The organism is Pseudomonas sp. B5(2017) (genome assembly GCF_002112825.1).
GTDB classification, from domain to species: Bacteria; Pseudomonadota; Gammaproteobacteria; order Pseudomonadales; family Pseudomonadaceae; genus Aquipseudomonas; species Aquipseudomonas putida_Z.
In genome coordinates this window covers 400022-456436 of sequence record NZ_NEIR01000002.1, presented here as the reverse complement: position 1 = coordinate 456436, position 56415 = coordinate 400022, and the positions used below count along the sequence as shown (strand labels likewise).

Genomic DNA, 56415 nt, shown 5'->3' with positions numbered 1-56415 from the left:
CAGCTGCGATGATCAACCACAGGATCAGATTCTTTGCCATGTCGTTCAATTCGCTACCCTCTGAGGTCGGCGCACGACGCAGCCGTTCCTCGCATGATATTCATCGCCCTAACTTACTACATTACCTACGCAGCCGCAGGCACCGTCTGTAACCCTTTGTGAAAGCTAGACTACACGAAGTTCGGACGATCCTGACGCAGCGGCCGATTGGAAATAACTATCGGCCACCACGCTTAACGCCTTTCATGCCCCTTTGAAACCCCTGCCCAGCAGGTACTGCTCGCGGGAACGGTCACGCGACGACGACGGCTTGCGCATCTGTACCTTGTCGAACTTGCTGCGCACGTCTTTGAGGTACACGTCAAAACCTTCGCCCTGGAAAATCTTGATCAGGAAATCGCCGCCGGGCTTCAGCACGCGGGTTGCCAGATCGAGGGCCAGCTCGCAGAGGAACATGGCACGCGGCATGTCCACCGCAGGCGTACCACTCATATTGGGGGCCATGTCGGAAATCACAAGGTCCACGTGCGAATCGCCGACGGCCTCGAGAATGCGCTGCAGCACTTCATCGTGGGTGAAATCGCCCTGGATGAAGGTCACATCAGGGATCGAGTCCATCTCCAGGATGTCGGACGCGATCAGGCGGCCCTGGCCACCAATCAGACGACTGGTCACCTGCGACCAGCCACCAGGAGCCGCGCCGAGGTCGATCACGCTCATGCCTGGGCGGATCAGCCGGTCCTTTTCCTGGATCTCCAGCAATTTGTAGCTCGCACGCGAGCGGTAGCCATCCTTTTGTGCCTGTTTCACAAAAGGATCGTTGAAATGCTCTCGCAGCCAGTTTGCGCTGCTTTTGGAACGTTGTACCACGGGGCACCTCGATGATATGCGTCGTGATTGACTGGGCGGAGCCGGTGGCCCTCGGGTAAAATGCCGGTCAATTTTACAGAATCAGACGGAAAGGGTCAGATTATGCCGCTCAATAACGAGCAGAAGAAGCAATACAAGTCCATTGGTCATGACCTGAAGCCGGTCCTGATCGTTGCTGGCAACGGTTTGAATGAAGGCGTCATCGCCGAACTGGAGCGCGCCCTGGTCGACCATGAGCTGATCAAGGTCGAAATTCGCTCGGAAGACCGCGAAGAGCGGGCCGAGACCATTGCCGAACTGTGCAAGGCCGGCCGTGCCGAGCTGGTGCAGACCATTGGCAAGAAAGCCCTGATCTACCGCAAGAACCCACAGCCGAACAAGCAGCTGTCCAACATCCACCGTTACAAGTAACGGCTGGACGCCCGGATCGGCGGGCTACCTGTAGGAGCGGCCTTGTGTCGCGATGGGCTGCGAAGCAGCCCCCTGCAGTATCTGCGGCAAAGCTGATATCCGGGGGCTGCTTCGCAGCCCATCGCGACACAAGGCCGCTCCTACAAGGACCGCGACAACCCAGGCTAGCGGCGCACCTTGACCGGAACCGGCTGGGCCACCAGCACGATGCCGGAAAAGCCCAGCACCAGGAAACAGAGCAGCTGCCAGCGCTCGCCAACGGAAATACCGTAGCGCAAGGTGTAATACCCCACGCAGGCACCGAAGCCGAGCAACAGCATCTGGCCACGGAACTGCTGCCACCAGGCCGACAGGCCGTCCACCCTTGCCAGCACCGCCAGCTGGGTCAACAAGCCAAGCAGCGCCACACCGATCAACCAGCGGTCGATCTGCCCGGCGATATCCTGCACCAGCAGCGGCGCCAGGCCACTGACCTTGAGCGCGGGCACCAGCCCCACGTGAAACACCCACAAGCCACCAACCCAGAAAACCTGGGCCAGCTGCCAGAGGATCCCCTCGAGGGATGGCGCCCGCAGGCGCCGGTCAGATGTGCTTGACTTCGACAATCTCGTACTCGACCGTCCCGCTAGGCGTCTTGACGACGACAGTATCACCTTCTTCCTTGCCGATGATGGCACGGGCAATCGGCGCACCGCTCGAGAGTTTGCCCTGCTTCACGTCAGCTTCATCCTCGCCGACGATCTGGTAGGTCACCTCTTCATCGGTTTCGGTGTTGGCCAGTACCACGGTAGTACCGAAAATCACCTTGCCGGTGTGGGGGATGGTGGTCACATCGATCACGACCGAGTTCTGCAGACGGCCTTCGATATCGCGGATACGCGCCTCGACCATGCCCTGCTCTTCACGGGCAGCATGGTATTCGGCGTTTTCCTTGAGGTCGCCCAGTTCGCGCGCTTCGCCGATGGCCTGGCTCAGGCGCGGGCGCTCGGTCTTGCTCAGGAACAGGTGCTCCTCTTCCAGGGCGCGAGCGCCCTGGACGGTCATCGGGTACTTGGTAATGCTCATGCTTTCAGTCCTGCATGCAGATCCTGCAGGCGACGAACGGTCTTTTCCGGACCGAATTTCAGCGCCTCGCAGATGGCTTCACCGGCCGCAATGGTAGTGGTGCAGTAAATCTTGTGCTGCAGCGCATTGCGACGAATCGAGTAGGAATCGGCGATCGACTGGCGGCCTTCGGTGGTGTTGATGATCAGCGACACTTCGTCGTTCTTGATCATGTCGACCACGTGCGGACGACCTTCGGTCACCTTGTTCACACGGCGCACTTTCAGGCCAGCCGCTTCGATAACCTTGGCAGTGCCGGCAGTTGCAACCACTTCGAAGCCCAGGGCGATCAGGTCGCGGGCAACGCCAGCCACTTGCGGCTTGTCGTCGTCACGCACGCTGATGAAGGCGGTACCGCCAGTCGGCAGCACTTCGCTGGCCCCCATCTGGGCCTTGGCGAAGGCTTCACCGAAGCTGTCACCGACACCCATGACTTCACCGGTCGATTTCATCTCAGGGCCGAGGATCGGGTCAACCCCCGGGAACTTGGCGAACGGGAAGACGGCTTCCTTGACGCTGTAGAAGTTCGGGATGATTTCCTGGGTGAAGCCCAGCTCTTTGAGGGTTTTGCCGGCCATGACGCGGGCTGCGATCATCGCCAGGGAGGTGCCGATGCACTTGGAGACGAACGGCACGGTACGCGAAGCACGCGGGTTGACTTCGATCACGTAGATCTTGTCGCCCTGCAGGGCCAGCTGCACGTTCATCAGGCCGACCACGCCCAGCTCCAGGGCCATTTTCTTGACCTGTACGCGGACTTCGTCCTGCACTTCCTTGCTCAGCGAGTAAGGTGGCAGCGAGCACGCCGAGTCACCGGAGTGAACGCCGGCCTGCTCGATGTGCTGCATGATCGCGCCGATCACCACGTCGGTGCCGTCGCACACCGCATCCACATCCATCTCGATGGCGCAGTTGAGGAAGTGGTCGAGCAGTACCGGGCTGTCGTTGGACACCTGTACGGCTTCACGCAGGTAGCGCTTGAGCTCGTCCAGTTCGTAGACGATTTCCATGGCACGGCCGCCCAGCACGTAGGACGGGCGCACTACCAGCGGGTAGCCGATGCCGCCAGCGGCGCTGATGGCTTCTTCTTCGCTGCGCACGGTGGCGTTTGGCGGCTGCAGCAGGTTCAGGCGCTGAACCATCTGCTGGAAGCGCTCGCGGTCTTCGGCGCGGTCGATGGCATCCGGGCTGGTACCGATGATCGGTACGCCGGCTTCTTCCAGGGCGCGGGCCAGTTTCAGCGGGGTCTGGCCGCCGTAGTGGACGATCACACCTTTCGGCTTCTCGACGCGGCACACTTCCAGCACGTCTTCCAGGGTCAGCGGCTCGAAGTACAGACGGTCGGAGGTGTCGTAGTCGGTGGAGACGGTTTCCGGGTTGCAGTTGACCATGATGGTCTCGTAACCGTCTTCACGCAGCGCCAGTGCGGCGTGTACGCAGCAGTAGTCGAACTCGATACCCTGGCCGATACGGTTAGGGCCGCCACCCAGGATCATGATCTTGTCGCGGGTCGACGGGTTGGCCTCGCACTCTTCCTCGTAGGTGGAGTACAGGTAGGCGGTGTCGGTGGCGAACTCGGCAGCGCAGGTGTCGACGCGCTTGTACACCGGGAACACTTCCAGCTTGTGGCGGTGACGGCGCAGGTTCTTGTCGGTGATACCCAGCAGCTTGGCCAGGCGCTGGTCGGAGAAGCCCTTGCGCTTGAGGCGCAGCATGTAGTCCTTGTCGATCGACGACAGGGCCAGGGTCTTGACCTTCTCTTCTTCCTTGATCAGGTCTTCCATCTGCACCAGGAACCACATATCGATGCCGGTCAGGTCGAAGATCTGCTCGCAGGTCATGCCGGCACGCATGGCGTCGGCCACGTACCAGATACGCTCGGCGCCCGGTACGGTCAGCTCGCGCTTGAGGATGCTGCTGGCTTCAGGGTTGGCCAGGTCGACTTTCGGGTCGAGGCCGCAGGCGCCGACTTCCAGGCCGCGCAGGGCTTTCTGCAGGGACTCCTGGAAGGTACGGCCGATGGCCATGACTTCACCCACGGACTTCATCTGGGTGGTCAGGCGGGCGTCGGCTTTCGGGAATTTCTCGAAGGCGAAACGCGGCAGCTTGGTGACGACATAGTCGATCGACGGTTCGAAGGACGCCGGGGTGCGGCCGCCGGTGATGTCGTTCTGCAGTTCGTCGAGGGTGTAGCCAACAGCCAGCTTGGCAGCGATCTTGGCGATCGGGAAGCCGGTGGCCTTGGAGGCCAGCGCCGAGGAACGCGAAACGCGCGGGTTCATCTCGATCACGACCATGCGGCCAGTGTTCGGGCAGATACCGAACTGCACGTTGGAACCGCCGGTTTCCACACCGATTTCACGCAGCACCGCCAGCGAGGCGTTGCGCATGATCTGGTATTCCTTGTCGGTCAGGGTCTGTGCCGGGGCAACGGTGATCGAGTCACCGGTGTGCACGCCCATCGGGTCGAAGTTCTCGATCGAGCAGACGATGATGCAGTTGTCCTTCTTGTCGCGGACCACCTCCATCTCGTATTCCTTCCAACCGATCAGCGATTCGTCGATCAGCAGTTCCTTGGTCGGCGACAGGTCCAGGCCACGGGCGCAGATTTCTTCGAATTCTTCACGGTTGTAGGCGATACCACCACCGGTGCCGCCCATGGTGAACGACGGACGGATGATGCACGGGAAGCCCAGGCGCTCGAGGACGGCGTTGGCTTCTTCCATGCTGTGGGCGATACCGGAGCGCGGGCACTCCAGGCCGATGTCCTTCATCGCCTTGTCGAAGCGCGAGCGGTCTTCGGCCTTGTCGATGGTGTCGGCGTTGGCACCGATCATTTCCACGCCGAACTTTTCCAGAACGCCGTGGCGCTCCAGGTCCAGGGCGCAGTTCAGTGCAGTCTGGCCACCCATGGTCGGCAGCAGTGCGTCCGGGCGCTCTTTCTCGATGATCTTGGCCACCGACTGCCACTTGATCGGCTCGATGTAGGTGGCGTCGGCCATGGCCGGGTCGGTCATGATGGTGGCCGGGTTGGAGTTCACCAGGATGACGCGGAAACCTTCCTCGCGCAGGGCCTTACAAGCCTGGGCGCCGGAGTAGTCGAATTCGCAGGCCTGGCCGATCACGATCGGGCCAGCGCCGAGAATCAGGATGCTTTTGATGTCTGTACGTTTTGGCATGGTTGTCACTCAAATCCGGGGTCAGTCGGCAAGCCGCTTTGAACAATCTGGGTCAGGCGCTTCCGGGCGCGGCGCAAGCCGGCCCGGGGCCTTGAAGCAGGATGCTCAGCGGCGCTTGGCCATGGCATCGATGAAACGATCGAACAGTGGCGCGACGTCGGTCGGGCCTGGGCTCGCTTCAGGGTGGCCCTGGAAGCTGAACGCGCTCTTGTCGGTACGCTCGATACCCTGCAGGGTGCCGTCGAACAGCGACTTGTGGATGGCGCGGACGTTGCCCGGCAGGGTGGCCTCGTCAACGGCAAAGCCGTGGTTCTGGCTGGTGATCATGACCACACCGGTGTCCAGGTCCTGGACCGGGTGGTTGGCACCGTGGTGGCCGTGGCCCATTTTCACGGTCTTGGCGCCAGAAGCCAGGGCCAGCAGCTGGTGGCCCAGGCAGATGCCGAATACCGGAATCTCGGTCTCGAGGATGTCCTTGATCGCCTGGATGGCGTAGTCGCACGGCTCGGGGTCGCCAGGGCCGTTGGACAGGAACACGCCGTCCGGGTTGAGTGCCAGCACTTCGCTGGCCGGGGTCTGGGCCGGCACCACGGTCACGCGGCAGCCACGGGCAACCAGCATGCGCAGGATGTTCAACTTGACGCCGTAGTCGAAGGCGACCACGTGGTATGGCAGGTCAGCGGCTTCGATGGTCGGGTGGCTGTCGGTCTTCAGTTCCCACACGCTGGAGCGCCACTCGTAGCGTTCCTTGGTGGAAACGACCTTGGCCAGGTCCATGCCCTTCAGGCCCGGGAAGGCGCGGGCAGCGGCGATGGCGGCTTCTTCGCTGATGTTGTCACCGGCGAGGATGCAACCGTTCTGAGCGCCCTTTTCACGCAGGATTCGGGTCAGGCGACGGGTGTCGATGCCGGCGATGGCGACGACGTTGTTGGCCTTGAGGTACTCAGGCAGCGACTGGGTGTTACGCCAGTTGCTGGCCAGCAGCGGCAGGTCACGAATGACCAGGCCAGCGGACCAGACGCGGTTCGACTCGGCGTCTTCCGGGGTAGTACCGGTGTTGCCGATGTGCGGGTAGGTCAGGGTAACGATTTGCTGCGCGTAGGAAGGGTCTGTAAGGATTTCCTGGTAGCCGGTCATAGCGGTGTTGAATACCACCTCACCAACGGTCTGACCGTCGGCACCGATAGCTTCACCGCGGAAAATACTGCCGTCGGCAAGGGCGAGTATGGCTGGCTTTGTCAAGAAGACCTCCCGTAAATCAAGCATGAAAGGGCGATCGCAGGTTGCAAAAAAGCGGAGTGACGTATGGACACGTCACCCCGCTTTCATGTGCTGAATTCAATTCGCTGCGCGCTTTTAGTGGACACACTAAAGCTGTAGCTTACAGAAAAGTGCCTTTTCGGTCTACCGCGGATGTGTCTCTAAAACACATCAATGCGACAGGCTGACATCGGCGCCGGCTTCTTCGCGGGCAAACCCGCTCCCACAGGTACAGCGTTGCCCTCAGGCATGGCGCTATCCCTGTGGGAGCGGGCAAGCCCGCGAAGAAGCCAACCCCACTCCAACTGCTTAACGCAGCTCGAGCACATCCTGCATGTCATACAGGCCAGGCACACGCCCGTCCAGCCACAGCGCCGCACGCACGGCGCCCTTGGCGAAGGTCATGCGGCTGGAAGCCTTGTGGGTAATCTCGACGCGCTCGCCTTCAGCGGCGAACAGCACGGTATGGTCACCCACCACATCACCGGCACGCACGGTGGCGAAGCCGATGGTCTTACGCTCACGTGCACCGGTCTGCCCTTCACGGCCATACACGGCCACTTCCTGCAGGTTGCGACCCAGCGCCTGGGCAACCACTTCACCCATGCGCAGCGCGGTGCCCGACGGCGCATCGACCTTGTGCCGGTGGTGCGCTTCGAGGATTTCGATATCCACATCGTCACCCAGCACGCGCGCCGCGGTATCCAGCAGCTTCAGGCACAGGTTGACGCCGACACTGAAGTTGGCGGCGAAGACGATAGGGATTTCCTTGCCGGCTTCGGCCAGCTGCTGCTTCTCTTCAGGAGTGAAGCCAGTGGTGCCGATGACCATGGCCTTGCCCGCCTTGCGGCAGAACGCCAGGTTCTTCAGGGTTACCGAAGGGTGGGTGAAGTCGATCAGCACGTCGAACTCATCGACCACCTTGCTCAGGTCGTCGGAAATCGGCACACCAATACGGCCCAGGGCCGCCAGCTCACCAGCATCAGCCCCCACCAGCGAGCTGTCCGGACGGTCGATCGCCGCCGTCAGGCCCGCCTGGGGAGCCTGCTGCTGCACGGCTTCGACGAGGGTCTTGCCCATCCGCCCTGCCGCGCCCATCACTGCAATACGTCGCATAGCCATTTCCTTGTCAGAGATCGCCGAAGAAGCGCTTCACGCCATCGAACCAGCCACTGGCCTTGGGCGAGTGGGAGCTATCGCCTTCCAGCGAATCACGCAGCTCTTCGAGCAACTCGCGCTGGCGGCGGCTGAGGTTGACCGGGGTTTCCACCGCCACGCGGCACAGCAGGTCACCCGCACCACCACCGCGCACCGGGGCAACACCCTTGCCGCGCAGGCGGAACTGCTTGCCGGTCTGGGTACCTTCCGGAATCTTCAGCTTCACCCGACCATCGAGGGTTGGCACTTCCAGCTCGCCACCCAGGGCGGCATCGGTGTAGCTGATCGGCACTTCGCAGTACAGGTGCTTGCCATCACGCTGGAAGATCTCGTGCTCACGCACGTTGATCACCACATACAGGTCGCCAGTCGGGCCTCCATGGGTACCGGCCTCGCCCTCGCCCGACAGGCGGATGCGGTCGCCGGTATCGACACCTGCCGGCACCTTGACCGACAGCGTCTTGTATTCCTCGACACGGCCTTCGCCGTGGCACGAGGTGCAGGGGTCGGTAATGATCTTGCCCTGGCCATGACAGCGCGGGCAGGTCTGCTGTACCGAGAAGAAGCCCTGCTGCATGCGCACCTGGCCGATACCGCCACAAGTCGGGCAGGTGGACGGGGTCGAGCCCTTCTTGGCACCGGAGCCGTCGCAAGGCTGGCAGTTGACCAGGGTGGGCACGCGGATGCTGACCGTGGTGCCACGTACCGCTTCTTCCAGGTTCAGTTCCAGGGTGTAGCGCAGGTCGCTGCCGCGCTGGGCGCCGCCACGCGAGCCACCGCGGCCGCCACCGAAGAAGTCGCTGAACACATCGCCGAAGATGTCGGAGAAGTTGGCACCGCCGAAACCGGCGCCACCGCCACCCATGCTCGGGTCTACACCCGCATGGCCGTATTGGTCGAAGGCCGCACGCTTGCTGGCGTCAGACAGCACTTCGTAGGCCTCGTTGGCCTCCTTGAACTTGTCTTCCGACTCTTTGTCGCCGGGGTTTCGGTCCGGGTGGTACTTCATCGCCAGGCGGCGGTAAGCCTTCTTGAGGTCAGCTTCGCTGGCGCCGCGCTCGACACCCAGTACCTCATAATAATCACGCTTGGACATAGGTCATTTGCACCTTGTTGGGCGTCTGGCATCTGCGCCGCGCCATCAGCACCTGCCTTTTGCCCACCAGGGCCACTGACAGATGCTGTAAAAATTCTCGAATTCCAGATACGCCAACGCGGGAGCAAGCCCCCGCGCGGCGACACCCTACCAGCTCACCGCCAAACGGCGGTGAACCGGCCGACAACATGCAGGGATTACTGCTTGTTGTTGTCTTTCACTTCTTCGAACTCAGCGTCAACCACGTCATCGTGCTTGGCTTCCGGCTCGGCCTGCTGTGCGCCGCCCTGTGGCTGTTCGGCCGACTGCTCGGCGTACATCTTCTGGGCAACCGGTGCCGATACCTTGGACAGCTCTTCGACCTTGGCGTCGATGGCTGCCTTGTCGTCGCCTTTGACAGCGGCTTCCAGGGCAACAACGGCAGCCTCGATGGCGGTTTTCTCTTCAGCGGTAACCTTGTCACCAGCGTCAGCGACCATCTTGCGGGTCGAGTGAACCAGCGCATCACCCTGGTTACGGGCAGCGGCCAACTCTTCGAACTTGCGGTCTTCCTCGGCGTTGGCCTCAGCGTCACGCACCATGCGCTCGATCTCTTCGTCCGACAGGCCGGAGTTGGCCTTGATCACGATCGACTGCGACTTGCCGGTGGCCTTGTCCTTGGCGCTGACGTGCAGGATGCCGTTGGCGTCGATGTCGAAGGTTACTTCGATCTGCGGCACGCCACGCGGAGCCGGCGGAATGTCAGCCAGGTCGAACTTGCCCAGCGACTTGTTCTGTGCAGCCTGCTTGCGCTCACCCTGCAGCACGTGAATGGTCACGGCACCCTGGTTGTCGTCGGCAGTCGAGAACACCTGCGACTTCTTGGTCGGGATGGTGGTGTTCTTCTCGATCAGCGAAGTCATCACGCCACCCATGGTTTCGATACCCAGGGTCAGCGGGCTGACGTCCAGCAGCAGTACGTCTTTCACGTCACCGGCCAGCACGGCGCCCTGGATGGCAGCACCCATGGCCACGGCTTCGTCCGGGTTGACGTCCTTGCGCGCTTCCTTGCCGAAGAAGTCGGCAACGGCTTTCTGCACCAGCGGCATGCGGGTCTGACCGCCGACCAGGATCACGTCGTCGATCTTGCTGGCATCGATGCCAGCGTCTTTCAGAGCGATGCGGCAAGGCTCGATGGTACGGGCAACCAGGTCTTCGACCAGAGATTCCAGCTTGGCGCGGGAAATCTTCACGTTCAGGTGCTTCGGACCGGTAGCGTCTGCAGTGATGTACGGCAGGTTCACGTCGGTCGACTGAGCGGAGGACAGTTCGATCTTGGCCTTTTCAGCGGCTTCTTTCAGACGCTGCAGCGCGAGCGGATCGTTCTTCAGGTCCATGCCGGACTCTTTCTTGAACTCGTCGACGAGGTAGTCGATCAGGCGCATGTCGAAGTCTTCGCCACCCAGGAAGGTGTCGCCGTTGGTAGCCAGTACTTCGAACTGGTGCTCACCATCGACTTCGGCGATTTCGATGACCGAAACGTCGAAGGTACCGCCACCCAGGTCATAAACGATGACGGTGTGGTCGCCCTTGGCCTTGTCCATGCCGTAAGCCAGCGCAGCGGCAGTCGGCTCGTTGATGATGCGTTTTACGTCCAGGCCAGCGATGCGACCGGCATCCTTGGTGGCCTGACGCTGGCTGTCGTTGAAGTAGGCCGGAACGGTGATGACCGCTTCGGTAACTGGCTCGCCAAGGTAGTCTTCGGCGGTTTTCTTCATTTTCTTCAGGACTTCGGCGCTGATCTGCGGCGGAGCCATGTCCTTGCCGCTGGCTTGTACCCAGGCGTCGCCGTTGCTGGCCTTGACGATCTTGTAAGGCACCAGCTTGATGTCTTTCTGCACCACGTCTTCTTCGAAGCGACGGCCAATCAGGCGCTTCACTGCGAACAGAGTGTTGTGCGGATTGGTGACCGCCTGACGCTTGGCCGACTGACCAACCAGGATTTCGCCATCATTGGCGTAGGCCACGATCGAAGGGGTGGTACGCGCACCTTCGGCGTTTTCGATGACCTTGACGTTACCGTTTTCCAGAACAGAGACGCACGAGTTGGTGGTCCCCAGGTCGATACCGATGATTTTACCCATGTTAACTCTCCCGAAACTTGAATTTGGTAGCAGCGACTACTTTGGCCAACTGCAGTAATACTTGAAGGCTTGACACCTAGATGGGGATGCCCGGAAGGATTTCAAGCCTTTTCATCAATCGAGGGCTGCGCCGCGCTCGGCGCCTTGCTGACCACCACCATGGCAGGGCGCAGCAGGCGGCCGTTGAGCAGATAGCCCTTCTGGAAGACGTTCAGCACGCTGTTCGGCTCGACTTCGGCGTTTTCCTGCATGGCCATGGCCTGATGATGCTCTGGATTGAACGGCTGGCCGTGCGGATCGACTGCTTCGAGGTTGTAACGCTTGAGGGTGTCCTGGAACATCTTCAGGGTCAGCTCGACGCCTTCGCGGATCTGCTTGACGTGCTCATCGTCGGCACTGGAGTGCGCCAGGGCCAGCTCCAGGCTGTCGATCACAGGCAGCAGGTCGCCCGAGAACTTCTCGAGGGCAAACTTGTGCGCTTTCTCGACGTCCTGTTCGGCACGACGGCGAGCGTTCTGCACGTCGGCAACGGCGCGCAGCGCCTGGTCCTTGGCGGCGGCCAGCTGCTCCTCGAGTTCCAGGACGCGGGCGTCTGCAGCATTACCTGCACCGGTCTCTTCGACGTTAAGGTCTTTCTCGTTCAGCTGTTCGTCAGCCATGGGGTCTCTCCTGCGCAATTTTGTGGACTGCGAGCCAGGCTCGCCTTGGATGTCGGCTATATGGGGCCGGAAAAACCAGCTTCAAGGGGCAAGGTGGTTTTCCCGGCTGCAACAGAATCTGCCAAGGGGCATTGGCAGGCCTGAAAAAAGTACTGTATAAATAACCAGACCTGACTTTCGGGAGCCGCCCCATGCTGGTGCACCTGTCCATTCACAACTACGCCATCGTCGAGCACCTCGACCTCGAAATCGCCCGCGGCATGTCCGTCATTACCGGCGAGACCGGTGCCGGCAAATCGATCATGCTCGACGCCCTCGGCCTGGCACTGGGCGACCGGGCCGACAGCGGCGTGGTGCGCCCCGGCACGGACAAGGCAGACATCCTCGCCACCTTCGATCTGGTGGACATCCCCGAGGCGCATGCCTGGCTGGCCGAGCGCGACCTGGACAACGACGGCCTGTGCATCCTGCGCCGGGTGATCACCGCCGAAGGCCGCAGCCGCGGCTACATCAATGGCACGCCCTGCCCGCTCGGCGACCTCAAGGCGCTGGGCGAGTTGCTGATCGATATCCACAGCCAGCACGAGCACCAGTCACTGCTCAAGACCGACACCCACCGCCGCCTGCTCGACGAGTACGCCGGCGCCGTCGACCTGGCCCGCCAGGTACAGCTGGCGGCCAAGCGCTGGAACCAGACCCGCCTGGAACTGGAGCGCCTGTCCAACTCCGGCGACGAGCAGCGCGCCCGCCATCAGCTGCTGAGCTATCAGCTGGAGGAACTGGACAACCTCGGCCTGGGCGAACACGAGCTGGAGCAGTTGGAGCAGGAACACAAGAACCTGACCAGCGCCGAAGCCCTGTTCGGCATCTGCCGCCAGGTCATCGACCAGTGCAGCGAGAGCGATTCGGGCAATGTGCTCAGCGCCCTCACCTCCAGCCTCAACCGCCTGGGTGCCGCCACCAACTCGCCAAAGGCACTGGGCGAAGCAGCCAACCTGATCGCCAGTGCGCAGATCCAGGTCGAAGAGGCCGTGGGCGAGCTCAACCGTTTTCTCGACAACTTCGACGCCGACCCCATGCGCCTGCAGGCACTGGAAGAACGCCTCGACACTATCTATACGCTGGCGCGCAAACACCGTGTGCACCCCACCGAACTACCCCACCTGCAACAGCAACTGATGGAAGAGCTGGAGGGCCTGAACGCCAGTGACGAGTCGATCGAGCGGTTGGGTGAAGAGCTGGCCGCCTTCGCCCAGCACTATAAAGAGAAGGCTCGCGAGCTCAGCGCACTACGCCAACAAGCTGCCCAGCAGTTGGCAGTGGCCGTCGAGCAGGAGATCCAACGCCTGGGCATGCCCGGCGGGCGCTTCTGCATCGCACTTACCCCCAATGAGGGAGCAGACCTTTCACCTCATGGTCTGGAGCAGATTGAGCTACTGGTCAGCGCCAACCCCGGCCAACCACTCAAGGGCCTGGCCAAGGTGGCTTCAGGTGGCGAACTGTCCCGCATCAGCCTGGCGATTCAGGTAATTACCGCGCAGACCTCACGCATTCCAACCCTGGTGTTCGACGAAGTCGACGTCGGTATCGGCGGGCCTACTGCCGAAATCGTCGGCCAACTGCTGCGCCGCCTGGGCGAACGCGGCCAGGTGCTGACCGTTACCCACCTGCCGCAGGTGGCGGCACAAGGGCATCACCACCTGTTCGTGCACAAGGTACGCAACAGCGACACCACCCACACCGCCGTGGCCAACCTGGGCAAACGTGAGCGGGTCGAGGAAGTGGCGCGGATGCTGGGCGGCATAGACCTGACCAAGGAATCCCTGGCGCATGCGCGCAAGATGGTGGTAAGCGGCAAGGCCTGACACTTCCTGTAGGAGCGGCCTTGTGTCGCGAAAGGGCCGCAAAGCGGCCCCGGCAATCTATGCTGCGAAGCTGAAAACCTGGGGCCGCTGCGCAGCCCTTTCGCGACACAAGGCCGCTCCTACAAGGCCCATCACCGCGCTCAAGATCCCCGAAAGCACAAAGGCGACCCGAAGGTCGCCTTTGCCATTCATAACGATAAAAAATCGTTACTTCTTTTTACGCACATACAGGACCAGATTGTGGTCCACCAGCTCGTAGCCATGCTCGGCCACGATTTCGCGCTGGCGTTTCTCGATCTCGGCATCCATGAACTCGATGACTTCACTGGTCTCCACGTTGACCATATGGTCGTGGTGACCGCCATCGGCCAGTTCGAACACCGCATGACCGCCGTCGAAGTTGTGGCGAACCACCAGACCCGCCGCTTCGAACTGGGTCAGTACGCGGTAGACGGTGGCCAGGCCCACGTCCTCGCCAGCCTCCATCAGCGCCTTGTAGACATCCTCGGCGCTCATGTGACGCTGCTCGGTGGAGTCGAGCATCTGAAGGATCTTGACTCGAGGCAGGGTCACCTTGAGACCGGCTTTGCGCAATTCGCTATTTTCAACCATGGTCAGCTTTCTCGCCGATGCTGCTTCGCAGCTTCTCTTAATACGGGTATGATCGGGGTTTACGTTGTCCAGCCAAGATAGTGGAAGTCGCCCACCGATGCAAAACACCAAGCTCTTGCTAACCAGCCTCACCCTAGTGGGACTGCTCGCACTCGCCGGTTGCTCGTTTCCCGGGGTTTACAAAATCGACATCCAGCAGGGCAATGTCGTTACGCAAGACATGATAGACCAATTGCGCCCCGGAATGACCCGCCGGCAAGTAAGGTTTATCATGGGTAACCCGCTGATCCAGGACACCTTCAACACCAACCGTTGGGATTACCTGTACAGCCTGCAGCCAGGCGGCGGCAAACGCCAGCAAGAACGCATGAGCGTATTCTTCAACGAAAGCGACCAGTTGGTCAGCCTTTCCGGCGACTTCATGCCAGGCGTCAGCCGCGACCAGGAAATCCTCGGTGGCAGCAGCGACACCACGGTCAGCCCGGCCAACCAGCCAGAGCAACCAACCGTGCAGCCTGAAGAGAAACCGGCCAAGCCAGGCTCGGTGGAAGAATCCATCCAGCGCGAGATCGACACCATCGAGACCACCCCGGTCCCGACTCCGGCTCCGTTGGAGACCTCGCCTCAATAAGCGGCGAGCAGATACAAAAAAGCCCGGACCTGGTCCGGGCTTTTTGTTGCCACCTTTTCAGTCAGGCATTCAGCTGCTTGGCACGCTGGCAGAACGCATCCACCAGCGTATTGGCCGCCTGGTTGAACAGCGGGCCCAGGGTCGCGCGCACCAGCGGGCCGGCATAATCGAACGACAGGTCCAGGCTGATCTTGCAGGCCTTGTCACCCAACGGCTTGAACACCCACAGGCCATGCAACTGGGTGAACGGCCCCTCTTCCAGGTTCATCTCGATGGACTGCCCCGGCACCAGTACGTTGCGCGTGACGAAGTGCTGGCTCATGCCGCCCTTGGCAACATCGAGCTTGGCGCGCATGTGCGTGTCGCTGGCTTCGATCACCGTCGAGGCCGAGCACCAAGGCAGGAACTGCGGATAGCTGGCCACATCGTTGACCAGATCGTAAAGCGCCTGGGCGGGGTATGGCAGCAGGGCGGAGCGTTGAATATGGGTAGTCATCCAGGCATCACTTCCAAGGCTGGGTGGCGGCGCTTCGCAGCGTGCCGAAAACAGGTTCTGTCGCAAAGACAGGGGCTGTATTGTCCGGTATTCATTGCAGTGGCTCAAGCACACCGAAATCCCATAGCCGACGACGCGGCGACTGCCTATAATGCCGCCCCTATGGCTAAACAAAAGAAACATCCGACCGGGACCATCGCGCAGAACAAGAAGGCGCGACACGATTACTTCATCGAACACAAGTTCGAGGCCGGGCTGGTCCTGTCCGGCTGGGAAGTAAAAAGCCTGCGAGCCGGCAAGGCGCACCTGACTGACAGCTACGTGCTGCTGAAAGACGGTGAGGCCTGGCTGTTCGGCAGCCACATCACCCCGCTGACCACGGCCAGCACCCACGTCATCGCCGACCCCATCCGCACTCGCAAGCTGCTGCTGAACAAGCGCGAGCTCGAGCGCCTGGAAGCGGCCGTGGCGCAAAAGGGCTACACCTGCGTGGCCCTGGCGCTGTACTGGAGCAAGCACCTGATCAAGTGCGAAATCGCACTGGGCAAGGGCAAGAAGGAATTCGACAAGCGCGACACCATGCGCGAGCGCGATTCCAACCGCGAGCTGCAGCGGGCTGTGCGGAACAAGGGCAAGGAAGAGTAATACCTCTTCTTCAGCCTGCTCCGGCCTCTTCGCGGGTAAACCTGCTCCCACAGGATTAACACTGAGTTCAGATTCGGTGCAGTCTCTGTGGGAGCGGGTTTACCCGCGAAGAGGCCAGCACTACCACTACAAATCTCAACGCCCGCTACGCCGCTCCGCCCGCGCCACTCGCTGCGCTTCTTCGTGCGCCTCTTCCAGCACCTCCTGCACATACAGAATGTGCCGGCTGGACACTTCCCGCGCATCCTCCGCCCTGCCCTCCACTATCGCCAGGTACAGCTCCCGGTGCTGGCTGATCAGCATGTCCCGGGTCTCGGTCCGTTGCTGGTACATGCCGCCGATGTTGGTCACCACGTTGCGCTTGAGCAGGTCGAACAAGCCGCGAATGGTGTGCAGCAGCACGGCATTATGGCTAGCCTCGGCAATCGCCAGGTGGAAGCGCGCATCGGCCGCGCCTTCCTCCGCCCGCGTCACTTCGTCGGCCCTGGCATAGCAGTCCTGCAGCGCATCGAACGCCGCCTTCAGCCGCGCCCGGTCCGGCTGGGTCGCGCGCTGGGCCGCGTAGTAGGCGCAGGAAGCCTCCAGGGTATGGCGGAATTCGAGCAGGTCACGCTGCGCCTCGGCACTGTGCTCGAGCAGCTGCAGCAACGGGTCGCTGAAAGTGGACCCCAGGGACTCGGCGACAAAATTGCCCCCACCCTGGCGGCTGACCAGCAGCCCCTTGGCCACCAGCTTCTGGATCGCCTCACGCAGTGACGGGCGGGACACGCCGAACTGCTCGGCAAGGACGCGCTCGGCCGGCAGCCGCTGCCCCGAGGTCAGCGTGCCTTCCAGAATCATCCCTTCCAACCGATCGACAATGTCGTCGGACAGGCGCCGCTGGCGGACCTGATCAAAAACCATCACATGCTCTCCACAAACCCCCGGCAGATTTCAGGGGGCGCCTATTCTCGCCGATCCAGATCGCGCAAACACCCACCAGGCGACGATTTTCCCTGCCCACCAGGCGCCCGCTCATCGGCACGCGACCAAAGTTTTGCACGGGACAAATTGACACACCCACGAAGACGCTTTTAACCTAGCGACCAGCCATTGTAAATTGGTCTTACCAATTATCCAATGCCAGTGCCTGACCAACAACAATTAGGGGCCACCCCATATGCAAACCTGGCAACAAATCTATAGTCCGCTTGGTAGTCTTGGCCTGTCCGCACTGGCGGCGGTCATTCCCATCGTCTTCTTCTTCCTCGCCCTCGCCGTATTCCGCCTCAAAGGCCACGTGGCCGGCAGCATCACCCTCGCATTGTCGATCCTGGTGGCGATCTTCGCCTTCCAGATGCCTGTCGACATGGCATTCGCCGCTGCGGGTTATGGCTTCCTCTACGGCCTCTGGCCGATTGCCTGGATCATCGTTGCCGCGGTGTTCCTGTACAAACTCACGGTCAAGAGCGGCCAGTTCGAAGTGATCCGCAGCTCGGTGCTGTCGATTACCGACGACCAGCGCCTGCAAGTGCTGCTGATCGGCTTCTGCTTCGGTGCCTTCCTGGAAGGTGCGGCAGGCTTTGGCGCACCGGTGGCAATCACTGCCGCGCTGCTGGTGGGCCTGGGCTTCAACCCGCTGTACGCCGCCGGCCTGTGCCTGATCGCCAACACCGCGCCAGTGGCCTTCGGCGCCCTGGGCATCCCGATCATCGTGGCCGGCCAGGTCACCGGCATCGACGCCTTCCACATCGGCGCCATGACCGGTCGCCAGCTGCCGCTGCTGTCGCTGTTCGTGCCGTTCTGGCTGGTATTCATGATGGACGGTCTGCGTGGCGTGAAGGAAACCTGGCCTGCCGCCCTGGTCGCCGGCCTGAGCTTCGCCGTCACCCAGTACTTCACCTCGAACTTCATCGGCCCGGAGCTGCCGGACATCACCTCGGCCCTGGCCAGCCTGATCGCCCTGACCCTGTTCCTGAAAGTCTGGCAGCCCAAGCGTTCGTTCGCCGAAGCCAAAGGCAGCGTCGGCGCCGCCGTGGTTCAGCCAAGCGGCAGCCAGCCAAGCCCCTACAGCTTTGGCGAGATCTTCAAAGCCTGGTCGCCGTTCCTGATCCTCACCGTGCTGGTCACCATCTGGACCCTGAAACCGTTCAAGGCGGCCTTCGCCCCGGGCGGCGCGATGTACAACTTCGTGTTCAACTTCGCCATCCCGCACCTCGACCAACTGGTGATCAAGACCGCACCGATCGTCGCCGCGCCAACCGCCATGCCAGCGGTGTTCAAGCTCGACCCGATCTCTGCCACCGGCACCGCGATCTTCCTCTCGGCGCTGATCTCCATGGCCGTGCTGAAGATCAACTTCAAAACTGGTCTGACCACTTTCAAGGAAACCTTCTGGGAGCTGCGCTGGCCAATCCTGTCGATCGGCATGGTGCTGGCCTTCGCCTTCGTCACCAACTACTCGGGCATGTCCTCGACCATGGCCCTGGTGCTGGCCGGTACCGGTGCCGCGTTCCCGTTCTTCTCGCCGTTCCTTGGCTGGCTGGGTGTGTTCCTGACCGGTTCCGACACCTCGTCCAACGCCCTGTTCAGCTCGCTGCAGGCCACCACTGCGCACCAGATCGGGGTCAACGACACTCTGCTGGTAGCGGCCAACACCAGCGGCGGCGTGACCGGCAAGATGATCTCGCCGCAGTCGATCGCCGTGGCCTGCGCCGCCACCGGCCTGGTTGGCAAGGAGTCCGACCTGTTCCGCTTCACCGTCAAGCACAGCCTGTTCTTCGCCACCATCGTCGGCCTGATCACCCTGATCCAGGCCTACTGGCTGACCGGCATGCTGGTTCATCACTAAAGTGAAAGGGGCCGGGCGCCATCGCGCGCCCGGCAATCCCCACACGCAACGCTGCGAGAATCCATGATCATTTCCGCCTCTACCGACTATCGCGCCGCGGCCCAACGCAAGCTGCCTCCCTTCCTGTTCCACTATGCCGACGGCGGCGCCTACGCCGAGCACACCCTGCGCCACAACGTCTCGGACCTGGCCAGCATTGCCCTGCGCCAACGCGTGCTGAAGAACATGTCCGAGCTCAGCCTTCAGACCAGACTGTTCGACGAAACCCTGAGCATGCCGGTGGCCCTGGCCCCGGTCGGCCTCACCGGCATGTACGCCCGCCGTGGCGAAGTTCAGGCGGCGCGCGCAGCGGCTGCCCACGGTATTCCGTTCACCATGTCCACGGTATCGGTGTGCCCGATCGAAGAAGTGGCCCCGGCCATCGACCGGCCGATGTGGTTCCAGCTGTACGTGCTCAAGGACCGCGGCTTCATGCGCAACGCCCTGGAGCGGGCCAAGGCCGCCGGGGTAAAGACCCTGGTGTTCACCGTCGACATGCCGACACCCGGCGCCCGTTACCGCGACGCCCACTCTGGCATGAGCGGCAAGAACGGTCCGCTGCGCCGTGTGCTGCAGGCCATGACCCACCCCGAGTGGGCATGGGATGTCGGCGTGATGGGACGCCCGCACGACCTGGGCAACATTTCCACCTACCGTGGCAACCCCACCGGCCTTGCCGACTACATCGGCTGGCTGGCCAACAACTTCGACCCTTCGATTTCCTGGAAAGACCTGGAGTGGATCCGCGAGTTCTGGGACGGCCCGATGATCATCAAGGGCATCCTCGATGCCGATGACGCCCGCGATGCGGTCAGGTTCGGTGCCGACGGCATCGTCGTGTCCAACCACGGCGGCCGCCAGCTCGACGGCGTGCTGTCCAGCGCCCGTGCCCTGCCGGCAATTGCCGATGCGGTCAAAGGTGACCTGAAGATCCTCGCCGACTCCGGCATCCGCAGCGGCCTCGACGTGGTGCGCATGATCGCCCTGGGCGCCGATACCGTACTGATCGGCCGCGCCTTCCTCTACGCCCTTGCCGTGCACGGCCAGGCCGGGGTGAAGAACCTGCTGGAACTGTTCGAGAAGGAAATGCGCGTAGCGATGGTGCTGACCGGCGCCAAGTCGATCAGCGAAATCACCCGCGACTCGCTGGTACGCGAACTGGGCGCTTGAACGCCCGCAAGAACGACCGCCTGATTGACCCGGGGCATGTGGCGCACAGACGCCACGGCCCCGCGAGGAGACTGCATGAGCCTGCCCGCCGCGTTCCTGCGTGATGCCGAGCGCCTGATCCCCGCCGAACGCCGCTTCGACGACCCCACCTCCACACTGGCCTTCGGCACCGACGCCAGCTTCTACCGGCTGATCCCCAAGCTGGTGGTGCGCGTCGAGTCCGAAGACGAAGTGGTCGGCCTGATCAAACTGGCCCAGCGCGAGCGGGTGCCGGTCACCTTCCGCGCCGCCGGCACCAGCCTGTCCGGCCAGGCCATCAGCGACTCGGTGCTGATCGTGCTGGGCGATAACTGGAACGGCCGCGAAATCCGCGGCCAAGGCGAGCAGATCCGCTTGCAGCCCGGCGTCATCGGCGCCCAGGCCAATGCCTGGCTGGCCCCCTTCGGGCGCAAGATCGGCCCCGACCCGGCCTCGATCAACGCCTGCAAGATCGGCGGCATCGTTGCCAACAACGCCAGCGGCATGTGCTGCGGCACCGCGCAGAACACCTACCACACCCTGGCCGGCCTGCGCCTGGTGCTGGCCGACGGCACGCGCCTGGACAGCGAAGACCCGGCCAGCGTCGCCGCGTTCGAGGCCAGCCACGCCGACCTGCTGGAAGCACTGGCCCGCCTGGGCCGCGAGACCCGCGCCAACACTGCACTCGCCGAGCGCATCCGGCACAAATACCGGCTGAAGAACACCACCGGCCTGTCGCTGAACGCACTGGTGGACTACGACCAACCGCTGGATATCCTGCAGCACCTGCTGGTCGGTTCCGAAGGCACCTTGGGCTTCATCAGTGCCGTCACCTATGACACCGTGCCCGACCACCCGCACAAGGCCAGCGCCCTGCTGGTGTTCCCCAGCGTGGAAAGCTGCTGCCGCGCGGTAACCGTACTCAAGCGCCAGCCGGTCTCGGCCGTGGAGCTGCTCGACCGCCGCAGCCTGCGCTCGGTGCAGAACATGCCCGGCATGCCGCTGTGGGTAAAAGGCCTGTCGGACAATGCCTGCGCCCTGCTGATCGAGTCCCGCGCCGCCAGCCAGAGCCTACTGCATGAACAGCTGCAACAGGTGATGGCCTCGATCGCCGACTTCCCGCTGGAACAGCAGGTGGACTTCAGCGAAGACCCGGCCGTGTACAACCAGCTGTGGAAAATCCGCAAGGACACCTTCCCCGCCGTCGGCGCCGTGCGCCAGACCGGCACCACTGTCATCATCGAAGACGTCACCTTCCCCATCGAGCAACTGGCCGAAGGCGTCAACCGCCTGATCCAGCTGTTCGACAAGCACCGCTACGACGAAGCGATCATTTTCGGCCATGCCCTGGAAGGCAACCTGCACTTCGTCTTCACCCAGGGCTTCAACAGTGCCGAGGAAGTCGCCCGCTACCAGGCCTTCATGGACGATGTGGCGCGACTGGTGGCGGTGGAGTTCGGCGGCTCGCTCAAGGCCGAGCACGGCACCGGGCGCAACATGGCACCGTTCGTGGAGCTGGAATGGGGCCATGACGCCTACCAACTGATGTGGAAGCTGAAGCGCCTGCTCGACCCCAACGGCATTCTCAACCCCGATGTGGTGCTGAGCGAAGATCCGGACATTCACCTGAAGAACCTCAAGCCGCTGCCCGCTGCCGACGAGATCGTCGACAAGTGCATCGAGTGCGGCTTCTGCGAACCGGTGTGCCCGTCCAAAGGCCTGACCCTCAGCCCGCGCCAGCGCATCGTCATGTGGCGTGACATCCAGGCAAAACAGCGCGCCGGCATCGACACCCGCGAACTGCGCCAGACCTACCAGTACCAGGGCATCGACACCTGTGCCGCCACCGGCCTGTGCGCCCAGCGCTGCCCGGTCGGCATCAACACCGGCGAACTGGTGAAGAAACTGCGCAGCCAGGCCGCCGAGCACGAAAAAACCGCCGACTGGCTGGCCGAACACTTCCACACTGCCCTGGGCGGCGCGCGCCTGACCCTGACCGCCGCCAACACCGCACGCAAGCTGCTCGGCGCCCCACGCCTGGGCCGCCTGAGCGCCTCGCTGAACAAAGCCAGCAAGGGCCGCCTGCCACAGTGGACCCCGGCGATGCCACAACCCCTGCGCCCACTGGACATCGGCCCGGCCAGCAACGATGCCCGCCCTCGCGTGGTGTACCTGGCCGCCTGCGTCTCGCGGGTGATGGGCCCGGCCTATGCCGACCGCGAGCAGAGTTCGCTGCTGGACAAGACCCGCGCCCTGCTGGAAAAGGCCGGTTACCAGGTGGTGTTCCCCGACAACGCCGACAGCCTGTGCTGCGGCCAGCCGTTCGCCTCCAAGGGCTACCCCGAACAGGCCGAACACAAACGCCAGGAACTGATTGCCGCCCTGCTGCACGCAAGCCGCGGCGGCCTCGACCCGATCTACTGCGACACCAGTCCCTGCACCCTGCGCCTGGTGCAAGACCTGAGCGACACCCGGCTGGACCTGTACGACCCGGTGCGCTTCATCCGCACCCACCTGCTCGAGCGCCTGGAGTTCACCCCCCAGGACGAACCAGTGGCCGTGCATGTGACCTGCAGCACTCAACACCTGGGCGAAAGCCAGGCGCTGATCGATCTGGCACGGCGTTGCAGCAAACAGGTGGTGATCCCGGAGGGCATACACTGCTGCGGCTTTGCCGGTGACAAAGGCTTCACCACCCCCGAGCTCAACGCCCACTCGCTGCGCAGCCTGAAGGATGCGGTGCAGTATTGCAGCGAAGGCATTTCCACCAGCCGCACCTGCGAGATCGGCCTGTCCAGCCATAGCGGCATCGACTACCACGGGCTGGTCTACCTGGTGGACCGCGTCACCCGGCCGCGTAGCATCTGACCGTTTAACGCAAAACCTGATAGCTGCCGCAATCCCTGTGGGAGCGGGCAAGCCCGCGAACACCGGCGCAGCCGGTGCCATACACCGCGCAGCCTGCGTCGCGGGCACGCCCGCTCCCACAAGTACTGCACCGGCTTTGGGCCCACGCTGTACCTGTGGGAGCGGCTTCAGCCGCGAACACCGGCAAAGCCGGTGCCATCCCGATTGAACCCCCGCCAATCCCCCGCAGTCCACCCTTACAGGCCCACCTTCCAGAGGCCCAGAAGGAGACTCCCATGAAAGGTACCGCGCTTTCGGCCCTGTTCGCGGCCGCCACCCTGCTGGCTTCGCCGGTGTTCGCCGCCGAAGACCTGTGCACCGCCAACCTGCAAAAGATCGACGACAGCATGGCCACCGCCGGCGCCACCTCCGAAGGCCTGGACAAGGCCATCACCGAGCACGTCGACAAAGCCAAGGCTGCCCAAGCCTCGGGCGACACCAAGGAATGCATCGCCATTACCAGCAAAGTCCTGGAGCGCCTGGAAAAAACCGAGAAAGGCAGCGGCACCAGCGGCGGTAGCGGCGCGTGAGCCCGAAAGCGGGCGACCGGACCGGCTGTCGACGTCGCCCGCGCAATGGCGTATACTCCGCCTCACGTACCGTAAGGTGCGTTAGCCAAGAGCTAGTGTGGGGCCGATCAGGATTCGACGCCGGTAGCGAAACTCTAGGTGCATGCCGAGTTGGTAACAGAACTCGTAAATCCACTGTTGCAACTTTCTATAGTTGCCAATGACGAAAACTACGAGGGCTACGCTCTCGCTGCGTAAGCAGCTGAGCCCGCTCTCCTGGTAGCTTCGGCTCCAGCAATCATCAGGGGATGCCTGTAAACCCGAAATGATTGTCATACAGAACAGGATCGTCGTGTAGCACGTTGGGGGCAAAGCGACTAAAACTTACCCAACTCGTCCAAAGCACCCTGCCCGTCGGGCGGCTGCGGATTAACTCAGTAGACACGGCTAAGCATGTAGTACCGACAGCGGAGTACTGGCGGACGGGGGTTCAAATCCCCCCGGCTCCACCAAATTCCAAGGAAGAAGACGCCCTCGGGCGTCTTTTTTTGTGCTTGGATTTTGGGCTGAGCGAGCCCGTAAAATCAGATTTAACCCCTTTCGCGTAGGACGTTTCCCAAAGATACTCCCAGCGCCTGTTTTCCATTGCGGTCGTTTTTTCAGAGTTTTAGTCTCGTCGGGTCGTTGTACATCAACGACCAGCTTTGACAGGCTGATGACGACCAAGCACACGGTTTTGCCTATGGCGGCTGTGTGTGGGGCACCTCGTGTGCGCCGGTTTGGTCTTCACCGGTCTGTCAACCCATACACGGCTGCCACCACTTGTTTGACAGCAAGCGCTGGTCGCTCCACTGAGGACCAAAATATGCTGAAGATTGTCCCCGACCCACCCCACCATCTCCATTCCCTGGAAGACACCATCATGCTGGCCTCGGACTACGCGCTCTGTGCAGAAGCCGTAGCGCAGCAGGCAATGCTGATGCAGCCGCGATCGCCAGCGTCATTGTTGATCATGGCGTCGATGCACGAACTTGAAGCCCTACGCAAATTACTCGAATCCGCACTGGCGCAAATACACAAGCCAGCGGCCTCGCAACCACTGCACTGATTCACTTCATGCCAAGTGCTGTACCTGTGGGAGCGGGTTCATCGAGGCGTCGAACCGCCGCAAAGAATCCAACGCGGTGCATGGCACCGGCTGCGCCGGTGTTCGCGGGTAAACCCGCTCCCACAGGGCCCCTGCCATGAGAACCGGGCTTGCCGGAGACAGGGCCAGCACAAGCACCTGCAACACGAGGGAGATAGATCAATGGCCAACGAAGACACCCAATGCACAGTCGGTAAAACCATCTTCTACCAAGGTGAAAACCAGACCCATCCACTGTTCCGCATCGAACCCGGCATACCCTGCCAGAACGCCCGTGAACAAGCCTCGGAACTGATGGGCTACGCGCGGGACCTGACCATCGACGGCCTGATGGAAGACAAACCGAAGCTGATCTGGGCCGCGCACTACCTCTGCGCCCTGGGCAAAGCACTGCTGGATGATGCCGAACTCGGCATGATGCGCTGAACACCACACTGCCCTTCCCCGTGCTCGGCCAGCCTCAAAAACGGACTTCGCCCAACAGATACGGGGGTCAAAGGACGAATGGTCGAAATGTGTCAGGCACGGGGAATTGCAGGGAGTTTTTTGCCACTACAGGCGTTTCAGCCAAGCGCGTTCGTCGTGGTGAAATGAACTTCACTTTCTCGGCGTGTCAGATTAGGTCCTTGTCAAGCGAACTTCAGTAGAGGTACAGCCTTATGAGCATGGCCACAATTGTAAGTGCCGTGATTTCCAGTCTCGCACCAAGTGTCTTTGACCATAACAGCCTGCAAGAACCCGGCGCGCATGTCTCTGCCGTCGAATATCACTATGGGATGGAAATCGATGTGAAACGGGTATTGCAGCGCACCGACACATCCGACAAGACCGGTGTGGTACCGGTGACCGTAGTATATGAAGACAGTAAGGGCGAGATTCACAAGATCCGTTTCCTCGAATGGGGTGGAAGCCCCGCCGCTCCTACTGGCACGGCCTGATCCGCTCGCCGTCAAAGTTCCAGGCCTCACCTGCCCCCCCAGAAGTGGAAGTTAAACTCATAGGCACTTAGTGCGAATGATGTTTTTCGTTACCTGAAAATGGACATGACCGAATGATTAAAAATTCATTCGAGAAACCACTATTACCTTGACAACCCAACCCTGCAATTTAATAGATAAACATCACTTGAATCTAGTTACAGCCAACAACAGCACGTTCTAATCAAACCGTGCTGGGTGTCATGCTGAGCAGTTGACAAAGTTTTACTTGAGGATACACAAATGAAATCCATGAAAGTTCTGTTCGTAGCCGCCGCTCTGACCGCTTCTTCTCTGGCGATGGCCTCCGGCGGTGGTGATCGGACCTTCGCACGCATGGAGTCAGCCCGCAAAGCCTCGATGCAGGCCTTCCAGCTCGCAGAGAAGCAGAAAGCAGAAGCCGCTGTAGCTGAAAGCAAAGCCAAGCCAGCCAATGACGCCAAGGGCTGATCGATATAGCGCGTCCTCCAGCCTGGTCATATAGCAGGCGTTTTCGATCCATACCGTCACCACCAGCGCATGAACATATGCCGCTAGGGTCGGTACGCAGTGATCGGGGACAGGGGGACGCTCTGCGTGGCTTTGGCCATCTGGGTGATTTCCACCTGCAGTTGGTCTTTGCCGAGCAGGTAGTCGGCCAATTTCTGCGAGAACGGCCAGTAGTTCAGGGTGGCAGTCAGGGTCAACGGCCCGACGGCGTCCGCCGGCACCAGGAAGGAGAACTCGCCGATTTCGTAACCCTTGGGCAGTATGCGGTTGTCCGAGAGTATTTGCGTGGCATTCCACACCTCCACATCCAACGGATTGCCGTCCTTGTCGCCAATGTGCACTTTGAAGTTTCGCGTGTTGTCCTCGGTCTTGCCGTCCTTGATCGAGCCCAGCCGATAGAGCTCTCGCCCATTGGCATCCAGCACCTGGAAATCGATCCACATCTCCCGGCCCTCCGGAAAGCCGGTCGGCAATTTGTGCCCGGCACCGACGTTGGCAACTTTGACGGCTACCGAGGTGTATTGCCCGGGCGTGATAACCGCCGGCGGTTGCTGGAAGGTTATTTCCGCTGCGCGCGCAAGCATGTCGCGCGCGCGTTGCGCGCCCTCTTCCTGGCCAAGATACTTGAGCATCATGGCGTTGGCCCCGCTGAACCAATGCGAGGCTACATCTTCGCGGTCTGGCCCCATGATCGCGGCCTTACCCGCAAAACCCGGCATATGGCAACTTTGGCAAGTGATACCGTCAAGGCTGTACGCGCTCTCCTGCCACTCGTCATACGTGCGCTCGACCGCCACGCTGCTGAAGGGATGTGTGACGTTGTGGCAGGTGCCACAAAAGTCCGAGCGCGTGTGTAGAGCGGAATATACGGTATCGTGATACGGCGACACGGCATCTTTGCGCGGGCCGAACTTGGTCGGTTTACCATGTGCCCTAGGGCTCAGAACATAGGCGCCATTATCGAGGCCTGTGCGGGTACTGATGTTGTGGCAGCTCTCGCAATCGACCCCAGGCATCGGATGATTCTTGGCGCTGTCTTCAATCGAGGAGCGATTGACTTGCGAATTGATCTGCCCGGTCGTGAGACCGATCGGGGTATGGCAGCCGGTGCAGAAGTTGTCGACCTTGCCTTCCGTGGCTGCACTCGCACGCTTGAGCAACGCCCGATAGATAGGTTCATCCCAGGCCTGGGACATCATTGATGAGCGCCACTGCTTGTAGATTTCCGTATGGCAAGCACCGCATACCTGGGCGTTGTCGAAGTCCTGCACATTGAGAACCAGGTTGCCGGGGGTATTGGCCCGATGCGGAAAGAACGGCATCGCGCCAGTCACATGCATGAGCCTGGAGCGCGCCGGCTCCAGCCACTTTTCGTTACCTGGATTGTCATTGCCTTGAAGTTCGTCGGCTACCACCACCAGCGTAACCATCAGCAGGCAGGCCAGAAAACACAACTTCGGCAGCGCCCGCCGCACAAATGTATGCCTGGAGTGGCTCATAAGCATCTCCCTTGGGCGGTTGTAGAGGCGCGCAGCAATGCTTCTATTGAGTAGCCAGGGGTATTTGTGCCGCCAACCGATGGTTACCTGCAATCACTCAATAGGTACTGTCAGCTTCGCTGCTTCCCGACTCTGCACCTTTGATGAACAGGATATGCTCACTCAGCAATTGGCTTGCCAGCCCCGCAAAAACATGTCGGGGCAACAGGAAGACCAGCAGACATTGTTCAGCGCTTGAAGCGCTCAGTTAATGGTGCCCACAAACTGCTGGGGTATCACACCCATTAGTGGGGCAACTCACCCCGAAGTCGGGGGGGTACGAATACGCTGCCTGGTTCCTGCGCCGCGGGAAGTTTCATTCTATTTACGCTTGAGTTGTGTCACAGCCACTATGAAGCCGTAGTTTCCACGGTGCCTGCCGTGCTGGCGACCACAAGCGCCACGATACAAGCCAGCAAAGCGAATGCCGTGAACACCGCCATCACATGCATGCATGGCATGACATGGTTCCAGGCTCGGGCTACCCCCAGAAAAGCGGCGAACAGCCAACCACTCATGGAGAACGCCCCCAAGAGTGCAAGGCGGCCGCGGTCGGAACCCGGTAACAAGACGAAAGGGGCTTTTTGCAACAACGGGAAGCCGATGCGATGTAACAGACCGCCGTTCAATGTCAGCAGCGCGACAACCGCAACCTTGGCCCAGAGCTTCTGGTTGAGCAAATACGCTGCGCCCTCGAGAAGATATCCCTGAAGTATCAACAACAGACCACTGCCCCAAAGAGCCAGTAACGCGAGGGTGGCAATTTTCCTGGTTTCTTCCAGGTACTCATGCTTTGCCTGATCCAGCGCTTCCTTGCGCCAACTCCAAAGCTTGTGATCGGCAAGCAAGACCCTACCGAGGGCAATACAGGTGGCGAGCAGATGAACATACACGAGGAGCATCTTCAGCATTATTTTTATGACCTTCTTTTTATATGGACAATGCTCTCCTTGCGTCCTGAAATTTAATCTTAATGATACCGATTAACAGCTGCAACATAAAGTTTCAAACCCACCGGACCAGCATCTTGACGGATTGGTCTACTTTTTATAGGGATCTCGGCTGCCCAGTTCAGTGGCGATCAAGCGATCAACAGGCTCATCGAGGAATTTCGAGTGGATATCAATATCATCCACTCGACTCCAGAACCGGGGGCGGGCTGTAAAACGAAACGTCCCGGCTCCTCGGCCCCTGTGCAAACTCATGGCCTTCACTGCGTTCAACTACCCGGATAAGCCAGTTCGATCTGCTGATCGAACTCCCCGCCAACCCCACAATACTCCCGCGGAATGCGCTCGATATCTTCGGCTACCTGCGCAATCACCTGGCGCAGTTCCAGGTGCTCGAGCCAGCGGCCAGGAATAGCGGCAGCACCATGTTGCGCACCCAGCAAGTGCCCGGCGACCAACCCGGTACTGCTGCTGTCGCCGCTGTGATTCACCGCCATGGCTACCCCTTCTTCGAGTGACCGAGCTGTCAGCGCACACCACAACCCAACCGCCAGCACCTGGTCAGCGACCCAAGCAGCGCCAAAATCGTCAATGCGTTGCGGGGTGGGTGTATAGCCCTCGTAATAGAAGAACAGCACGCGCTCGATCAGGCTGCGCGTTTCTTCCATGCCAGGCACCTGCCCGTACCTGGCCAGGCTCTGAGTCACAGCGTGCTCCACGCTATCTTGTCGATCGACAATGCGCTGGAGAATGTCGGCGAACAGCCCTGCCGCCAGGTATCCGGTGGGATGTCCGTGCGTCAGTCGACCGGACTGCGCCGCGTAGTCAAATGCATGGGCAAAGAATGCACAGGGTGCAACCCGTACCAGGGCACCGCAGCCCTTGCTGTTGTTTTCGGCAACCGCACCCAGCCGCCCGCTGCTCTTGAGCGCATTCAGGCAAGTTGCGTCGGGGGCGCGGCGCGACCAGAGCTCCACGTGCTTGATCAGCCAGCCATCCGTGGTCACCGGTATCGTCGAGGGGTAATCCTGTGTCATCAGCCAGCGCAGCAACGCGTGATGAATAATGCTGGGGACATGCCGGGGCTGCCGTGAGCTCCCAAGCACATAAGCCCGCAGCAAGCCTTCAGCGGTGAACAGCATCATCTGCGTATCGTCGCTGATCGCACCGGTAATGCCGTAGGCCGGGGCAAGATCAATGATGCCCTGCGCGCCGAACCTGGCCTTGATCACAGGCCACTCGAGAAACTCCACGGGGGCGCCAAGCGCGTCTCCCACTGCGCCACCCAGCAGGCAGCCTTTGATCCGTTCAAGTCTGTTCATGTCTTCCCTTGTCACTTTTCTGCAGAAACCAGGTTCTGCAAAAGCACCAGCTTGCTTTGCAGCTGCGCGATGTGCGCTTTGTCGGCACGCTGTGCCGAGCGTAGCTCCCGGTTTTCCATCTCCCATATCCGCGCCCAACGCGCGTCCTGGCGACAGGCGAAAACCAGGTGCCAGATTTCTCGCAATCGCAGGTACTGCATCAGGAGCACCACCAGGATCACCCCGATCAACACCAACGCTCCTGTTGAAACCGCTTCAGACATGGTCATGTCCACTTCCTTTCGTGACTTCAATTTATTTCGAAGACAGGAACACGATATGTAGTGTTTAGTGACAGGTCTAGAATGTAGACTTATACAGGTAAAGTTATCGCGCACATGGAGAGGGTATGAAACGCAAGCAATCCATCGAGCAGGTACGCTGGGACCTGGCACTTCGCTATCGCTTGATCGAGACCGTTGCCTGGTGGGAAGGCCGGCTGACCACGGGCCACCTGATGCAGAGCTTTGGCATCAGCCGCCAGCAGGCGTCGAAGGACATCAATACCTACATCACCGAACATGCGCCCAAAAACTTGACATATGACAAGCAGCTCAAGGGCTATGTACCAAGCAAGCAGTTCAAGCCGCTGTTCATCGACGACAGCGCCAGCGCCTACCTGCACCTGCTTTATCAGAACAATGAGCGGGCCCCGCACATCGACGGGCTGGCACTGGCCTATGCGCATACCCGGGTGCTGGAAGTGCCGGACCGGCCTATTCGCCCGGAAGTGCTGCGCCCCTTGCTCAAGGCCTGCCGTGAAGGTTTGCGCCTGGAAACCGAATACGTGTCCTTCAACACCCCCAACGTGGAGGTGCGCCTCATCGCCCCGCACACGCTTGTCTACACCGGCATGCGCTGGCACGTGAGGGCTTACTGCGAAAAGAACGGCCAGTATCGCGACTTCGTCCTCAGCCGCCTGCGTGGGCAGCCAGACTTGCTCGACCAATCGCCGAACACGCGCGAGCAGGATGAAGACTGGAATGTCGAGGTGCCGGTCATCTTCGAACCTGACGGGCGATTGAACGCGGCGCAGAAGGCAATCATCGAAACCGACTTCGGCATGACGCAGGGGCAATTGGTGGTGCCCAGCCGCAGGGCGCTGGTGAAGTACGTGCTGCAGCGTTACCAGATCGACCACCGCAACCTGGCAGTACTTCCCGAGGCGCAGCAATTGGTGGTGAGCAACCTCAAGGAACTGAAGCCATGGCTGTTGAATGACTGATTGTCGAATGCCGCGACGAGGGGCTCGATGCCCCCAGTCGCTGTGTCGTGGTGCCCCGCCGTACGCTTCATGATTGCCCCTCGGCCAGCAACACCTCCGGCATGGCCGGCAGCGGCCGGCTCAGCAACACGCCGACCAGCATCGCGAACAGCAGCGCCGCCACACCGGCGATCTGCAACACGGCTTCGAAGCCCCCGATGAACGCCTGGCGGGCCAAGGGGGCCACCGTTTCCCGCAACCCGGGCTCAAGCAATGCCAATGCCGCCTGCAAGTCCCCAGCGGCAACCCGCGTCGCCATCGCGGTAACCTGCCCCGATTGCCCAGGCGCCACGGCAGCCATGGCCTCATACAGCAACTGCCCACTACGTGCAGCCAGCACACCACCCAACCCACCGATGGCCAGCACGATCGCCCCGAACCGCGTGGTTGTGCTCAACCCCGAAGCCATGCCGGTGCGCTCACGTGGCACGCAAGCCATGATGTTCTTCTGCGTATCGCCATTCAGCAGCCCGGCGCCAGCGCCCAGCACCAGGCTGGCCAGGGCGAATGCACCGTAACCGCCCTGCTGCGTGGCCCAGGCACACAACAGGTTACCCGCCCCCACCAGCACCAGCCCAAGCGCGAACACCTGCGCCGGGCTCAAGTGTGCAGCCAGGCGCATGCCCAGGCGTGGCGTCAGCAGCATGGCCACGGCAAACGGCAACATGCCCGCCCCTGCGGCCAGGGCCGACAGCTGCAAGCCATTCTGCAAGTACAGCGGCAGCAGGGTCATCATCACCTGGGCGCAGGCCGCGTAGGCGAACATGCCCAGCAAGGCACCAACGAAACGCCCGCTACGCATCAGCCGCAGGTCGATCATCGGCCGATCCTGGCTGCGTTCGACCATGACGAACAGGCCGAACAGGAAGGCGCTGATCACCAGCCGTCCCAGGGTTTGCGCACTGCCCCAGCCCACCTGGTTGGCATCGATCATTGCCCAGATCAGGTAACCCAGGCTGCCGGCGAAAGTCAGGCTGCCCCATGGGTCGAGCCGGGCCGCAGTGCTGTCACGGGACTCTTCGACACTGCGCAGCACCATCACTGCGAGCACTGCCACCAACGGCAGGTTGATGTAGAAGATCCAGCGCCAGCCAAGGGTGCTGGCGATCAACCCGCCCAGCAGCGGCGCAAAGGTGATGGTGGCGCCCATGCAGGCGCCCCAGTAGGCCCAGGCGCGCATGCGCTCCTGGGGTTGGTGGAAGCGGTTGCCGATCGCGGCCAGTGCCGAGGTCAGCAGCAGCGCCGCGCCAACGCCCTTGGCTGCCCTGGCCAGGTCGAGGAACAGCAGGTTGGGCGCCGCGCCACAGGCCAGCGAGGCGATGCCGAACAGGGCCAGGCCGAGCAGCAGCATGCGGCGGCGGCCAAAGCGGTCGGCCAGGCTGCCAGCGGGCAGCAGGCAGGCGGCAAAGGCCAGCAGGTAGGCGCTGACCACCCATTCGATATCGGCGAACGAGCCGGACAGGTCGCGGGCGATGCTGGGCAGGCTGACCGCGACGATGTTGGTGTCGAGGATGATCAGGGCGCAGACCAGGGAGGCGGTGAGCAGGGTGAAACGCGCAGAGGGCATGGTGAGGCTCCGGATGCAGGGCTGGTTGGTCAAATCGCCGGGGCTGCCTTGCAGCCCATCGCAGGCAAGCCAGCTCCTACAGGGACCGCACCGCCTTCAAGGATTGCGCAATACCTGTAGGAGCTGGCTTGTCTGCGATGGACCGCAAAGCGGTCCCCTGCAATTCCCCGGCAGCCTTTGCCGCCAAGCCACCAGCCTTGTAGTGTTGGCCTCAACATAACGCCGCCAGCCCCCAGGCTTGTTAGCCCCGGCGGCCCGCGTCATTACCCTGCAGGTAACACCCATGGAAATCCGCCATTTCCGCTACTTCCTCTGCGTCGCCCGCCACGGTCACTTCACCCGTGCCGCCGAACAGCTGGGCATCGCCCCGCCCACCCTAAGCCGGCAGATCCAGGACATGGAGCGCGAGCTGGGCGTGCGCCTGTTCGAGCGTAACCAGCGCGAGGTCAACCTCACCGCAGCGGGCCAGGCCCTGTTGGTCGAGGCCGAACATGCCGTGCGCCAATTCGATGCCGCACAACTGGGCGCGCAACGGGCCGCCCGAGGCGAAAGCGGGCGCATAGAACTAGGCTATGTGGCCTCGGCCGCGTACTCGGGCATGCTCCAGCAGCAAGTCAGCCGCTACAGCGAATCCTGCCCCGGCGTGCGCCTGAACATTCGCGAACTGCCCATGGCCGAACTGCCCGGCATGGTCCGCGACGGCCTGCTCGACCTTGCCTATGTGCGCTCACCGATGGAGCTGCCCGAGGAGCTTGAAGCCATCGCCTTGCACCAGGAAGGTTTCGTCCTCGCCCTGCCCGCCAGCTCACGGATAAATGAAGTGCCGCAGATCCCGGCCTCGCGCCTGGCCAATGAAACCTTCATCCTGCCCGAACAGATCTCCGGCACGCTGGAAGTGGCCGCACAAGGTGGTTTCGTCCCGAGGCTCGGCCCCCAGCCGGGCAGCCTGGTGGCGGTGATCACCCTGGTGTCACTCGGCCAAGGCATCGCAGTGGTGCCAGAGTCGGTGGTGCAACGCATCAGCCTGCCGCAGGTGAACTACCGGCGTATTGTCGACTGCCAGGCCAGCTCGTGGCTTAGCCTGATCCACCGGCGCTTCGAGAAAGCGCCGGCAGTGATGCGTTATATGGAAAGCGTGAAGTGCGGCATTTGATGGGTGCTCAAGCGCCCTGTTCCTCAGAAGCGCCCAAGGCATAGAACTCATGCAGCTTGGCTTGCAGCAGTGCCTTGTCCGGCAAGCGCGTTTGATACTCCGCTATCAGCGCTGGAGACAAACTGCGATTAAGTGCGTACTCGACCACCTCGTCGTCCCTGCTGGCGCATAGCAACACGCCGATGGCAGGGTTTTCATGAGGCTTACGCTCATTGCGATCCAGCGCCTCCAGATAAAAATCGAGCTTGCCCAGGTACTCGGGCTCGAAGCGACCAACCTTCAGTTCGATCGCTACCAGGCAGTTGAGGCCACGGTGAAAGAACAGCAAGTCCAGTGCGAAATCCCGGCCGCCAACCTGAAGCGGATATTGAGAGCCGACGAAGCAGAAATCCCGGCCCAGTTCGCTCAGGAACTGTTTGAGCCGCTCCATCAGTGCGCAATGCAGGTCAGCTTCAGCATGGTCCCCAGGCAGGCCAAGGAACTCGACCATGTAGGCATCTCGGAAAACATCCATGGCCGCCGGATAATTCTGCCTCAGCGCCGCTGAAACTTTTGCCGGGCTAGCGATGCTGCGTTCATACAATGCGGCTTTCAGTTGACGCTCGAGCTCACGCCTTGACCAACGCTCCTGAACAGCCATGCGCACATAAAACGCGCGCTCATCGCGCTGCTTGCACTGTCCCAGAATGATGAGGTTGTGGCTCCAAGACAATTGTCGCACCAGTGGTGCGACTTTCTCATCACCTCGATATGAATCGTAGAACTGACGCATCCGGAACAAATTCGCACGAGTGAACCCGCGCAATCCAGGCTGCGTTCGAGCAAGATGCACAGCCAGCTGACTGACCACCGAATCACCCCACTCCGCCTGCTCCAGTTTGCGACTGATGTAGGCACCAACCTGCCAGTACAACTCGATCAGTTGAGTATTGACCGCCTGCACCACCCGCTGCCTGGCGCCTTGAATCAACGCCAGCACTTCCTCAAAACGGTCATCCTTTACCAAAGGAAGGGCCGGCGGCGCTTGTAGGTCTTGTTGTTCTGCGCTCATGCATCGACTCCCTTTATGAATTCGAAAGGGAGTCTACGCCCGGGGAGTCGCCGTTCGACCGTCAACGACACCGAACAAGTGTTTCAAAAAAACAAAGGGCACCCATCCACTGGTGCCCTTTGCCCTACCGCCAGGTGAACTCAATCACCCCATCGAACGCACCCCCACAGGTTGCGCATTGCCCCGCGTGGTCACGATCCCCAGGAAGGAAATCACGATCGCCAGGCCCAATGTCGAGCTCACTTCCGCCCGGTGTTCAGGCGTGAACATCATGACCGCCAGTGCCCCGCCAATGAACAGGATCACCGCCCAGGTCAGGTACGGGAACAGCCACATGCGGAACTTCAGCTCGGTGTTTTCCCGCTCCAGGCGGCGGCGCATGCGCAGCTGCGAAATGGCGATGACCATGTACACCAGCAAGGCAATGGCGCCGGAGCTGGCCAGCAGGAACTCGAACACGCCCTTCGGCGCGAAGTAGTTGAGGATGGCAATGGCCGCGCCGATCAGCGTGCTGCCGAATACCGCAGCGCGTGGCACACCGACCTTGGAGGTCTTGTTGAGCATGGCCGGGGCGTCACCGCGCTTGGCCAGCGAGTACATCATCCGCGAGGCAATGTAGATCGAAGAGTTCATGCAGCTGGTCACTGCCACCAGCACCACCAGGTCGACCATGAAGGCCGCGTTGGGGATGTTCATGATCTCCAGCGCACGCTGGTAGGAACCCACCACCGCCAGCTGCGGGTCGTTCCACGGCACCACCGAAATGATCACGAAGATCGACAGAATGTAGAAGGTGCTGATGCGCCAGATCACCGAGCGAGTGGCCTTGGCGATGTTGCGCGACGGGTCGCTCGATTCGGACGCGGCGATGGTCACCGCTTCGGTGCCGATGAAGCTGAACATCACGGTGATGAACGCACCCACCACGGCCGACCAGCCCTTCGGCGCGAAGCCGTCGTGCTCGGCCATCAAGCCGCTCAGGCCGCTGACCTCGCGGTTGGGCAGCCAGCCCATCAGTGCGGCGAAACCCAGGCCGATGAAACCGAGAATGGCCGTGACCTTGAGAATGGCGAACCAGAACTCGAACTCACCGTACTTGGCCACGCTGAACAGGTTGGTACCAGCCAGCAGCAGCACCGAAGCCAGGGCGAATATCCAGCTGTCCACCTGCGGGAACCAGGCGTTCAGCACATGCCCGGCGGCCAGTGCTTCGATCGGGATTACCAGTACCCAGAACCACCAGTACAGCCAGCCGATGGTGTAGCCGGCCCAGCGGCCGATGGCCTGCTCGGCGTAGGTGGAAAACGATCCGGTGTCCGGGTGTGCCACGGCCATTTCGCCGAGCATGCGCATGACCAGTACCACCAGGGTTCCGGCCACGAAATAGGAAATTATGGTAGCTGGCCCGGCTGCCGCGATGGCGTGGCCAGAGCCGACGAAAAGTCCGGCGCCGATGATGCCGGCGATGGACAGCATCGTTACATGACGTGGCTTGAAACCTTGTGCAAGGTTGCCATCAGATCCCACGGTGTTCATTGATGTTGTTCTCTTTTTGCTGACACAAGGATGGACGGGCAGGTGTAGGCGAAAATATCTCCTTTGAAATCAATAAGTCGACACGTTACTCGCGCTCTGTTGTTGATATTTGGCACGCGTCACAGAGCAACGTGTCAGTGCAGGTCGGGCTTCATTTAAGCCCCGCAGGGCTGTGGGAAATTACACGAGAACGCCCCGGAACTGTTCGATCACGACAGGGCATTTCCATGAACGCCAGATGTCGCGAATGGCATGCCCGATCGCGTCACCAGGCCGTCTGGAGCTTTTGTTTTTCATTTGGGTGTGTTTGTGGCTGTACTGGCCCTTTCGCGGGCTCGCCCGCTCCCACAGATACTTCACGCCCCTCAAACCTGTGGTGTACCTGCGGGAGCGGGCAAGCCCGCGAAAGGGCCGGTGCAGGCATCACCACTTTCTGCCAGCCACAAAAAAGCCCCGGTCTCCCGGGGCCTCTGTTGCCAGGCGTCTGCCTACGCCTGCCCGGTACGCTCGAAGCGTCGGGCCAGCAACAGGTAAGCGAGGATCCCCAGCACGCCATGGGCGGCCACGAACCAGAGTGCGTTGTGGAACGAGCCGGTGCTGGCCACCACATAACCGATCACCAACGGGGTGACGATACCGGCAATGTTGCCGATGCCGTTGAACACGCCACCGCACAGGCCAACCATCTTCTTCGGCGCCACATCCGACAACACCGCCCAGCCCACCGCCGCCAGGCCCTTGCCGAAGAAGGCCAGGGTCATCAGGGCGATCACCGCGGCATTGCCGTCCACATAGTTGGCCAGCACCAGGCTGGTGGACAGCCCCATGCCGATGATGAACGGGGTCTTGCGCGCCCTGGACGGGTGCACGCCACGACGGATCAGCCAGTCGGACACGAAGCCACCGAGAATGCCACCGGTAAAACCGCAAATTGCCGGCAACGCGGCCACCCAGCCGGCCTCCATGATGGTCATGCCACGGCCCTTGATCAGGTAGATCGGGAACCAGGTGATGAAGAAGTAGGTGAGCGCGGTGATGCAGTACTGGCCCAGGTACACCGCCCACAGGTTACGGCTGGTGAACAGTTGCGCAAGCTCGGCCCGGGTCGGTTTGCTCTTGGCGGTCTTGCGTTCCTTTTCCAGGTCGACCAGGGCGCCGCCTTCACGCATGTAGTCCAGCTCTTCGGGGCTCAGCCCTGGCGCACTGTGCGGCTCGTGGTACAAGCGGAACCACACCACGCTCAGCACCAGCCCCAGCACGCCCATCCAGATGAACACCTGTTCCCAGCTCAGCGCATGGGTCATCCACGCCATCAACGGTGCGAACACCACCACGGCCATGTACTGCGCCGAGTTGAACAGTGCCGAGGCGGTGCCGCGCTCGCGGGTGGGGAACCAGCAACTGACGATGCGCGAGTTGGCCGGAAAGGCCGGCGACTCCACCAGGCCCAGCATGAACCGCATGGAAAACAGCGCCACGGCGGCGGACACACCAGCCAGGCCCATCCAGCCCACGGTCCCTTGCAGCAGGGTGAACAGCGACCAGAGGATCAGGCTGATGCCGTAGACCCGGCGGGCGCCGAAGCGGTCGAGCAACCAGCCGCCAGGTACCTGGCCCAGGGCGTAGGCCCAGGCGAAAGCAGAGAAGATCATGCCCAGCATGACCGGGTCCAGGCCGAGGTCCTTGAGCACCTCGGTGCCGGTAATCGACAGGGTGGCGCGGTCGGCGTAGTTGATGACGGTGATGACGAAGATCAGTGCCAGGACCAGGAAGCGATGGCGACCGATCCCGGCCACGGCCTGCGGTGCGGCGACGGCGGATTTGCTGTTCATGTGGACCCTCTTGCTTCTCGGTGGAAGCGATTGTTCTTGTGCGGAGAAGGTGTGGCCCTTGGGGCCTTGTGGTGTCTGTACCGGCCCTTTCGCGGGCTTGCCCGCGAAAGGGCCTTAGGGGTGGATCACCCGATTCGGCGGCATCTCACCCCGGAAGCAAGCCTCCAGGTTGAGCAAGACCATGCGTCCCATTTCCAGCCGGGTTTGCAGCGTGGCGCTGCCTCGATGCGGCTGCAGAACGACCTGATTCAGGTCACGCAGCGCCGGCGGCACATGCGGCTCATCGACGAACACATCCAGCCCGGCACCGGCAATGCGCTGCTCACGCAACGCCTCGACCAGCGCGTCCTCATCCACCAACTTGCCGCGCGCCACATTGACCAGGTACCCCTCCGGCCCCAGTGCATCGAGCACCTCGGCCGTCACCAGCACCTGGCCGCCATCGGCGGCAGCTGCAACCACCAGCACATCCACCGAGCGCGCCAGCTCGACCAGGTCGGCCTCATAGCGGTAGCCGGTTTCTGGTTGCTCGCGCCGCCCGTTGTAGGCAATGCGCATGTCGAATGCAGCGGCACGCCGAGCGATAGCCTTGCCCACCTCGCCAAGCCCGACGATGCCCAGTTCGATACTGCTGACCTTGCGCGCCAATGGCAGGTCGACCTTGCCCCACAAGCCATCACGCACCAGCCGCTCACCCTCGCCCAGGCGGCGCAAGGTGCCAATGATCAAGCCCATGGCCAGGTCGGCCACATCGGCAGTGAGCACGCCCGGCGTAGTGGTGACATGGATGCCGCGGCTGGCCGCATGGCGCAGGTCCACAGCATCGGTGCCGATGCCGCTGATGGCGATGATCTCCAGCGCGGGCAGTTGCTCCATCAGCTCATTGGACAGGCCCTTGGCACCGCCTGTAACCACACCACGAATGCGCGGGCCGGCTTCGTCGAGCAACTGTTGCGGGTTGGAATGCTGATACAGGCGATGTACCCGATAGGCGCTGACCAGCCGGGCATCGATGGCCTCTGGTACTGGCTGGGTCAACAGCACTTCGATGGGGTTTTCGTTCATGGTGGGCATCCGGCAGTTCGAAGACATGACTCGATGCTAGGCCGGCATTTGATACAGGTCTAATATAGATGCTGGATCGAATAATTCAGGAATTGAATCATGGAGCTGCATCAGCTGCGCTGCTTCGTGGCCGTGGCCGAAGAGCTGCATTTCGGCCGCGCCGCCACCCGCCTGCACATGACCCAGCCGCCCTTGAGCCGGCAGATCCAGTTGCTGGAACATGCCCTCGGCGTGTTGCTGCTCGAGCGTAACAACCGCCAGGCGCGGCTGACCCTGGCGGGCCAGAGCTTTCTCGAAGACGCCCGTCGCATCCTGCAGATCGCCGAATCGGCCAGCCAGTCGGCGCGACGCATCGCTCATGGCGAAGCGGGCCGGTTGACCCTGGGTTTCACCGCAGTGGGTGCCTACAGCATGATCCCGCGCTTGCTGGTGCATGCCGGGCAGACGCTGCCGGACATCGAACTGGTGCTCAGCGAACGCGTCTCCAGCACCCAGGTGCATGACCTGGAGGCAGGGCTGATCGATGTTGGCCTGGTGCGCCAGGTATTGCCCAGCGCGCGAGTGGAGTACCTGCCGATCCACCGCGAACCCTTCATCGCCGCCCTGCCCGCCGGGCATGCGCTGGTGGCACGTGAGCGGCTCAGGCCGAGCGATTTCGATGAACAACCATTCGTGATGTACAGCGCCAACGAAGGGCGCTACTTCCATGACCGCATCGCCAACCTGTTTGCCCGGCATGAGGTGCAGCCGCGGTACCTGCACCAACTGGGGCAGACTCACTCGATACTGGGGCTGGTCAATGTGGGGCTGGGCTGCGCGGTGGTGCCGGCCTCGGCGCAGGCATTGCGCCTGGAGCAGGTGGTGTTCAGGCCATTGGTGGGGATGGAGCAACAGGCGGAGATTTTCCTGGCGTTCTGCCGGGATAACCCCAACCCGGTGCTGGGGGCATTCCTGGCGATGGCGCGGGCCTTCTTCGAGCAGGGTTAACCTGTTCCGGCCCTTTCGCGGGTAAACCCGCTCCCACTGGGTTTGCATAAACCTTGAGCGATATGCAGTACCTGTGGGAGCGGGTTCACCCGCGAAGAGGCCAGCAGCCTCAACGCACCAGGCAAGGCCGCTTGTTATCGAAGCTCCACCCCGGAATCAGGAACTGCATTGCCACGCTGTCATCCCGCGCGCCCAACTCCATGTTGCGGTAGCACTCATGCGCCTTGACCAACTGGTCTTCATCCAGCTCCACCCCAAGCCCCGGCCGCGCCGGCACGTGCACATGCCCGTCGACGATGCGCAGTGGTTCGCGGGTCAGGCGCTGGCCGTCCTGCCAGATCCAGTGGGTGTCGATCGCAGTGATTTCACCCGGCGCCGCTGCCGCCACCTGGGTGAACATTGCCAGCGAGATATCGAAGTGGTTGTTGGAATGCGAACCCCAGGTCAGCCCCCAGTCGTTGCACATCTGCGCCACCCGTACCGAACCCTGCAAGGTCCAGAAGTGCGGGTCGGCCAGCGGAATGTCCACCGACTGCAACTGGATCGCATGGCCCATCTGCCGCCAGTCGGTAGCGATCATGTTGGTGGCGGTGGGCAGGCCGGTAGCGCGGCGGAACTCGGCCATCACCTCACGGCCCGAGTAGCCGTTCTCGGCACCGCACGGGTCTTCGGCGTAGGCCAGCACATCGTGCTTGTCGCGGCACAGGGCAATGGCCTCCTTCAATGACCAGGCACCATTCGGGTCGAGGGTGATGCGGGCTTCGGGGAACCGCTCGGCCAGCGCCGTTACCGCTTCCATCTCCTCCTCGCCGCGCAACACCCCGCCCTTGAGCTTGAAGTCGCTGAAGCCATAGCGCGCCTTGGCGGCCTCGGCCAGGCGCACCACCGCGTCCGGGGTCAGGGCCTTTTCGTGGCGCAGGCGGAACCAGTCGTCCTCGGCATCGGCTTCGTTGCGGTAGGCCAGGTCGGTTTGCTGGCGGTCGCCGATGTAGAACAGGTAACCGAGCATCTTCACCGCCTCGCGCTGCTGCCCCTCGCCCAGCAGTGCCGCCATCGGCACGTTCAGGTGCTGGCCGAGCAGGTCGAGCAGCGCCGACTCGATGGCCGTCACCGCATGCACGGTGATGCGCAGGTCGAAGGTCTGCAGGCCGCGACCAGCCGAGTCACGGTTGGCGAAGGTCTGGCGCATGGCATTGAGCACGCGCTGGTAATGGCCGATCGGCTGGCCGACCACCAGGCTGCGGGCGTCCTCCAGTGTCTGGCGGATCTTCTCGCCGCCCGGCACCTCGCCCAACCCGGTATTGCCGGCGCTGTCACGCAGCACCACCACGTTGCGGGTGAAGAACGGGCCATGGGCACCACTGAGGTTGAGCAGCATGCTGTCGTGCCCGGCGACGGGAATCACGCGCAGATCAGTGACCACGGGGGTGCTGGTGTGAAGGGTCTGCATGTTCATGGTTGTTGTCTCGCAGTCATCAATGGCTCTGACCCAGGGCCGAAGGGGCCTTGAGGTCATCGGAAGGGACGCCCTTTGGGCGAGTGCGTACGAAGAAGATGGCAATGGCCGCCAGCACCGAGGTCACCGCCAGGCCGTACAGGCCGCCCTGGATCGAACCGGTCTGCTGCTCCAGCAGGCCGAAGGTGGTGGGGGCGACGAAGCCGCCGAGGTTGCCGACCGAGTTGATCAAGGCGATCACCGCAGCGGCGATGCGGGCATCCAGGTAGCCCTGCGGGATCGGCCAGAACAGTGACGACGCCGACTTGAAACCGATGGCCGCGAAGCACACCGCGACAAAGGCGAACACCGGCCCACCCGTGGTGGACATGAACATGCCGATGGCAGCGATCACCAGCGCACCTGCGACCCACGCCTGCTGGAACTTCCAGCGCGCCGAGCCGGCGGCGAAGGCATACATGGCCAGGATCGAGATCAGCCACGGGATCGAGTTGAAGAAGCCGACCTGCAGGTCGCTGAGGTCACCCATGCGCTTGATGATGCTCGGCAGCCAGAAGGTGGCGGCGTAGATGGTCAGCTGGATACAGAAGTAGATCAGGCAGAACAGCAGGATCTGGCGGTCCTTGAGCAGGCTCCAGGCCGATGGCCTGACCGCGCCGACCGCTTCGCGCTCAAGCTGCTCGCGATCGATGGCGCCCACCAGTGCTTCCTGCTCGGCCTGGCTCAGCCACTTGGCGTCCTGCGGCCTGGAGTCGAGCCAGAAGAACACGAAGAAGCACAGCGTCACCGAGGCCATGCCTTCGATGAACAGCATCCACTGCCAGCCATGCATGCCCAGGCCCTGAATCTGCATCAGCGCGCCGGCCAGCGGCCCGGAAATCAGCGACGCCAATGCCGAGCCGCTGAGGAAGATGGCAATCGCCTTGCCACGCTCGGCGGCCGGTAACCAGCGGGTGAAGTAGTAGATCACCCCGGGGAAGAAGCCCGCTTCGGCAACGCCCAGCAGAAAGCGCAGCACGTAGAACTGGGTTTCGTTCTGCACGAAGGCCATGGCCGTGGCCACCAGCCCCCAGGTGAACATGATGCGGGTCAGCCACAGCCGTGCGCCGACTTTCTGCAGCAGCATGTTCGAGGGCACTTCGAACAACGCGTAGCCAATGAAGAACAGGCCGGCGCCAAAGCCATAGGCCGCGGCGCTGATGCCCAGGTCGCTTTCCAGATGGGGGCGGACGAAGCCGATGTTGACGCGGTCCAGGTAGTTGACGATGAACATGATGACGAACAGCGGCAGGACGTGGCGCTTGACCTTGGCCACGGCGCTGGCCAGGGCGTCGCCTTCATTCCGGGCAGACGGAGCGAGGGTATCGTTCACTTGCGGATCTCCCACTAATTGTTTTTGTGCGGGTCGAGGTTGTCTGACATGGCAGTGGGGAGGAGCATATGCGCAGCGCAGTTGTACGACAAGATCAACAACATCGGCAAAATCACAAAATACAAGCTACCGCAAAGCCTATATGCGTCGATCTTGCAAAAACAGAAAAACTACTCGCTGGCTTGACCTCAGGAAAAATCGGCAAGAAATATTTTTATCGATTAGCTTGTCGTACAAGTACAACAACAATCGGATCACACCATGGCCACCGAACAAGCCCACAAACGCGGCCACAGCCGTGCCCATGACCTGGTCTCCAGCCTGACCCAACAGATCTTGCTGGGTACCTTCAAGCCAGGCGACAAGTTGCCCTCGGAAAACAGCCTGGTACGCGAGCATGGGGTCAGCCGCACCGTGGTCCGCGAGGCCCTGTCGAAATTGCAGGCTTCGGGGCTGGTGGAGCCACGCCACGGTATCGGTACGTTCGTGATGGAGCGCCAGGCCCAGGCCGGCCTGCGCATCGCTGCGGAAAGCGCGGCGAATGTGCGCGACCTGCTGGAGCTGCGCATCGGCCTGGAAGGCCAGGCCGCCGCCCTGGCCGCGCTACGCCGTGACGAGGGGCACCTGAGGCGCATGCGCCAGGCGCTGGATGACTACCAGGACCTGGCCGCCGCCGGCGACAGCTGCATCGAGGCCGACCGGCGCTTTCACCTGTTGATCGCCGAGGCCTCTGGCAACCTGTACTTCACTGAAATGCTGTTGCAGCTGGGCAACGGCCTGATCCCGCGCAACCGCATGGCCCTGGCCGAACGCAGCGGGGCGAAGCTGGCGCGGCAGGCGTACCTGGCCAACCTCGAGCATGAGGCGATCCTCAATGCCATCCGCCGGCAGGACCCGGACGCGGCGCGGGCAGCGGTGTGCCTGCACCTGTCCAATAGCCGCGACCGACTACTGCCCGAACAGGTCTGACACGATCCCCTGTAGGAGCGGCCTTGTGTCGCGAAGGGCTGCACAGCAGCCCCTCGATTTCAGCTACAGAATTGCAGGCCGGGGGCCGCTTTGCGGCCCTTTCGCGACACAAGGCCGCTCCTACAAAGAGAACCGCATCAGGCCCTGTTACCAGGTCAGGCAGATCTTGCCGAAATGCCGATTGCTCTCCTGATAACGGAACGCCTCGACGATCTGTTCCAGCTCGAAATGCTTGTCCACCACCGGCCGCAGGCCGTTGGCATCGATCGCCCGCACCATCGCCTGCTGCTGGGCGCGGCTGCCCACCAGCACGCCTTGCAGGCGAATCTGCCGCACCAGCGCCTGCACCAGCGGCAATTGCCCGGCCACGCCGGTGAGGATGCCGATCAACGACACATGCCCACCAATGCGCGCGGCAATCATCGATTGCTCCAGCGTCGCCGGGCCACCCACTTCGATCACATGGTCGACGCCGCGGTTGCCGGTCAGCTCGCGCACTTTCTCACCCCACGCCGGGGTGCTCTTGTAGTTGATCAGGTGGTCGGCACCCAGGGCCTTCAGGCGCTCCAGCTTGGCATCGCTGGACGAGGTGGCGATCACCGTCGCGCCAGCCAGCTTGGCAAACTGCAGGGCGAAGATCGACACACCGCCAGTGCCCTGCACCAGCACCGTATCGCCGGGCTTGAGGTGGTCGTCGCTCATCAACGCACGCCAGGCCGTGAGACCGGCCGTGGTCAGCGTGGCAGCTTCTGCATGGCTGAAGCCCTTGGGCGCCAGGGTGAAGGCGGTGGCGCGAGCGGTGACCTGTTCACGGGCGTAACCATCGATACCGTCGCCGGGCACCCTGGCGAAGCCTTCCACATTGGCCTGGCCGTCGAGCCAGTCGGGGAAGAAGGTACTGACCACATTGTCGCCGACCTGGAACTCGGTAACGCCGCTACCCACCGCGACCACTTCGCCAGCGCCATCGGCCATGGGGATGCGCCGCTCGCTCGGGCCCCACATGCCGCTGACAACGGCGAAATCGTGGTAGTTGAGAGAGCTGGCGTGCAGGCGCACGGTGATTTCGCCGGCCTGGGGTGCGAGAGCCTCGCTGGTACCGACCTCGACCTTGTCGTAGCCGCCGCCGGGTTTTACGTAGATGGCCTTGCTAGTCATGGATAGGTCTCCGTTCAGGGAATAGATTGGGGTTCAGCATAGACAGGTCCGGCCTCTTCGCGGGTGAACCCGCTCCCACAGGTTGAGTGCTGGACTTGAGCTCGGCGCGGTCCCTGTGGGAGCGGGTTTACCCGCGAAGAGGCCCGCACAGGCGACACAAAAACTCAGCCCAGCATCACCTTCAATGCCCGGCAATCGGCCGCATGCCAATCCACCAGCTCCGGCCACGGATTGTCCGGCAGGTTCACCAGCACCGTGCGCGCCCCCGCGGCCCGCCCACAGTCCAGGTCAAACCGGTAATCCCCCACCATCACCAGCTCACCCGGTGCCACACCCCAGGCATTGGCAATCTTCAGCAGCCCATCCGGGCTTGGCTTGGGCGCCGCTTCGTCACGCCCCAGAATGTGCTCCACCGGGAAGCAGTCCGTCAGGCCGATGGCCTCCAGCGTCACATGCGCCAACTCACGGGCATTGCGGGTCAGAATGCCCAGCCGGCAACCACGCTGGGCCAATTCGCGCACCAGTTCCACCGCCCCGGTGGCCGCCGTGGAGGCAATCGCCAGGTCACGCTCGTGCTCCAGCAGCCAGGCATGCTTGGCCGCCGCCTCGTCCGCCGGCAAAGCTGCCAGGTGGGTGAGGATGTCGTGCTCGGCCGGGATATCCAGCGCTACGCGGATGGCGGCAAAATCGTGCACGGCCACGGTCAGGGTGCCGTCCATGTCGAACACCCAGTTGCGCACCTCGCCAAGGCTCATGCCCAGTCCTTGCGATGGCGAATCAGGCCTTCCTGGCACGACGACGCCACCAGTTGCCCGGCCTGGTTGAAGATGCTGCCGCGGCAGAAGCCACGGGCATTGCCCGCCCAAGGGCTGTCGGTGGCGTACAGCAGCCACTCGTCGGCACGCAGGTTGCCATGGAACCACAGCGAATGGTCGAGGCTGGCGATCTGCATGTCACGCTGCCAAACCGATTTGCCATGGGGCAGCAACGCAGTGGTCAGCAGGCCGAAGTCCGAGGCGTAGGCCAGCATGTATTTGTGCAGGGCGGGGATATCGGGCAGGTTGCCATCGGCGCGGAACCAGGCGTACTTCACCGGGTCGCCAGGCTGGGGGTTGAACGGGTCGCGCTCGGTGACCGGGCGGATCTCGATCGGCTTGGCGCACAGCACCTTGTCGCGAATGCGTTCGGGCAACTGGTCGGCCATGGCCCGGGCCAGCTCGACTTCAGTGGGCAGGTTCTCCGGGCCGACCACCTCGGGCATCTGCGCCTGGTGCTCGAAACCTTCCTCGTCGTACTGGAACGAGGCGCTGCAGGTGAAGATCGGCTGGCCCTTCTGAATCGCCGTCACCCGCCGGGTGCTGAAGCTGCCGCCATCGCGCACGCGGTCCACCGAATACACCACCGGCAGGCTGGCATCGCCAGGGCGCAGGAAGTAGCCGTGCAACGAATGCACATGGCGTGCATCCTCGACCGTCTGGCTGGCCGCCGACAACGATTGGCCCAGTACCTGCCCACCGTACAGCTGGCGGAAGCCCAGGTCCTGGCTGCGGCCACGGAACAGGTTCTCCTCGATGGACTCGAGGCTCAACAGGTCGACCAGGTCGTCCAACACATGACTCATCGGGGGTTCTCCTAGCAAGGCAAACAGGTCTCTACAGCACTCTTATGAAGGCAAATGATACAGGGTTTGTCATTCGTGCCGGGCATGGCCATGCATTCAGGCGCGCAGGGTACGCTCCCAGTGTGCGCGGTCGATGCGGTACAGCACATGCGGGCGCAGCGGATGGCCCACGGGCAGACTGGGGTGTTCGAAACTGCCATTCAGGTCCTGCTGCATACCGATGGCCTGCATGACCTTCTGCGAGGGCAGGTTGCTCTCGCTAGTGAACGACACCACCTCCTCCAGGCGCAATTGGGCGAAAGCACAGCGCAGGCAGGTCCACGCCGCCTCGCTGGCGAAACCCAGGCCCCAGTGGCGGCGTGCCAGGCGCCAGCCGATTTCCACCGCCGGCGCAAAATCGGCATCGAAGCCCACGTGCAGCAACCCGGTCATGCCGATGAAGGCACCGCTGTCCTTGCGCTCCAGGGCCCACAGGCCAAAGCCGTATTCATTGAAATGCCCGCGCACGCGGCCGATCAGCGCGGCTGCCTCCACGCGCGTCAGCGGCGCCGGGAAGTAGCGCATCACCTGCGGATCGGCACACAGGGCGGCGAACTCGCGCAGGTCGTCGTCGTGCCATTGGCGCAGCACCAGCCGCGCGCTTTCCAGTTGCAGGATAGGGGTCATCGGGCGTGCTCCGGTTTTACCGTCTTGCAGTTTACAGCGTAGGCGCGGGTGCAGGTTTCACCCAGCCGGCGCAGCCGAATGCAATTTTCACACGCCCTTCACCGCCCCCCGACAGGCCTGTTGGCAGGATGCCAGCCAATACCGCCGCGCCAGCCGCGACCATGCCAACGGAGCAACGCATGCTATCGAGCAACACCCTGGGGCACCCTGCCATCCACGCCCGGCGCAAGCGACGCCTGACCCGCAAAGCCCTCGGTGCTGCCCTTGGCCTGTGCATGGTCGTGGCGGCGTTGAGCACCTGGCTGGCGACGAGGACGCACATCGTGGACCTTGGCAACGAACGACAATTGAGTGACAGCGGCCTGCTGCAGGACTGGGCCGACGGTGCGGTGATCGTGATGATTCGCCACGCCGAACGCTGCGACAGCGCCCCCGGCCCGTGCCTGGACGACCCCACCGGCATCACCGTGGCCGGCAGCCAGGCTGCCGGACGTGTTGGCCAAGGGCTGCACCAGCTGGGCCTGAACAACGCCGATATGCTCAGCAGCCCGAAACTGCGCACACGGCAAACCGCGCATTTCATACTTGGCCAGGCGGTGGCCAGTGAGGACTGGCTGGAAAGCTGTGACAGCCAGTTCGCCAGCGAAGCGCTGGCACACAAACGACCGGGGCATAACCTGGTGCTGGTGACCCACAACGGCTGCATCGACCATTTTGCCCGCCAGCAGAAAGTTGCGGGGGGCGAGCGTGAGAGCGGCTATGCCAGTGCGTTGTTCGTTTCGGTGGATGGCAATGGTAAGACGCGCATCCTCGGCCGCCTGAACGAGCCGGACTGGCAACGGGTGCTGGCCAGTACCACGAAATAACGCCCCCTCGCAGCAAACACGCCCTGTAGGAGCGGCCTTGCGTCGCGAAAGGGCTGCGCAGCAGCCCCGGCAATTTGTGCATTTGCGCTGATACCCCGGGGCTGCTGCGCAGCCCTTTCGCGACGCAAGGCCGCTCCTACAAAGGCCGGCGCTGGCCAGGAGATTGATGCCAGGCAGGTTCTCCCACAGCAGTCTCCAGCCATGGCAAGATCAGCACTGGCCCCGATTGCGACCCCACCCATGCCGTTGCCGCTGATCTACCACGAAGACTACAGCCCGGAGTTCCCTGCCGAACACCGCTTCCCCATGGACAAGTTTCGCCTGCTGCACGACCACTTGATCGACAGCGGGCTGACCACCGACCAAGCCCTGCTGCGCCCGGACATCTGCCCCAACGACATCCTCGCCCTGGCCCACGACCGCAGCTACATCGAGCGCTACATGAACGGTGACCTGTCACGCGAGGACCAGCGCCGCCTCGGCCTGCCCTGGAGCGAGGCCCTGGCCCGGCGTACCGTGCGCGCCGTAGGCGGCTCGCTGCTGAGCGCCGAGATGGCGCTGCAGCACGGCATCGCCTGCCACCTTGCCGGCGGCACCCACCACGCCCATTACGACCACCCTGCCGGTTTCTGCATCTTCAACGACCTGGCCGTGATCAGCCGCTACCTGCTGGAGGCTGGCCGGGTACACCGGGTGCTGATCTTCGATTGCGATGTGCATCAGGGTGACGGCACCGCGCGCATCCTGCACGACACACCAGACGCCATCACCGTGTCGCTGCACTGCGAACAGAACTTCCCGGCGCGCAAGGCACAAAGCGATTGGGACATCCCCCTGCCCCGCGGCATGGGCGACATGGCCTACCTGAAGGTGGTGGACGACGCCCTCAACTACCTGCTGCCACTCTATCGACCCGACCTGGTGCTGTACGACGCCGGGGTCGATGTGCACAAAGACGACGCCCTGGGCTATCTGCAACTGACCGATGCAGGCGTTGCCGCCCGTGACGAAGCGGTGCTGCGCCACTGCCTGGGCCGCGACATCCCGGTGGTGGGCGTGATCGGCGGTGGCTACAGCAAGGACCGCGCAGCCCTGGCCAGGCGCCATGGCATCCTTCATCACAGCGCGGCACGCGTCATCGGTTGTTCACAATGACTGTGGAACCGCTTGTGGATAACCTGCGGGAAAGGCGCTGCAGCCCTTTACAGGCAAGGCCTGCAAAGCTCTGATCATTTTTTGAGCAGTGCTTCCACAGGCTACGCTGCGCTAGAATGCGCCTCTTTTCCACAGCCTGCTGCCCACCATGCCTGATCTGAGCCCCGCCTCCCCTCCCCTCGCTGTCGTCATCGGCGGCGGCCCAGCCGGCCTGATGGCCGCCGAAGCACTGGCCCAGGCGGGCCTGGCGGTCGAGGTGTTCGATGCCATGCCTTCGGTGGGCCGCAAGTTCCTGCTGGCGGGGGTCGGTGGCATGAACATCACCCATTCCGAGCCCTACCCGGCGTTCGTCAGCCGGTATGCCGAGCGCCAGGGCGAAATCGCCGCGCTGCTGCACGACTTCGATGCCGACGCCTTGCGCCAGTGGATTCACGGCCTGGGTATCGAAACCTTCGTCGGCACCTCGGGCCGGGTGTTCCCCACCGACATGAAAGCCGCGCCACTGCTGCGCGCCTGGCTCAAGCGCCTGCGCGACAGCGGAGTAGTTATCCACACCCGTCACCGCTGGTTGGGCTGGAATGCCGAAGGTGCATTGCGGATTGCTTATCCACAGGGCGAGCGGGCGGTGAAGGCCGCCGTGGTGGTGCTGGCGCTGGGTGGCGGCAGCTGGGCGCGACTGGGCTCGGACGGTAGCTGGCAGCCGCTGCTGGCCGCACGGGCTGTGGATATCTCACCCTTGCAGTCCAGCAACTGCGGTTTTGAAGTGGCAGGCTGGAGCGCGCTGCTCAAGGACAAGTTCGCCGGTGCGCCGTTGAAGAACATTGCCCTCAGCGTTCCCGGCAGCGCGCCGCGCAAGGGCGAGTTCATCCTCACCGCGCAGGGTGTGGAAGGCAGCCTGGTGTATGCATGGTCAGCGCCGGTGCGCGAGGCCATCAACCGTGAGGGCCACGGGGTGTTGCTGCTCGACCTGTTGCCGGACAAGCCTGTGGACAAGATTGCCCAGGCGCTGGCCAAGCCACGGGGTTCCCGCTCCATGGCCAAGCACCTGCACAGCCAGCTGGGTATCGATGGGGTCAAGGCTGCGCTGTTGCGCGAGCTGACCGATCAGGCGACCTTTGCCGACCCTGGTGCCTTGGCGAGGGCGATCAAGGCACTGCCGATCACGCTGGTGCGCACGCGGCCACTGGATGAGGCGATCAGCAGCGCGGGCGGGGTGCGTTTCGAGGGGCTGGATGAGGGCTTGATGGTCAAGGGCATGCCGGGGGTGTTCTGTGCCGGCGAGATGCTGGACTGGGAGGCACCGACTGGGGGGTATCTGCTGACAGCGTGCTTTGCCAGCGGCTTGCTCGCCGGGCGGGCGGCGGCGGATTGGCTCAAATCCAAAGGTTGACACTGTCCCCTGTGGGAGCGGGTTTACCCGCGAACACGGGCGAAGCCCGTGCCATGCACCGAGTCGCATTCTTCGCGGGTAAACCCGCTCCCACAGAGACCGCGTACACTTCAAATCTACGGCTTACGCTTGCGCGCCCCACCATTGAAGCTCGGCACCTTGCGCACCGCCTTCACCGCCGGCTCCGCACTGCCTGATTCAGCACTGTCCATCCAACGCCCCAACCCGCGCTTGGCGCTGTTTTCCTTCGGCTTCTTGGGCTTCTTCGGCTTCTTGATCACCTGGCCACTGGCGTCGGTCATCGGCACCCGGTGGTCAGGGATGAAGTCCGGCTCTTCGTGACGCGGCAGGGTCTGCCGGGTCAGCACTTCGATTGCCGCCAGCAGCTGCACTTCATCCGCACACACCAGCGAGATCGCCTCGCCCTTGTTGCCCGCCCGCCCGGTACGCCCGATGCGGTGCACGTAATCCTCGGCAACGATCGGCAGGTCAAGGTTGACCACCAGCGGCAAGTCATCGATATCCAGGCCGCGGGCCGCCACATCGGTCGCCACCAGCACCTGGATTTCGCGGGCCTTGAAGCTGTCCAGCGCGCGCTGGCGGGTGGCTTGCGGGCGGTCACCGTGGATACCGTCGGCATTCACACCCTCGGCCAGCAAGCGCTCCACCAGTTGATCGACGCCATTGCGGGTCTTGGCGAACACCAGCACCTGCTTCCAGCGCTGCTTGCGCAGCAGGTGGCAGAACAGGTCGACCTTGCGCTTTTTATCCACAGGCACCAGCCACTGCTTGACGCTGGTGGCCGTGGCATTGCGCGGGCTGACTTCGATGCTCAGCGGGTCGTTCAGGGCCAGGCCCGCCAGCATGCGGATCTGGTCGGAGAAAGTGGCGGAGAACAACAACGTCTGGCGCTTGCGTGGCAGCGCGGCGTACACCGACTGCAGCTCTTCGGCAAAGCCCAGGTCGAGCATGCGGTCGGCTTCGTCCAGCACCAGGGTCTGCACCTGGTTGAACTTCACGGCGTTCTGCCGGAACAGGTCGAGCAAGCGCCCCGGGGTGGCCACCAGCAGGTCGACGCCACGGCGCAGGCGCATCATCTGCGGGTTGATGCTGACCCCGCCATACACCGCGTAGGTGCTCAGCGGCAGGTTCTCGGCATACTCGCGCACGTTGTTGTGCACCTGCTCGGCCAGCTCACGGGTGGGTACCAGCACCAGCGCGCGGATCGAGTTGCTGGCCACCTTTTCGCCTTCCAGCGCCAGGCGCTGCAGCACAGGCAGGGCAAAGCCCGCGGTCTTGCCGGTACCGGTCTGGGCCGCGGCCATCAGGTCGCGGCCGGCCAGCACGGCGGGGATGGCCTTGGCCTGCACCGGGGTCGGGGTGGTGTAGTCCAGTTGCTGCAGGGTGCGCAGCAGCGGTTCGATCAGGCCGAGTTTGGCGAAATTCATGGCAATACCGTCAGGGGGTTCAGCGAAGGCGGCAAGTTTACCGCATCACCCCTGCCTACTTGCAGATTTCGCCTTTCAACGGCTGCACCTGCTCAGGTGCCTTGCGCCACTGCGGCAGGCCGATCAGCACCACCGCGCCGATGATCACCGCCATGGCCACACATTCTTCGGCACCGATCTGCTCACCGGCAAAGACGATGCCCAGCAGCACGGCCACCGCCGGGTTGACGTAGGCATAGCTGGTGGCAGCTGCCGGGCGCACGTGCTTGAGCAGGTACATGTAGGCACTGAACGCCAGGATCGAACCGAAGAACACCAGGTAGGCCAGTGCCCCCCAGCCGGCAGCGGTCGGCATCTGCGTCATGCGCTCGCCAGACAGCACGCTGCCGAGCAGCAGCACAGCGCCACCAACGAGCATTTCCGCGGCGCTGGCCATGGGCCCCTGGGGCAGCGGCAAGGTCTTGCTCCACACCGAGCCGAATGCCCACGACGCTGCCGCAAAAATGATCAGCGCCGCGCCAATCGGGCTTGCCTGCAGGTTGGAGCCCAGGTTCAGCAGGCCGATACCCACCAGCCCGAGGGCGATCCCCGCCCACTCCAGCTTCGAATTGCGGTGCCCGAACAGCAGGCCGAAAAGCAAGGTGAACAGCGGCACCGTCGCCACCGCCAGTGCCGCCACGCCCGAGGCCACACCGGCATGCTCGGCCACGGTCACGCCACCGTTGCCACAGCTGAGCAGCAGGAAACCGATCGCCCCCGCAGCCCGCCACTGCGGCCAGGTCGGTGCCGGCACACCGCGCCAGCGCAAGAAGCCATACAGCAGGCCCCCGGCAATCAGGAAGCGCACCCCGGCCATGAGCATCGGCGGCCAGCTCTCGACGCCTATGCGAATGAACAGGTAGGTGGAGCCCCAGACCAGGTACAAGGCCAGGAATGCACCAATGAGCAACAACGGGAAGCGACGGGAGGCAGGCATGGGAAACACTCGAAATCCGTTTACGGGTGGCTTAGTTTAGAAAGGCCACCGTGTAAACTTAAGTTACAAAACAGCTTTAAATCACCCGAACACTTTGCATTGCATGGTTATTCGGATGCTTTTCAATCGAATCGAAACCAGGCAGGAATAACCTATGGACAAGTACGACCGCATGCTGCTCGCCGCCCTGCTCGACAATGGCCGCGCCACCTTCGCGCAACTGGCGCGCCAGGTGAACCTGTCGGCGCCGGCGGTGGCCGAGCGGGTGGCCAAGCTCGAGGCCAGCGGGGTTATCACCGGCTACCAGGCCAAGGTCGACATGAGCAAGATCGGCCTGCCGATCCAGTGCGTGATCGAACTGCGCCTGGCCAGCCACGGCAACCAGCAGGCCTACGAAGCGTTGACCCAGATCCCCCAGTTGACCGAATGCCACCGGGTAACCGGCGACCCCTGCGTCATCATGCAGGCAGCGGTGGGTTCGATGCCGGAGCTGGAAGAACTGATCAACCGGGTCGCGCAGTTCGGCTTCAGCAAGACCTCGATCATTCTCTCCAGCGCTGTGGAGCGGCGGGTGCCGCTGGCGCAACTGGAGAAGAAGCCCTAACAGAACCTGGCCAGGGTTTCACGAACCTTCGCGGCTGGGGTTTTCTGCAGGCGGCAGAGCAGGTCGTGCGAAAGCTGCTGTACACCGTGGCTCTGGCGCAGCACGCCAGCCAGATGTTGCAGCAGGTTGGCGGCCATTTCGGCATCGGCCATGGCACGGTGCGCGGTACCGGTATCCGGCAGCCCGGCCCAGCGGGTCAAGGTGCCCAGCTTGTGGTTCGGTGCTGCCGGCAACAGGCGCCGTGACAGCAGCAAGGAGCAGGCGAAGGCCTGGCTGCGGCTACGGCCGATGCGGCCCAGTTCGTAGTCCCAGAACTTCTGGTCGAAGGCGGCATTGTGTGCCAGCAGCGGGGTACCACCAACGAACTCGGCCACTTCGTTCATCACCTTGTCCACCGGCGGCGCACTGCGCAGCATGGCGGTGGTGATGCCAGTGAGCCCGGCGACGAAGGCCGGTACCGGCACGCCCGCGTTCATCAAGCTCTGATAGCGCTCGACGATGCGCCCGCGCTCCAGCATCACCACCGCCACCTCGGTGGCGCGGCAACCGGCACCAGGGCTGATGCCGGTGGTTTCAAAGTCGATGACAGCGATACGTTCCATGCAGGGGCCTCAGTGTTTGAGCAACAGCGCACCCTCGATGGGCACATAACGGGTGGCGGCACGGATCAGCGACAGTGCGGTAAGCCCGGGCACACCATACACCACTGCCTCGGTGCCATGGCGCTGTATCACCCGCTCCAGCAGCAGGTCGAAATCGCCATCGCCGGAGGCCAGTACCACTTGGTCGACGCGGCTGGCGGCGTCGATCACATCCAGGGTAATACCCACATCCCAGTCACCTTTGGCCGAGCCATCGCTGCGCTGGATGAAGGGTTTGAGGCGCACATCGAAACCGAGATTGCGCAGGATCTGCTGGAACTGTTGCTGTTTGCTGTCGCCACGGTCGATGGCATAGGCCACGGCCTCGACGATCTGGCCGTCGCGGCTGACATCGGCCCACAGGGCGGTGTAGTTGAAATGGCAGCCGTGGGCCTGGCGCACGGTGTAGTAGAGGTTCTGCACATCGGCGAACAGCGCGATCTTTTTCACCTTGGAACCCCTTGGTCGGCCTGGAATGCTGGGGGCTGCCTTGCAGCCCTTTCGCGACACAAGGCCGCTCCTACAGGGGGTCGCGTACCCTTGTAGGAGCGGCCTTGCGTTGCGAAAGGGGCGCAAGGCGCCCCCAAAATTGCCAGCAGTATGCCAGACCTGTCAGACGTACGAATCGTCGTCCGAGAAGAACCCGCCATCATCACTGCCATAACCGCTGTCGGCATTCCACGTGGTCGCCTCCCAGCCTTGCTAGCCCATGCAATGCCAATGAACAAGGAAGTACTTCAAGCTTCGGCCCGGTCCCGCGCCTTACTACTGTACCCACGCAGAGGAAGCTCAACTCCCTCATTGGAGAACAGTCATGAGTAACAGCATTACCAACTGGATCGCAGAAGCAAAATCTTTCAAGGCGCACATACATTGTCAGTCGGTCTGGAAATACTGGGACGGCACACAAGACAGGTACAAAGACATAATGACTTTCGACTCACCGGGGATAGATCAACCAGTCCGGCTGAGCGACGCTTCCGGGCTCGGCCAGGAGGAAGGCTGGCTGATCACCGGACGCCAAGCAGCACCCACCACGTTCAACATCGAATACCACTCCGAGACAACGGATCGGATCCATGTCTACATCAACGGCACGGGCACCGACAGCGACAGAAAGGTCGAGATCAGCCGCAACGGCTATCTTGGTTTGTACCGAACCAACTCACCGGTCGACCTGATAAAACTCGAACCGCTGGAATGGGGCCCTGACACACTGCGCTGCCGCCTGCGCGACCATACGGGCCGTACCGTGAAAACGCTGTATCACATGCCTCCGGACAGGAATGTCTATCTGAATACGAACGATGGCGACATTGCGACATTTCTTATCACGCGCCGATAGCTGCCAGGCTGCACCTGCCCCCTGACAGGTTGCCCCTGGAAAACCCGAGGTACACGGCCATGCGTTGTCATGTACCTCTGGGTTTGGCCAGCAGTATGCCAGACCTGTCAGACGTACGAATCGTCGTCCGAGAAGAACCCGCCATCATCGCTGCCATAATCGCTGTCGGCATAACCACCCTGGTCGCTGCCCCAACCACTGTTGTCAGCCACCTGCTGCTGCGCCCCCGAGTCGCTCCAGCCACCGCTG

General features: G+C 62.5%; 54 protein-coding genes and 1 other RNA gene (2 of these 55 only partly in view). 22 read left to right on the top strand and 33 right to left on the bottom strand.

What is annotated here, in order from left to right:
• Window positions 1-40, bottom strand: the 5' end (the start) of a protein-coding gene (ftsH, locus tag CAG00_RS04810; RefSeq protein WP_025340704.1) for an ATP-dependent zinc metalloprotease FtsH. Its footprint begins 1865 nt before the window's first position; only the first 40 of its 1905 coding nucleotides appear in the window; its start codon is at window positions 38-40; its stop codon lies off the left edge, out of view.
• Between the two features lie 203 nt (window positions 41-243).
• Window positions 244-870, bottom strand: coding sequence for a 23S rRNA (uridine(2552)-2'-O)-methyltransferase RlmE (rlmE, locus tag CAG00_RS04805; protein WP_025340705.1), 627 nt, complete (start codon window positions 868-870; stop codon window positions 244-246).
• 102 nt (window positions 871-972) lie between these two features.
• On the opposite strand from rlmE, the gene yhbY reads away from it, so the two are divergent.
• The gene (yhbY, locus tag CAG00_RS04800) at window positions 973-1281 is read left to right on the top strand and encodes a ribosome assembly RNA-binding protein YhbY (RefSeq protein ID WP_003249945.1); all 309 of its coding nucleotides are present in this window, start codon (window positions 973-975) and stop codon (window positions 1279-1281) included.
• Window positions 1282-1445: 164 nt separating this feature from the next.
• Here the strand turns inward: yhbY and CAG00_RS04795 are convergent, their stop codons facing one another.
• The 8 genes from CAG00_RS04795 to grpE all read right to left on the bottom strand — a co-directional run bounded on the left by CAG00_RS04795 (window position 1446) and on the right by grpE (window position 11860).
• Complete coding sequence (locus CAG00_RS04795) at window positions 1446-1886, bottom strand: hypothetical protein (protein WP_049798463.1); 441 nt, start codon at window positions 1884-1886, stop codon at window positions 1446-1448.
• The gene (greA, locus tag CAG00_RS04790) at window positions 1864-2340 is read right to left on the bottom strand and encodes a transcription elongation factor GreA (RefSeq protein ID WP_024717413.1); all 477 of its coding nucleotides are present in this window, start codon (window positions 2338-2340) and stop codon (window positions 1864-1866) included. Before greA ends, CAG00_RS04795 begins: the two co-directional genes overlap by 23 nt.
• A 2-nt stretch (window positions 2341-2342) precedes the next feature.
• Window positions 2343-5564 (bottom strand): carbamoyl-phosphate synthase large subunit, encoded by a 3222-nt coding sequence (carB, locus tag CAG00_RS04785; RefSeq protein ID WP_015271865.1) that lies wholly within the window; start codon window positions 5562-5564, stop codon window positions 2343-2345.
• 105 nt (window positions 5565-5669) lie between these two features.
• A complete protein-coding gene (carA, locus tag CAG00_RS04780; protein ID WP_025340706.1) occupies window positions 5670-6806 on the bottom strand; it encodes a glutamine-hydrolyzing carbamoyl-phosphate synthase small subunit in 1137 nt (378 codons plus the stop codon).
• Window positions 6807-7133: 327 nt separating this feature from the next.
• The gene (gene dapB, locus CAG00_RS04775) at window positions 7134-7940 is read right to left on the bottom strand and encodes a 4-hydroxy-tetrahydrodipicolinate reductase (protein WP_085663612.1); all 807 of its coding nucleotides are present in this window, start codon (window positions 7938-7940) and stop codon (window positions 7134-7136) included.
• A gap of 13 nt (window positions 7941-7953) precedes the next feature.
• Complete coding sequence (dnaJ, locus tag CAG00_RS04770) at window positions 7954-9078, bottom strand: molecular chaperone DnaJ (RefSeq protein WP_025340707.1); 1125 nt, start codon at window positions 9076-9078, stop codon at window positions 7954-7956.
• A gap of 197 nt (window positions 9079-9275) precedes the next feature.
• Window positions 9276-11201, bottom strand: a complete 1926-nt coding sequence (dnaK, locus tag CAG00_RS04765) for a molecular chaperone DnaK (RefSeq protein WP_025340708.1) — start codon at window positions 11199-11201, stop codon at window positions 9276-9278.
• A gap of 101 nt (window positions 11202-11302) precedes the next feature.
• Entirely contained in the window at window positions 11303-11860 is a 558-nt protein-coding gene (grpE, locus tag CAG00_RS04760; protein ID WP_025340709.1) for a nucleotide exchange factor GrpE, read from the bottom strand.
• A gap of 191 nt (window positions 11861-12051) precedes the next feature.
• Between grpE and recN the strand changes: the two genes are divergently transcribed.
• Complete coding sequence (gene recN / locus CAG00_RS04755; protein WP_025340710.1) at window positions 12052-13725, top strand: DNA repair protein RecN; 1674 nt, start codon at window positions 12052-12054, stop codon at window positions 13723-13725.
• A 207-nt stretch (window positions 13726-13932) separates the two neighbouring features.
• On the opposite strand, the gene fur is transcribed toward recN, so the two are convergent.
• On the bottom strand, window positions 13933-14337 hold the full coding sequence (gene fur, locus CAG00_RS04750; RefSeq protein WP_015271870.1) for a ferric iron uptake transcriptional regulator: 405 nt from the start codon (window positions 14335-14337) through the stop codon (window positions 13933-13935).
• A gap of 97 nt (window positions 14338-14434) precedes the next feature.
• On the opposite strand from fur, the gene CAG00_RS04745 reads away from it, so the two are divergent.
• On the top strand, window positions 14435-14968 hold the full coding sequence (locus CAG00_RS04745) for an outer membrane protein assembly factor BamE (protein WP_025340711.1): 534 nt from the start codon (window positions 14435-14437) through the stop codon (window positions 14966-14968).
• A 61-nt stretch (window positions 14969-15029) separates the two neighbouring features.
• Here CAG00_RS04745 and CAG00_RS04740 read toward each other — a convergent pair whose 3' ends face one another.
• Window positions 15030-15464 (bottom strand): type II toxin-antitoxin system RatA family toxin, encoded by a 435-nt coding sequence (locus CAG00_RS04740; protein ID WP_025340712.1) that lies wholly within the window; start codon window positions 15462-15464, stop codon window positions 15030-15032.
• A gap of 162 nt (window positions 15465-15626) precedes the next feature.
• Here CAG00_RS04740 and smpB point away from each other — a divergent pair, with 162 nt between their 5' ends.
• Complete coding sequence (gene smpB, locus CAG00_RS04735) at window positions 15627-16109, top strand: SsrA-binding protein SmpB (protein ID WP_013974300.1); 483 nt, start codon at window positions 15627-15629, stop codon at window positions 16107-16109.
• A gap of 135 nt (window positions 16110-16244) precedes the next feature.
• Here smpB and CAG00_RS04730 read toward each other — a convergent pair whose 3' ends face one another.
• A complete protein-coding gene (locus tag CAG00_RS04730) occupies window positions 16245-17012 on the bottom strand; it encodes an FCD domain-containing protein (protein ID WP_013974301.1) in 768 nt (255 codons plus the stop codon).
• Window positions 17013-17268: 256 nt separating this feature from the next.
• Between CAG00_RS04730 and CAG00_RS04725 the strand changes: the two genes are divergently transcribed.
• The 9 genes from CAG00_RS04725 (at window position 17269) to CAG00_RS04685 (ending at window position 26156) form a co-directional block, all read left to right on the top strand.
• Window positions 17269-18939, top strand: a complete 1671-nt coding sequence (locus CAG00_RS04725; protein WP_015271872.1) for a lactate permease LctP family transporter — start codon at window positions 17269-17271, stop codon at window positions 18937-18939.
• 63 nt (window positions 18940-19002) lie between these two features.
• Entirely contained in the window at window positions 19003-20148 is a 1146-nt protein-coding gene (lldD, locus tag CAG00_RS04720) for an FMN-dependent L-lactate dehydrogenase LldD (RefSeq protein ID WP_025340713.1), read from the top strand.
• A 75-nt stretch (window positions 20149-20223) separates the two neighbouring features.
• Complete coding sequence (locus CAG00_RS04715) at window positions 20224-23034, top strand: FAD-binding and (Fe-S)-binding domain-containing protein (protein ID WP_085663611.1); 2811 nt, start codon at window positions 20224-20226, stop codon at window positions 23032-23034.
• A gap of 275 nt (window positions 23035-23309) precedes the next feature.
• On the top strand, window positions 23310-23603 hold the full coding sequence (locus CAG00_RS04710) for a hypothetical protein (protein ID WP_085591686.1): 294 nt from the start codon (window positions 23310-23312) through the stop codon (window positions 23601-23603).
• 99 nt (window positions 23604-23702) lie between these two features.
• Window positions 23703-24094: a transfer-messenger RNA gene (gene ssrA, locus CAG00_RS04705) on the top strand.
• Between the two features lie 353 nt (window positions 24095-24447).
• Complete coding sequence (locus CAG00_RS04700) at window positions 24448-24690, top strand: hypothetical protein (RefSeq protein ID WP_085663610.1); 243 nt, start codon at window positions 24448-24450, stop codon at window positions 24688-24690.
• Between the two features lie 201 nt (window positions 24691-24891).
• Window positions 24892-25155: a DUF3077 domain-containing protein gene (locus tag CAG00_RS04695; RefSeq protein WP_025340716.1), complete on the top strand. Its 264-nt coding sequence runs from the start codon at window positions 24892-24894 to the stop codon at window positions 25153-25155.
• A 233-nt stretch (window positions 25156-25388) separates the two neighbouring features.
• Window positions 25389-25667 (top strand): DUF2790 domain-containing protein, encoded by a 279-nt coding sequence (locus tag CAG00_RS04690; RefSeq protein ID WP_085663609.1) that lies wholly within the window; start codon window positions 25389-25391, stop codon window positions 25665-25667.
• 282 nt (window positions 25668-25949) lie between these two features.
• The gene (locus CAG00_RS04685) at window positions 25950-26156 is read left to right on the top strand and encodes a co-regulatory protein PtrA N-terminal domain-containing protein (protein ID WP_085663608.1); all 207 of its coding nucleotides are present in this window, start codon (window positions 25950-25952) and stop codon (window positions 26154-26156) included.
• Between the two features lie 83 nt (window positions 26157-26239).
• On the opposite strand, the gene CAG00_RS04680 is transcribed toward CAG00_RS04685, so the two are convergent.
• The 4 genes from CAG00_RS04680 to CAG00_RS04665 form a co-directional block, all read right to left on the bottom strand.
• Window positions 26240-27694 carry a multiheme c-type cytochrome gene (locus tag CAG00_RS04680; RefSeq protein ID WP_085663607.1) on the bottom strand — a complete coding sequence of 485 codons (1455 nt, stop codon included), beginning with the start codon at window positions 27692-27694 and terminating at the stop codon, window positions 26240-26242.
• A 389-nt stretch (window positions 27695-28083) separates the two neighbouring features.
• Window positions 28084-28644: a hypothetical protein gene (locus tag CAG00_RS04675; RefSeq protein WP_085663606.1), complete on the bottom strand. Its 561-nt coding sequence runs from the start codon at window positions 28642-28644 to the stop codon at window positions 28084-28086.
• A 308-nt stretch (window positions 28645-28952) separates the two neighbouring features.
• Window positions 28953-30005, bottom strand: a complete 1053-nt coding sequence (locus CAG00_RS04670) for an ADP-ribosylglycohydrolase family protein (RefSeq protein ID WP_085663605.1) — start codon at window positions 30003-30005, stop codon at window positions 28953-28955.
• 11 nt (window positions 30006-30016) lie between these two features.
• Window positions 30017-30274, bottom strand: coding sequence for a hypothetical protein (locus tag CAG00_RS04665; protein ID WP_085663604.1), 258 nt, complete (start codon window positions 30272-30274; stop codon window positions 30017-30019).
• Between the two features lie 119 nt (window positions 30275-30393).
• On the opposite strand from CAG00_RS04665, the gene CAG00_RS04660 reads away from it, so the two are divergent.
• Window positions 30394-31269 (top strand): WYL domain-containing protein, encoded by an 876-nt coding sequence (locus tag CAG00_RS04660; protein WP_025340723.1) that lies wholly within the window; start codon window positions 30394-30396, stop codon window positions 31267-31269.
• Window positions 31270-31336: 67 nt separating this feature from the next.
• On the opposite strand, the gene CAG00_RS04655 is transcribed toward CAG00_RS04660, so the two are convergent.
• Window positions 31337-32875 (bottom strand): MFS transporter, encoded by a 1539-nt coding sequence (locus CAG00_RS04655; protein ID WP_085663603.1) that lies wholly within the window; start codon window positions 32873-32875, stop codon window positions 31337-31339.
• Window positions 32876-33158: 283 nt separating this feature from the next.
• Here CAG00_RS04655 and CAG00_RS04650 point away from each other — a divergent pair, with 283 nt between their 5' ends.
• Window positions 33159-34028, top strand: coding sequence for a LysR family transcriptional regulator (locus CAG00_RS04650; protein WP_085663602.1), 870 nt, complete (start codon window positions 33159-33161; stop codon window positions 34026-34028).
• 7 nt (window positions 34029-34035) lie between these two features.
• On the opposite strand, the gene CAG00_RS04645 is transcribed toward CAG00_RS04650, so the two are convergent.
• The 4 genes from CAG00_RS04645 to CAG00_RS04630 all read right to left on the bottom strand — a co-directional run bounded on the left by CAG00_RS04645 (window position 34036) and on the right by CAG00_RS04630 (window position 39512).
• Window positions 34036-35079, bottom strand: coding sequence for a YhcG family protein (locus tag CAG00_RS04645; RefSeq protein WP_085663601.1), 1044 nt, complete (start codon window positions 35077-35079; stop codon window positions 34036-34038).
• Between the two features lie 144 nt (window positions 35080-35223).
• On the bottom strand, window positions 35224-36615 hold the full coding sequence (locus CAG00_RS04640; RefSeq protein WP_085663600.1) for an amino acid permease: 1392 nt from the start codon (window positions 36613-36615) through the stop codon (window positions 35224-35226).
• A gap of 488 nt (window positions 36616-37103) precedes the next feature.
• Entirely contained in the window at window positions 37104-38447 is a 1344-nt protein-coding gene (locus CAG00_RS04635; RefSeq protein ID WP_085663599.1) for an MFS transporter, read from the bottom strand.
• Between the two features lie 114 nt (window positions 38448-38561).
• Entirely contained in the window at window positions 38562-39512 is a 951-nt protein-coding gene (locus CAG00_RS04630) for a 2-hydroxyacid dehydrogenase (RefSeq protein ID WP_085663598.1), read from the bottom strand.
• Between the two features lie 99 nt (window positions 39513-39611).
• On the opposite strand from CAG00_RS04630, the gene CAG00_RS04625 reads away from it, so the two are divergent.
• On the top strand, window positions 39612-40499 hold the full coding sequence (locus CAG00_RS04625) for a LysR substrate-binding domain-containing protein (protein WP_085663597.1): 888 nt from the start codon (window positions 39612-39614) through the stop codon (window positions 40497-40499).
• Window positions 40500-40608: 109 nt separating this feature from the next.
• Here the strand turns inward: CAG00_RS04625 and gudD are convergent, their stop codons facing one another.
• Window positions 40609-41955, bottom strand: a complete 1347-nt coding sequence (gudD, locus tag CAG00_RS04620; RefSeq protein ID WP_085663596.1) for a glucarate dehydratase — start codon at window positions 41953-41955, stop codon at window positions 40609-40611.
• A gap of 19 nt (window positions 41956-41974) precedes the next feature.
• Window positions 41975-43327, bottom strand: coding sequence for an MFS transporter (locus CAG00_RS04615; RefSeq protein WP_025340729.1), 1353 nt, complete (start codon window positions 43325-43327; stop codon window positions 41975-41977).
• 261 nt (window positions 43328-43588) lie between these two features.
• Between CAG00_RS04615 and CAG00_RS04610 the strand changes: the two genes are divergently transcribed.
• Window positions 43589-44296, top strand: coding sequence for a FadR/GntR family transcriptional regulator (locus tag CAG00_RS04610; protein ID WP_085663595.1), 708 nt, complete (start codon window positions 43589-43591; stop codon window positions 44294-44296).
• A 147-nt stretch (window positions 44297-44443) separates the two neighbouring features.
• Here CAG00_RS04610 and CAG00_RS04605 read toward each other — a convergent pair whose 3' ends face one another.
• From CAG00_RS04605 to CAG00_RS04590, 4 genes are all read right to left on the bottom strand, one after another.
• On the bottom strand, window positions 44444-45454 hold the full coding sequence (locus CAG00_RS04605) for an NAD(P)-dependent alcohol dehydrogenase (protein ID WP_025340731.1): 1011 nt from the start codon (window positions 45452-45454) through the stop codon (window positions 44444-44446).
• Between the two features lie 164 nt (window positions 45455-45618).
• Entirely contained in the window at window positions 45619-46209 is a 591-nt protein-coding gene (locus CAG00_RS04600; RefSeq protein WP_085663594.1) for an HAD family hydrolase, read from the bottom strand.
• Window positions 46206-47075 (bottom strand): acyl-CoA thioesterase II, encoded by an 870-nt coding sequence (gene tesB / locus CAG00_RS04595; protein WP_025340733.1) that lies wholly within the window; start codon window positions 47073-47075, stop codon window positions 46206-46208. The genes CAG00_RS04600 and tesB overlap by 4 nt, the downstream gene beginning before the upstream one ends.
• Window positions 47076-47171: 96 nt before the next feature.
• Entirely contained in the window at window positions 47172-47741 is a 570-nt protein-coding gene (locus CAG00_RS04590) for a GNAT family N-acetyltransferase (RefSeq protein ID WP_085617949.1), read from the bottom strand.
• Window positions 47742-47920: 179 nt separating this feature from the next.
• Here CAG00_RS04590 and CAG00_RS04585 point away from each other — a divergent pair, with 179 nt between their 5' ends.
• The 3 genes from CAG00_RS04585 (at window position 47921) to CAG00_RS04575 (ending at window position 51152) form a co-directional block, all read left to right on the top strand.
• Window positions 47921-48607 carry a histidine phosphatase family protein gene (locus CAG00_RS04585; protein ID WP_085663593.1) on the top strand — a complete coding sequence of 229 codons (687 nt, stop codon included), beginning with the start codon at window positions 47921-47923 and terminating at the stop codon, window positions 48605-48607.
• 240 nt (window positions 48608-48847) lie between these two features.
• Window positions 48848-49762, top strand: coding sequence for a histone deacetylase (locus CAG00_RS04580; RefSeq protein ID WP_015271914.1), 915 nt, complete (start codon window positions 48848-48850; stop codon window positions 49760-49762).
• A gap of 148 nt (window positions 49763-49910) precedes the next feature.
• Complete coding sequence (locus CAG00_RS04575) at window positions 49911-51152, top strand: TIGR03862 family flavoprotein (RefSeq protein WP_085663592.1); 1242 nt, start codon at window positions 49911-49913, stop codon at window positions 51150-51152.
• 116 nt (window positions 51153-51268) lie between these two features.
• On the opposite strand, the gene CAG00_RS04565 is transcribed toward CAG00_RS04575, so the two are convergent.
• Both CAG00_RS04565 and yedA read right to left on the bottom strand, forming a co-directional pair.
• Entirely contained in the window at window positions 51269-52600 is a 1332-nt protein-coding gene (locus CAG00_RS04565) for a DEAD/DEAH box helicase (protein WP_013974320.1), read from the bottom strand.
• Window positions 52601-52655: 55 nt separating this feature from the next.
• Window positions 52656-53576, bottom strand: coding sequence for a drug/metabolite exporter YedA (yedA, locus tag CAG00_RS04560; RefSeq protein WP_085617957.1), 921 nt, complete (start codon window positions 53574-53576; stop codon window positions 52656-52658).
• A gap of 154 nt (window positions 53577-53730) precedes the next feature.
• On the opposite strand from yedA, the gene CAG00_RS04555 reads away from it, so the two are divergent.
• Entirely contained in the window at window positions 53731-54180 is a 450-nt protein-coding gene (locus CAG00_RS04555) for an Lrp/AsnC family transcriptional regulator (protein WP_015271918.1), read from the top strand.
• Here CAG00_RS04555 and CAG00_RS04550 read toward each other — a convergent pair.
• A complete protein-coding gene (locus tag CAG00_RS04550; protein ID WP_085663591.1) occupies window positions 54177-54782 on the bottom strand; it encodes a PolC-type DNA polymerase III in 606 nt (201 codons plus the stop codon). The genes CAG00_RS04555 and CAG00_RS04550 overlap by 4 nt on opposite strands.
• Window positions 54783-54791: 9 nt before the next feature.
• Window positions 54792-55271 carry an NYN domain-containing protein gene (locus CAG00_RS04545; protein WP_085663590.1) on the bottom strand — a complete coding sequence of 160 codons (480 nt, stop codon included), beginning with the start codon at window positions 55269-55271 and terminating at the stop codon, window positions 54792-54794.
• Between the two features lie 364 nt (window positions 55272-55635).
• Here CAG00_RS04545 and CAG00_RS04540 point away from each other — a divergent pair, with 364 nt between their 5' ends.
• Window positions 55636-56166 (top strand): hypothetical protein, encoded by a 531-nt coding sequence (locus tag CAG00_RS04540; protein WP_085663589.1) that lies wholly within the window; start codon window positions 55636-55638, stop codon window positions 56164-56166.
• Between the two features lie 107 nt (window positions 56167-56273).
• On the opposite strand, the gene CAG00_RS04535 is transcribed toward CAG00_RS04540, so the two are convergent.
• Window positions 56274-56415 carry the 3' end of a DUF2076 domain-containing protein gene (locus CAG00_RS04535; RefSeq protein ID WP_085663588.1) on the bottom strand. It continues 614 nt past the right edge of the window, so the window shows 142 of its 756 coding nt (coding positions 615-756); its start codon lies beyond the right edge, outside the window; it ends in the stop codon at window positions 56274-56276.

What these genes read in the sequence shown, in the direction of transcription:
- yhbY (WP_003249945.1), top strand. Translation starts at nt 973, where the DNA reads ATGCCGCTCAATAACGAGCAGAAGAAGCAATACAAGTCCATTGGTCAT.
- carB (WP_015271865.1), bottom strand. Translation starts at nt 5,564, where the DNA reads ATGCCAAAACGTACAGACATCAAAAGCATCCTGATTCTCGGCGCTGGC.
- dapB (WP_085663612.1), bottom strand. Translation starts at nt 7,940, where the DNA reads ATGCGACGTATTGCAGTGATGGGCGCGGCAGGGCGGATGGGCAAGACC.
- dnaJ (WP_025340707.1), bottom strand. Translation starts at nt 9,078, where the DNA reads ATGTCCAAGCGTGATTATTATGAGGTACTGGGTGTCGAGCGCGGCGCC.
- dnaK (WP_025340708.1), bottom strand. Translation starts at nt 11,201, where the DNA reads ATGGGTAAAATCATCGGTATCGACCTGGGGACCACCAACTCGTGCGTC.
- grpE (WP_025340709.1), bottom strand. Translation starts at nt 11,860, where the DNA reads ATGGCTGACGAACAGCTGAACGAGAAAGACCTTAACGTCGAAGAGACC.
- recN (WP_025340710.1), top strand. Translation starts at nt 12,052, where the DNA reads ATGCTGGTGCACCTGTCCATTCACAACTACGCCATCGTCGAGCACCTC.
- fur (WP_015271870.1), bottom strand. Translation starts at nt 14,337, where the DNA reads ATGGTTGAAAATAGCGAATTGCGCAAAGCCGGTCTCAAGGTGACCCTG.
- CAG00_RS04745 (WP_025340711.1), top strand. Translation starts at nt 14,435, where the DNA reads ATGCAAAACACCAAGCTCTTGCTAACCAGCCTCACCCTAGTGGGACTG.
- CAG00_RS04740 (WP_025340712.1), bottom strand. Translation starts at nt 15,464, where the DNA reads ATGACTACCCATATTCAACGCTCCGCCCTGCTGCCATACCCCGCCCAG.
- smpB (WP_013974300.1), top strand. Translation starts at nt 15,627, where the DNA reads ATGGCTAAACAAAAGAAACATCCGACCGGGACCATCGCGCAGAACAAG.
- CAG00_RS04730 (WP_013974301.1), bottom strand. Translation starts at nt 17,012, where the DNA reads ATGGTTTTTGATCAGGTCCGCCAGCGGCGCCTGTCCGACGACATTGTC.
- CAG00_RS04725 (WP_015271872.1), top strand. Translation starts at nt 17,269, where the DNA reads ATGCAAACCTGGCAACAAATCTATAGTCCGCTTGGTAGTCTTGGCCTG.
- lldD (WP_025340713.1), top strand. Translation starts at nt 19,003, where the DNA reads ATGATCATTTCCGCCTCTACCGACTATCGCGCCGCGGCCCAACGCAAG.
- CAG00_RS04715 (WP_085663611.1), top strand. Translation starts at nt 20,224, where the DNA reads ATGAGCCTGCCCGCCGCGTTCCTGCGTGATGCCGAGCGCCTGATCCCC.
- CAG00_RS04710 (WP_085591686.1), top strand. Translation starts at nt 23,310, where the DNA reads ATGAAAGGTACCGCGCTTTCGGCCCTGTTCGCGGCCGCCACCCTGCTG.
- CAG00_RS04700 (WP_085663610.1), top strand. Translation starts at nt 24,448, where the DNA reads ATGCTGAAGATTGTCCCCGACCCACCCCACCATCTCCATTCCCTGGAA.
- CAG00_RS04695 (WP_025340716.1), top strand. Translation starts at nt 24,892, where the DNA reads ATGGCCAACGAAGACACCCAATGCACAGTCGGTAAAACCATCTTCTAC.
- CAG00_RS04690 (WP_085663609.1), top strand. Translation starts at nt 25,389, where the DNA reads ATGAGCATGGCCACAATTGTAAGTGCCGTGATTTCCAGTCTCGCACCA.
- CAG00_RS04685 (WP_085663608.1), top strand. Translation starts at nt 25,950, where the DNA reads ATGAAATCCATGAAAGTTCTGTTCGTAGCCGCCGCTCTGACCGCTTCT.
- CAG00_RS04680 (WP_085663607.1), bottom strand. Translation starts at nt 27,694, where the DNA reads ATGAGCCACTCCAGGCATACATTTGTGCGGCGGGCGCTGCCGAAGTTG.
- CAG00_RS04675 (WP_085663606.1), bottom strand. Translation starts at nt 28,644, where the DNA reads ATGCTGAAGATGCTCCTCGTGTATGTTCATCTGCTCGCCACCTGTATT.
- CAG00_RS04670 (WP_085663605.1), bottom strand. Translation starts at nt 30,005, where the DNA reads ATGAACAGACTTGAACGGATCAAAGGCTGCCTGCTGGGTGGCGCAGTG.
- CAG00_RS04665 (WP_085663604.1), bottom strand. Translation starts at nt 30,274, where the DNA reads ATGACCATGTCTGAAGCGGTTTCAACAGGAGCGTTGGTGTTGATCGGG.
- CAG00_RS04660 (WP_025340723.1), top strand. Translation starts at nt 30,394, where the DNA reads ATGAAACGCAAGCAATCCATCGAGCAGGTACGCTGGGACCTGGCACTT.
- CAG00_RS04655 (WP_085663603.1), bottom strand. Translation starts at nt 32,875, where the DNA reads ATGCCCTCTGCGCGTTTCACCCTGCTCACCGCCTCCCTGGTCTGCGCC.
- CAG00_RS04650 (WP_085663602.1), top strand. Translation starts at nt 33,159, where the DNA reads ATGGAAATCCGCCATTTCCGCTACTTCCTCTGCGTCGCCCGCCACGGT.
- CAG00_RS04645 (WP_085663601.1), bottom strand. Translation starts at nt 35,079, where the DNA reads ATGAGCGCAGAACAACAAGACCTACAAGCGCCGCCGGCCCTTCCTTTG.
- CAG00_RS04640 (WP_085663600.1), bottom strand. Translation starts at nt 36,615, where the DNA reads ATGAACACCGTGGGATCTGATGGCAACCTTGCACAAGGTTTCAAGCCA.
- CAG00_RS04635 (WP_085663599.1), bottom strand. Translation starts at nt 38,447, where the DNA reads ATGAACAGCAAATCCGCCGTCGCCGCACCGCAGGCCGTGGCCGGGATC.
- CAG00_RS04630 (WP_085663598.1), bottom strand. Translation starts at nt 39,512, where the DNA reads ATGAACGAAAACCCCATCGAAGTGCTGTTGACCCAGCCAGTACCAGAG.
- CAG00_RS04625 (WP_085663597.1), top strand. Translation starts at nt 39,612, where the DNA reads ATGGAGCTGCATCAGCTGCGCTGCTTCGTGGCCGTGGCCGAAGAGCTG.
- gudD (WP_085663596.1), bottom strand. Translation starts at nt 41,955, where the DNA reads ATGAACATGCAGACCCTTCACACCAGCACCCCCGTGGTCACTGATCTG.
- CAG00_RS04610 (WP_085663595.1), top strand. Translation starts at nt 43,589, where the DNA reads ATGGCCACCGAACAAGCCCACAAACGCGGCCACAGCCGTGCCCATGAC.
- CAG00_RS04605 (WP_025340731.1), bottom strand. Translation starts at nt 45,454, where the DNA reads ATGACTAGCAAGGCCATCTACGTAAAACCCGGCGGCGGCTACGACAAG.
- CAG00_RS04600 (WP_085663594.1), bottom strand. Translation starts at nt 46,209, where the DNA reads ATGAGCCTTGGCGAGGTGCGCAACTGGGTGTTCGACATGGACGGCACC.
- tesB (WP_025340733.1), bottom strand. Translation starts at nt 47,075, where the DNA reads ATGAGTCATGTGTTGGACGACCTGGTCGACCTGTTGAGCCTCGAGTCC.
- CAG00_RS04590 (WP_085617949.1), bottom strand. Translation starts at nt 47,741, where the DNA reads ATGACCCCTATCCTGCAACTGGAAAGCGCGCGGCTGGTGCTGCGCCAA.
- CAG00_RS04585 (WP_085663593.1), top strand. Translation starts at nt 47,921, where the DNA reads ATGCTATCGAGCAACACCCTGGGGCACCCTGCCATCCACGCCCGGCGC.
- CAG00_RS04580 (WP_015271914.1), top strand. Translation starts at nt 48,848, where the DNA reads ATGCCGTTGCCGCTGATCTACCACGAAGACTACAGCCCGGAGTTCCCT.
- CAG00_RS04575 (WP_085663592.1), top strand. Translation starts at nt 49,911, where the DNA reads ATGCCTGATCTGAGCCCCGCCTCCCCTCCCCTCGCTGTCGTCATCGGC.
- CAG00_RS04565 (WP_013974320.1), bottom strand. Translation starts at nt 52,600, where the DNA reads ATGAATTTCGCCAAACTCGGCCTGATCGAACCGCTGCTGCGCACCCTG.
- yedA (WP_085617957.1), bottom strand. Translation starts at nt 53,576, where the DNA reads ATGCCTGCCTCCCGTCGCTTCCCGTTGTTGCTCATTGGTGCATTCCTG.
- CAG00_RS04555 (WP_015271918.1), top strand. Translation starts at nt 53,731, where the DNA reads ATGGACAAGTACGACCGCATGCTGCTCGCCGCCCTGCTCGACAATGGC.
- CAG00_RS04550 (WP_085663591.1), bottom strand. Translation starts at nt 54,782, where the DNA reads ATGGAACGTATCGCTGTCATCGACTTTGAAACCACCGGCATCAGCCCT.
- CAG00_RS04540 (WP_085663589.1), top strand. Translation starts at nt 55,636, where the DNA reads ATGAGTAACAGCATTACCAACTGGATCGCAGAAGCAAAATCTTTCAAG.